The organism is Pseudomonas kielensis (genome assembly GCF_030505375.1).
GTDB lineage: Bacteria > Pseudomonadota > Gammaproteobacteria > Pseudomonadales > Pseudomonadaceae > Aquipseudomonas > Aquipseudomonas kielensis.
The window spans coordinates 5,351,121-5,408,791 of record NZ_CP130043.1 but is presented as its reverse complement, the minus strand read 5'-3'; the positions used below and the strand labels follow the sequence as shown (position 1 = coordinate 5,408,791).

Genomic DNA, 57,671 nt, shown 5'->3' with positions numbered 1-57,671 from the left:
CTGCCAGCCGCCCTTGAGCCAGCAGATTCGCCTGCTGGAGGAGGAACTGGGGACCCCGCTGTTCGAACGCAGTCACCATCGCGTCGAGCTGACGGCGGCCGGCAAAGTGCTCAAGCAGCAGGCGCCCCTGGTGTTCGAGCAGCTCAACCGCGCGCTGGACCTGACCCGCCAGACCGGACGGGGGCAGTTGGGCGAGCTGGAAATCGGCATGATCAGCTCGGTGATGGTCGGTGTGTTGCCGCGGGCCTTGAACCGCTTTCGCGAGCGCTACCCTGAGGTCACCTGGCGCCTGCACGAGATGACGCCCGCGGCGCAACTGACGGCGTTGAAGGAAAAACGCATCGACACCTGCGTCTTCCGGGTCGGCACCGATGACCCGGATTTGCGCAATGAACTGCTGATCTATGAACCGATCCGGGCGGTGCTGCCCATCGGTCATCCGCTGGCCGCGCGCGCCACGCTGGCGCCTGCGGACCTGGCCCTGGAGCCGTTTGTGGCGCTGGAACTGAAGCAGTCGCGTTTCGCTGATTTTCTCTACCAGTGTTGCATCAAGGCCGGGTTCACCCCACAGATCTGCCAGCAGGTGATCGAGGTGCAAACCTTGCTCAGCCTGGTACGCGCCGGGTTCGGCGTGGCGCTGCTGCCGGCCTCGATCGAGCAACTGGCGCCCGCCGGGGTGGTGTTCCGCAACCTGACCCCGGCTTTGCCGCAAGTCCCTTTGTATGCCACTTACCGCGCGGACGACAGCTCGCCGGTGCTCAAGCTGTTTCTCGATACCCTGCGCGAGTTGGTGGTGGAGGAGGGGCAAACCCAGCGTATTGATCCCGACACCCGAAATCACGGTGGGGGTATGTAGATCTGTGGGCAGCCAAAATCCCAGGTTTGGTGGGGGCATGCAAAATCTGCCAACACCCATCTAGCCTGTGGGAGCGGGCTTGCCCGCGATGAGCATAGGTATCTACATAACTGTGGTGCGACGTTGCATCGGTGGGCCGACCAGGATGTTGGATAAGTACCCGGTCGAATCCAACACCACGGACGGCCCAGAGGCCGCAATGGGAGCAAGCTCGCTCCCACAGGACCTGATGGGTGTATGCGAGATTTGCGGGCAGCCAAATCGGTGGTGCCTGACTACCGCCATCGCCAGCAGGGTTCTTTTGCGCACGAACGCCGTGCGTTGCGGTCGTACCTTTCACAGGGTATCGGCCCAGCGCAAACGGGGAGACGTAATGAGCCAGGATGTACTTGCCACTGAAACCAATCGCCGGCAGTTGCAGCAGATCATCGCCGGGCTGTCCGACGGGGTGATTCTGCTGGATGCGGACAAGACCGTGCTGTGGGCCAATGATGCGGCGCTGGCCATGCATGGGGTCGAGCGGATCAGCGACCTGGGGGCCAACGCCCGCGAGTATGCCCGGCGTTTCACCTTGCGCTATCGCAACAACCATCAGGTGCTGGTGAAAAACTATCCGATCAGCCGGGTCGCCAATGGCGAGACCTTCAGTGATGTGGTGGTCGAAGTCACGCCCAGCGCCGACCCGGAGCGCACTTGGGTGCACCGCATCCGCAGCATGATCCTCACCGATCAGCAGGGTGCGCCGGAGTCTCTGGTGCTGATCCTCAGCGATGCCACCGAATGGGCCAGCGCCGAGCAGCGCTTTGAAAAAACCTTCAATGCCAACCCGGCCCCGGCGGTGATCTGCCGCCTCAGCGACCTGCGCTACCTCAAGGTCAATCAGGGTTTCGTCGAAATGACCGGCTACCCACGCGAGCAGATCATCGGCCGCTCGTTGTACGAACTGGACGTGCTGGAAGACGCCGAACGCCGCGACCTGGCCATCGAGCGCCTGAGCCAGGGCATTACCGTTCCGCAGATGCAGGCCGACCTGCGTATGCCCGACGGCAGTCGCAAACTGGTGGTGGTCGCGGGGCAGCCGCTGGACCTCAACGAAGAACCGTGCATGCTGTTTTCCTTCGTCGACCTGGAACTGCGCCGCAAGGCCGAAACTGCGCTGCGCCAGAGCGAGGAGCGGTTCGCCAAGTCATTTCGCATGAGTCCGGTGCCGACCCTGATCTGCAGCGCTGAGAGTCTGCAGGTGGTGGACGTCAACGATGCCTTCCTCAGCAGCAGCGGTTACGCCAGTGAGGCGCTGTTGGGCAAGACCATCGAAGCACTTGGCTTCTTCGCCACCCGGGATGCCGCCAGCCAGCTGTTTGCCAATTTGAAGCGGGCCGGCAGTGTGGAAAGCATCGACCTGCAAGTGCGCAAGCAGGACGGTGCGCTGATCGACTGCGCGGTCTGGGCTGACACCGTGAGCATTCACGACCATCCGTGTTATCTGCTGGTGTTGATGGACATCACGGAACGCAAACGCACCGAGCTGGAGCTGATGATGGCGATCGAGGAGGTGATGCAGGACGCCTCCTGGTTCAGCCAGACCCTGATCGAAAAGCTGGCCAACGCCAAGAGTGCCCATCGCAGCCATCAGCCGAGCGTGGCGTTTACCGAACTGACCGCCCGCGAGCGCGACGTGCTGGGCTTGATCTGCGAAGGCCTGGCCGACAAAGAGATCGCCGCGCGCCTGGAACTGGCACCCAACACCGTGCGTAATCACGTGGCGACCCTGTACTCCAAACTCGCCGTGCACAGCCGCAGCGAGGCGATCGTCTGGGCCCGTGAACGCGGGCTGTTCGGCGGCGGGCGACGGTTGAAGAGCCCGAAATAAAGGTGCAAATGCACTAGTGGCGACAGTGCAAATTCAGCTTCTGCAACGGCTCGCCAATTCTTAGGCTGTCAGGGTGTGCATCGTCCATCGGACGTTTGCCGCTCCCTTTGCTCCCAGCCCTATGGATGCCTGCCGTGATGACCCAAGCGCAACTGCGCAGTTACATCGAACAAGCCTTGGCCCCGCTGGCCTGCGATTTCAGCATGGATGCCGATGGCTGCCTGACGCTGCGGGTGTTCGAAACGCAAGACGAGCGTGTGCACCTGGTGGTCACCGGGATCAAGCCCGGCCGCCTGACCAGCGCCGATGACCTGGCGCAAATGATCGAAGAGCTGCGTTATGAGCTGAGCGCTACCCGCCTGGGGCAGGCTGACAGCGCTTGAAGTGCACCCGCGGGCTGAACTATCTCACGTGCCCGCGGCTCTACTGATCAGGCCCTCTGCGGCCTGGATATGGAAAACAACCTTTCAACCCGACTCGCAGGCCACCTCATGCCTATTCTTTTGAGATCTGCTTTTGCCCCATTGCTGTTGCCATTGTGCGCGGTTGCCATGCTCAGTGGCTGCGCCAGCCCCCCACCGCCCCCTGTGGTGGTGCAAGCTCCGCCCGTCAAGACGTGCAACACCGCGCAAGATACCCAGGTGTTGGGTCAGGCCCGGGCGGAGGGTGAAGTGACCCGGGTCACCACCACCACCCGGTGCATCACTCAGTAGCCGGCAACAAACGCTGGCGGCAATCGAGTGTCAGGCGCGCACCGCCCCATTCGCTGACCCCGACGTCCAGGCTGAACCCGTGCAGGTGGACGATGGCGGCGACAATCGACAGGCCCAGGCCGAATCCACCGTTCTGGGCATTGTCGTCAACCCGGTAGAAGCGCTGGAACACGGCTGTGCGTTTGTCGGCGGGAATGCCGGGGCCGGAATCGAGCACTTCGATCCGGCAACTGCCGGCATGGTCGCTGGCCCGTACCTGCACCTGGCCACCGGCGGGGGTGAACTTGATCGAGTTGCTCAGCAGGTTGGACAAGGCCTCGAACAGCAGCGCCCGGTCGCCGGTCAGCGACGGCAGGCTGGACGGTGCCTGCAGGCTCAAGGTCAATTGGCCTTCTTCGGCCAGGGGCAGGTAGAAGTCGTGCAACTCCTGCAGCAGCGGTAGCGGGTCGAACAGCACAAAGCCGGAACGCCGCTGTTGATCCTCCAGCTCGGAAATCCGCAGCAGTGCGCGAAAGCGCGCCATCAAGGTGTCGGTCTCGGCAATCACCTGGTCCAGTTGCGCCGCCTCGCTCGAGCCTTCGGCGGCTTGCTGCTGGATCCGGTACAGCTGGGCGCGCAGCCGGGTGAGCGGGGTGCGCAGGTCGTGGGCGATGTTGTCACACACGCCTTTGACCTCGTTGACCAGGCGCTCGATGCGCTCGAGCATGGCGTTGACGATGGCCGCCAGCATATCCAGTTCGTCGCGGCGGCTGGACAGCGGCAGGCGGTGGTTGAGGTTGCCGGCGACGATGGCTTGCGCACTGGCCTGCAGGGCGTGAATCCGGCGCAGAGGTCGGCGGCGCAACAGGTACCAGCCGGCGATGCCGGGAATGATGGTCAGCGATACACCCCATAGCAGCGCATGCAGGATGATCCGGTTCACGGCAAACAGTGAGCCGTTGTCGCGCGCCAGCACCAGCCAGCGACCATCCAGGGTCGGGGTCGCCACGGCGTCGCAGCTGTCGGGGGGCAGGCCCGGGTCATGGGGGTCGGCGCAGTTGGCGAGTTCATGCACTTTGCCGTCCAGCGGCAGGCCCTCGGGGATCTGCTGGATCAGCCCGTGCAGAGGTCGGTGAAAGGCGTCGAACAGGCCGTAGGCATCAACGCCGCGTTGGTCGAAGGTGCTGCTGGCGATCAGGGCTTCATCCAGTTGCTCGCCGTGAAAGCGCGAGAACAGGTGCTGGCGTTGCATGATCGAGTGCCGGGACAGGTTGTCCAGGTAGTTCGACACCTCGTAGTACATCACGCCCATCAGCAGGCAGCTCCAGACCACGAACAGTGCGCTGTAGAGGGCCAGCAGGCGGCTGCTGGAGGAGCGCCAGCCCTTAGACGGGTTCAGCAATGACATAACCCGAGCCTCGCACGGTGCGGATCAGCGGCAGCACGCCCGGTGGGTCGACTTTTTTGCGCAGGCGGCCGATGTGCACGTCGATCAGGTTGGTGCCGGGGTCGAAGTGGTAACCCCAGACTTCCTCGAAGATCATCATGCGCGAGAGGATCTGCCCGCTGTTGCGCAGGAGGAATTCCAGCAGTTTGTATTCGGTGGGCAAAAGGATCAGCAGTTGCCCGGCGCGGGTGGCTTCGCGGCTGATCAGGTTGAGCTCCAGGTCGGCCACCTGCAGGGTGGTTTCCACGCTCTTGACGGTGTTCTGGCGGCGCAGCAGGACTTCGACCCGGGCGGCCATTTCATCGGTGGCGAAGGGTTTGGTCAGGTAGTCGTCCCCTCCGGCGCGCAGGCCGCGTACGCGTTCGTCGACATCGGACAGGGCGCTGATCATCAGGATCGGGGTGGACACGCCCATGGTGCGCAGGGTGGTGACGATGGCCAGGCCGTCGAGTTCGGGCAGCATGCGGTCCAGGGTGATCAGGTCGTAGTCGCCGCTGACCGCGCGGGCCAGGCCTTCGCGACCATTGGCTACCCAGTCTACGTCGAGGCCGTGGCTGCTCAGTTCGGCGACGATCTCCCGTGCGGTGACTGCGTCATCTTCAATGGTCAGGATTCGGGTCATGGGCTTGCCTGAGGATGGGTGAGTTACCTGGCGTAGTGTGCCAAGAAATGGGGGTTGGGTTGCTAAATTAAAGTTTATGTAGGGGCCGCCCTTACGGCGGGTCACTTTCGAAAAGCGCGAAAGTAAGAGCACGGCGACCTGCCGGCCGGCCTGCTTTTTCTGGGTGGAACATTTATGTGGGATACCTCTGTGGGAGCGAGCGCCCGCTTGCGGCTTGCTCGCGATGGCGATTTGCGCCACACCGTGGATCTCGGCAATCCCCCCGCCTGGGAGGCTCAAGATCAAGAGTGGCAGGCGAGCTGGCGCTTGGCCTGTTGAGGGGGCGGTAGTGGGCGTAGTGGGTTGTGCGTGGAACATTGATATCATCCGGCCATACTTTTCTCGGGAGCTTCATCGTGCGTGTTTTGTCTCGCCGTGGCTGGACGCCGTTTTTGTCTGTGTTGCTCCTCCTGGGGTTCTCGATGTCTTTCGCTTCGGCGGCGAATCAGCCGTGCTCCGGAAAAAAAGGTGGGATTGCCCGTTGTGACGGCGCGTTGTTTTTGTGCAACGACGGTTCCATCAGTGCGTCGAAAAAAAGCTGTTCGGCCACCTTCGGTCAGAAGGCCGGCAGTGCCGTGGCCCGCCTTTGTTGCGGGACTCGGGTGGGTGTCAGTGTGGCAGCGGGGCGTTTTGTACCGGGCCCAGGGGTGGGGTTTATTGTCTGACGCCCAGTGGCAACAAGAGCTACAAGCGTAAGTAGCGGCGGTGACGCTGACAGTGCATTAAGCCCGCTCCGCAGGGGGCGGTTGTTGCAAATTGCATGGGCGGCAAACCGCAGTAGTTTTCAACTGATTGAAATAGAACGGTTTATTCAAAGTTGGTCGCTGGCATGTTGGCTGCAATACCAGGTCTGAAGCGTTGCAACCGTCTTCCTCATGCCTGGAGCACTACAACAATGAATAGAACCTCTGATATGTATCCGGCCGATCTGCCAGCGTCGAGTGCGCTGTCGGGGGTGTCCTGGGCGGCGATTTTTGCCGGGGCCGCTGCGGCGGCTGCGCTGTCGCTGATTCTGGTGGTGCTGGGTTTTGGCCTCGGGTTTTCGGCGGTGTCGCCGTGGGCCGGGAGCGGGATCAGTGCCAAGGGCCTGGGGATCTCCACCATTGTCTGGCTGGCGTTCACCCAGATTGTCGCCTCGGGGCTCGGTGGCTACATCGCCGGACGGTTGCGGGTGAAGTGGTCGAACATGCATGGCGATGAGGTGTATTTTCGCGACACGGCCCATGGCTTTTTGGCTTGGGCGGTGGCGACCCTGGTGACTGCGACCCTGGTGGTCGGCTCGGTCAGCAGTATCGTCAGTGGTGGCGTGCAGGCCGGTGCCAGTGTGGCGGGTGGCGCGGCCAGTGCCATGACCCAGGCCGCGGGGACCGCTGCCAGCCAAGGTGGCGCGGATGATTACGGCTATTTCGTCGACACCCTGTTTCGCGATGATCGTCCGGCGGCGGTGAGCGACGATGCCGCCCATGCCACCGTGACGCGGATCTTCGTGCAGACCTTGAGCCACGACGGTCAACTGGCGGCGGAGGATCGCGCCTACCTGGCCCAACTGGTGGCCCAACGGACCAACCTGACCCAGGCCGATGCCGAGCGCCGTGTCGATGACGTCTTCGCCAAGGTGCGCAAGGCGGTCGACGATGCCAAGCTCGCAGCCAAACAAGCGGCGGACACGGCCAGTAAAGTGGCGGCCTGGACTGCGCTGTGGATGTTTGTCGCACTGTTGTGTGGTGCGTTTTTTGCGAGCCTCGCCGCTACCTTTGGCGGTCGCCGCCGGGATGCGGTGGTGTACCTGGAACCGGCCGGCTACATCCCGGTCACTGCGCCCAACGCCATTCGTTGATTGAAGGAGAACGACCATGCGCTCACTCTTGCTGTTTTTCCTAGGCGTGCCGATCCCGATCATTATCCTGATCGCCCTGTTCATGCATTGATCCTGCTACAGCGCTGAACCCACCGCGTCCGCCCCTGGCAGGCGCGGTTTTTTTGCGTCCGGTATCTGGCAAAGCCAGTCCTGTTTTTGGCCGATGCGGCGCCTACGGCTGCGGGCAGCGGCTTGGTATAGTTCGGGCCTTCATTTCTGTGCCAGCAAGGATTACTGCCATGCCCGAATATCAAGCCTTTCGCGTCGAACTGGCGGACAACATCGCCCATGTGCAGATCAACCGTCCGGAAAAGATCAACGCGATGAATGCCGCGTTCTGGACCGAGATCATCGAGATTTTCCAGTGGATCGAAGACACCGATGAGGTTCGTGCGGTGGTGATCAGCGGTGCCGGCAAGCATTTCTCCTCGGGGATCGACCTGATGATGCTGGCTGGGGTGGCTAACGAAATGGGCAAGGACGTGGGTCGCAACGCGCGTCTGCTGCGGCGCAAGATCCTGGCCTTGCAGGCCTCGTTCAATGCGGTCGACAACTGCCGCAAGCCGGTATTGGCGGCGATCCAGGGCTATTGCCTGGGCGGGGCCATCGACCTGATCAGCGCTTGCGACATGCGCTACGCGGCCGCCGATGCGCAATTCTCGATCAAGGAAATCGACATCGGCATGGCTGCCGACGTCGGCACCCTGCAACGCTTGCCGCGGATCATTGGTGACGGCATGCTGCGTGAACTGGCTTACACTGGACGCACCTTTGGCGCCGAGCAAGCGCGTGAGATTGGCCTGGTCAATCGGGTCTACCCGGACACCGAGAGCCTGCTGGACGGAGTCATGGGCATTGCCCGCGAGATCGCCGCCAAGTCGCCGATTGCCATCGCCGGCACCAAGGCCATGATCAGCTACATGCGTGATCACAGCATCAACGATGGCCTGGAATACATCGCCACCTGGAACGCCGCCATGCTGCAGTCCAACGATCTGCGCGTGGCCATGGCCGCCCATATGAGCAAACAGAAGCCCGAATTTCTGGATTGAGACCACATGACTTCACGCTGGACCACGGCAGTACTCGACACCGACGTAACCGGCGGCTGGGCGGTAGCCCGCAGCCCCGAAGGTTTTTTGTTCGATGACAACGGCGCGCTGTTCCCCCGGGAATGGCTCAAGCGCCAGGACCTGCCGCTTCTGGCCGAGCATGGCATCGGTCATCTCGACGGTGAGCCGGTGTACCTTCTGGAGTTGCAGGCGGCGGGCGAGGTGCCGGGGTGTGGCTGGAAAGGTTTGCGTGGGTTCATGCTTGAGGGCGATCACACGTTGTACAAGGTGCTCGGTTACGCCGCGCAGATCGGCACCTGGGCCCGCGAGCACCGTTTTTGTGGCAACTGCGGCCAGGCCATGGTCCAGGTGCCACGTGAGCGGGCGATGTATTGCCAGCCGTGTGACCTGCGCAGTTACCCGCGAATTTCACCGAGCATGATTGTGCTGATCACCCGTGGCGACGAGATTCTCCTGGCGCGTTCGCCGCGGTTTGTCAGTGGGGTCTACAGCACCCTGGCCGGTTTTGCCGAGCCCGGGGAGTCGGCCGAGGACTGCCTGATTCGTGAGGTGCGCGAGGAGGTGCAGATCGAGGTCAGGAACATCCAGTACCTGGGCAGCCAGTGCTGGCCGTTCCCCCATTCAATGATGCTCGGCTTCCATGCCGAGTACGCCGCGGGCGAGATCGTCCCGCAAGCCGATGAGATTGAAGACGCCCAGTGGTTCAACATTCACGCGCTGCCGCCGTTGCCGGCGTCGCGCTCGATTGCCCGTTACCTGATCGACGTCTACGTTGCGCGGCGCTTAGGCCACGCTGAACCAGTGCTGCCAGGCTAGGCGCACGGTCAGGCCCAGCACCACCGTGATGAACACCGGGCGAATGAACTTCGCCCCGCCGCTGATGGCGGTGCGTGCGCCAAAAAACGCTCCGACCATCACCGACACGCCCATGCTCAGGCCGATGATCCAGTCCACCTGCCCGGAAAAAATGAACACCGACAGCGCGGCCGCGTTGCTGACGAAGTTCATGCTGCGCGCCACGCCGCTGGCCTTGACCAGGTCGATGGGGTACAGCAGCAGGCTGCTGACGGTCCAGAACGCACCCGTGCCGGGACCGGCCACGCCGTCGTAGAAACCGAGGCTGAAGCCTTGGGTCGACTGCCACTTCTTCTTGATTGGCGCGTCGCTGTCCACCGGCGCTTTGGGTGTACCGCCAAACAGCAGGTACAGGCCACAGGCGAACACAATCACCGGGAGCATTTTGTTCAACCATTCGGCCGGCAGGTAGTGCGCCACGACCGCGCCGGTCAGCGCCCCCACCAGGGTGCCGACAATTGCATGCACCCACTGCCTTGGATGGAACAGTTTGCGCCGGTAGAAGGTGACGCTGGCGATGGCCGAGCCGAAGGTCGCGCTGAGCTTGTTGGTGCCCAGCACCAGGTGCGGAGGCAGGCCGGCGGTGAGCAGGGCCGGGGTGGTCAGCAGACCGCCGCCACCGGCGATGGCATCGATGAAACCGGCAATAAATGCAACAACGGCCAGAATGGCCAGGGTGGTGAGGTCTACGCTGAGTTCGAAAGGCATGGGGTCGACTTATTCGGTGGGGCAGTAGGGTAGGGCCGGCGCCATCTTACCCATAACCTGTGGCGGCGGCGACCGCTGCACCGCCCGCCGCCCGGTTCAGGCGCTGTTGCGGCGCAGCGTCTGGGACGGCGACTCACCGTAGGTACGCTGATAATCCTGGGAGAAACGCCCCAGATGGAAGAAGTTCCAGTGCATGGCCGTTTCGGTCACGGTCGGCCAGCGCTGGGTCAGCAGGTCGTGCCGAGCGTTGGACAGGCGCAGGGTGCGCAGGTAGGCCATGGGCGTGGTGCCGAAGGTCTCGACGAAACCCTGGTGCAAGGTGCGGCCGTGGGTCCCGAGGGTTTGCGTGAGCTGCTCCATGCACAGCGCGGTGTGCGCATGGGCGTGCAGGTATTCGATGGCCTGGCTGGCGATGTGTCTGCGCAATGGCGCTTCGCGCGCCGAGTCCTGGCGTGGGCTCAGGGCCTGCAGCAATGAGCTGAGCAAGGTCGCTTCCCATTGCGAGCCGGACACGACGTCAGGTGGATGGCGCTGGTTCAACGAGACGCTGATGGCGTTGACCGCGTTCAGCACCGAATAGTGATCGTGGGCCTGATAGCGCTGGCCCTGGCGCTGCTTGAGCACGTCGGTGGTGCCGTACAGTTCGCGGCACTGCTCGTAGTGTTCCAGGGTGGTGGTGACGGTGAACAGGGCTTCGTTGGGCTCGCACAGGTAATGCACCGGTTCGCCGCTGTACAGCACCACCATTTCATTGGGGTACAGCCGCTGGTGGTTCCAGGTCGGGCGGCCCGTGGACGACTGGGACAGGGCGAAGGTGATGTGCCCCTCGGGTACGCAACTGACGGCGCTGATGGAACACTTGAAATCGAATCGGCTATGGCGCAGGCGAGGGCCGCGCATGTGCTTGAGGCGATGGATGCACGCGTGTTTCTCGACGGAAGAAAAATCGATGTGCCATTGGTCATTGCCAGTGGACAGTTCGTCCAGGGCGACGGATTCGAGGGTCAGTAACGCGGGGGTTGGAAGGGCGGACATGCTGTACAGGAAGGGCACCTGAAAAGACTCGGGTTGAGTGGGCCTGGCGGCGTCTGAGTGGCCAGGGCGGGCGAGCATTGCGCGCGCCCGACCGGCGAAACTCAGAAGAGTATATAGGCCGACGCCGTGGTCTGGTTCAGATCTAGGTTACCGACCTGTAACACTTCATACTCGGCGCGGATGCCAATGTTGCGCAGCACGTCCATCTCGACTCCGGCGCCGTAGGTCAGGTCGACCCCGGTGTCATCGTCGGCAGCGTTGCCATCGGCGTCCCAGGCGTGGGCGCCGACACTGCCGAACAGGCGAATGCGCTCACCGATAGGGAAGCCGACGTGGGCGGCGACCTGGGCCGAGTGACCTTCGAAGTCGAGGTTGTCGTCCTTGAACTTGCCGAGGTCGACGATGGCGCCCTCGAATGCCAGGTAACCATTGGCGCGGTAACCGCCGTAGACCTTGTAGCTGTTGTCTTCATCGCTCAAGGCGCTGTCGTCGGTTTCGATGCTGGTCACACCGGCGCCCAGGTAAAAGCCCTTGTCATCGGCGAACGCTGGCAGCGCCAGCAATGACAGCAGGGAAACGAAGGCGAATTTTCGAAATGGCATGTGCAGGGTAGTCCTTGTACGGGTTTGTCAGGTGTGAAGTGTTGGCCGGGAAATTGCCCGGCCCCAATGATTGATAAAAGTCATTAATGCTTATTGCCGTCGCCGCCCTCAGCGGCCCAGGGTCTGTGCTTCGTTGGCAATCGCGAAGTACTTGCGCGCCAGTGCGGCAATGGGCAGCGCGGCAGACTGATTGCCCGGGGAACTGGCGCTGGCATCGAGCCTGATCGCCGAGGCGGGGATGTCGTACCGCTCCAATACGGCGGCAACATAGTCCGCGAAATCAGGGTCGAGGATGTCCTGAGGGGACAGGGGAAGGCGGATGGAGAAGTCTTTGCAGGCCCACAGGTAAACGCTGTAGTCCTCGGCGACCTGGCGTACCACAGCACCTGTCATTTGCTGCACGACCTGGGACGGGACACTGATACCGCCCCGGCTCCAGCGTGGCAGGGCGGTGGCGCCGACCAAGCGGCCTGTGCGCCGGTCAGCGATGGGCTGGTATTTGACTTCCAGCCTTCCTTGAGTTGCACAGCTCGACAAGTCCTGTTGTCTCGCCCACGCCAGATAATGCGCCATCATGGTTTGACCCTGGAGTATTCAGATCGGTTGTTTCAACTCGGGGGGCTGTTCACATGTCCACGAGCCAGGCCAGGGTGATTCCGCACAGATAGACGAAGGTGCACAGCAGTATCTTTTGTTTGAGTGGCAAGTGATTCAAGCGACGGCTGAGCATGCGGGTCTCCTTGGGATAGGGAAATGGAGCAGGGTGGGAGCGCCAGGCGCGCAATGGAAATCATTGATTGTCATTTGCCGGGAGGTCAGTGGTTCATGCAGCGCAGGCGGTCCATTTCGTGGAGGAAGAAGCACAGGGTGTTTTCACTGGGTGTCGCCAACAGGCTGTAGTTGAGCGTGGAACCTTCCTGGACGACGTACTGGCGACGAAAAAACAGCTCCGGGGTTTTTTCGATGGCGAACAGCTCGCGGTCCTGGCTCAGTTTGGCGCGCACCACTTGCACCTGGAGGGCATCGTTGCCCGATTGGGTGATGTCGGCAGTCAGGGTGGCATGACGGAACTTGCCGTTGAGGCTTTCGATGGTCGAGTGGGTCATTCGATTTGCGTTCACCGTGAGGTATTCCTCGGTGTTCAATTGACTCTGGTCATCCAGCCACTGCTGACTCAGGGTGTGAAAGTTGCTGTTGTTCTTGAACGGCACCGGCGAATAGAGCCAGGCCCCGATACAGCCCAGGTTGATCAGGCTCAACAGCAGCCACTGCACGGCGGTTTTTCTCTGCAGGCTCACAGGGTCACCTCCAGGCATTGCGCAAGGAGGCTGGCGAGTGGTTTTTGCTGGGGGTTGAACAGCATATTGCGGGTGCTTTGATCGGCACGAATGCAGGAGATCGAGTAGTTGGAGCGGGACTGGTTGATCCAGACCTGGCCGATCAGATGCTTCGGCAGGTCTTGCAGTTGTTGCTCGAGCGCCGTGTAGAGCGCCCGGGCGGAATCGCGGCTGCTGCCCAGGGTGTTGATGGTCAACTGGTCACGCTGGGTGCTCGCCACTTCGATGCTCGGCGCCTTGGCCGAGAACGTGTAGTGGGCCAGGGTTGCCAGGCACGTGAGCAGGGTCACGGCATAGGCAATCGATAGCCATGCTATGGGCTGTTTCGGTTCGACAGGGGCAGGAACAGGGGCAGGGGCGTCGGCAGTCGGGACAGGTGCCCTGGGGATTTCCAGCTCGACGGGTGCAGGTGTCGGTTGAATCTGCGGGGTGGTCCCGGCACTGACATACGCCGGGTTGAAGCGATAGCCACGCCGCGGGATGGTCATCAGGATCTCATGATCGCGGCTGTCGTTGAGCAGGTTGCGCAGGGAGAACACTACCTGGTTCAAGCTGCCTGAGGCGACCACGCGGTCATTCCAGGTGTGTTCGATAATCTGCTCCCGGGATTTGATGACCCCGGGTTCGGCGAGCAGTAAATCCAGCAGGCGCGATTCGGCCCGCCCCAGGGTGTTGTGCTGAACTTCGCCCAGGGGCGTGGTGATCGATAACCTGGAGTCCTCAGGATTGAACAGGGCCTTGGAGCCGTTTTTCAAGGTGAAAGAATGGCTCATGGTTCGTCCTCTTGAGTACAGGTGTTCGCGACGTTCTGCTGGTCGGCCACAGTCTGGCCAACCAGGGTGGGGTGGCTACAAGGTGTCGGGTCAGTCGGTTGACGCTTGCTTGGCGAAGGCCAGGTCAGCGCGCTCGCGCAATTGTTTGGCCCAGGCATCGAGGGCGGGGTAGGCGTCCTCGACCTTGGTGGCGTCCGCTGGCGAGATTTGCTTGCCCGTGGTGGCGCTGACGGATTGCGCCAGCAACTCGCCGGTCTGGGCATCGCGCATTTCGCTTTCAAAGAAGATGCGCAGGCTTTCATCCCGGGTGCCGGTCAGGTACATGGCACCGCCGATGACAAAGCCGATCGGCAGGTACTCGGGAATCGACAGGTCACGCGGGGTGCGTTCGGTGCCGGTGATGGCGGTGCGCAGCATCAGCGCATGGGGTTCCGGGCGACGGGTGACTTCGTAGCCGGCCGTCAGGAACTGATGCTGCAGCGCCTGGTTCAGGTACTTGAGCATTGCGCTGGTATCGGCCGGGCTGCGCGAGAGGTCCTTGCCGGTGAAGTAAAAGCGCGGCGGCTCCAGGTAGACCCGTTTCTGGTAGGTCTGGTTTATTTCAAGACCGGGCTTGACCCACATTTCGCTCTTGGGCCATTGCGGGTCTTTGCTCAACCTTGCGTAGTCGTTGAGGAATCCGGAATGACGTGTGTCGGCGTCGGGCATAGTCGTACAACCGGTTACGGCGAGGAGCAGGACCACTGGAAGCAGGCGAAAGAGGCGTATCACTGGATTACCCATGGGCGGTGGCGAATGAGCCGCGCATGGTGCAGGGCGCCTGGGGGAGGCGCTATCCGAAAACTGCGAGGCCCGATAGCGCTCCCCTGGGCGACTCTAGCTCAAGGTCTACAGGCCCAGTTCAGACAGCCCGGGATGGTCGTCCGGTCGCCGACCCAGTGGCCAATGGAACAGGCGCTGGTGCTCCTGGATCGGCAGGTCGTTGATACAGGCATACCGCTTGGCCATCAGGCCCTGTTCATCGAACTCCCAGTTTTCATTGCCGTAGGAGCGGTACCAGTTGCCCGAGTCGTCGTGCCATTCGTAGGCATAGCGTACAGCGATGCGGTTATCGCTGAACGCCCAGAGCTCCTTGATCAACCGGTAATCCAGTTCCCGGGCCCATTTGCGGGCCAGGAAAAACCTGGCCTGTTCGCGGTCGTTGATGAACTCGGCGCGGTTGCGCCACTGGGTGTCCAGGGTATAGGCCAGCGACACCCGCTCTGGGTCGCGGGAGTTCCAGCCGTCTTCGGCCAGGCGAACCTTGTGCATGGCCGACTCGCGGTTGAAGGGGGGCAGGGGCGGACGAACTTCGGCAGCAGAGGACATAAAGCGGCTCCGGGGCAGGTTGGGGTGGAACAGCAACTGGCTAGGGCGTGAGGCATTCCAGCTGCAATAACTTTCGCGCCATGTCTTGCGCACGATCAGCGGCACTCTGATCACCCGTCACCAGGGCCACGGTGATGGCGCCATCGATCAGGATCAGCAACTGTCTGGCCAGCGCCTGCGGGTCCTGCACGGCATGGTCCAGACACAGGGTGTGCAGGTAGTCGAGCAGCTTGTCTTTATGTGCCTTGGCGACCTGGCGTACCGGGTCCCGGGGGTCGCCGGTCTCGCCACTGGTGTTGATGAACGCGCAGCCGCGAAAGCCTTCGCTGGCGAACCAGGTCTTGAGCACGTCGAATACATTGAGCAGGCGCTCGCCAGCAGTTGGGGCCTGGTCCACCTGGGTGGTGAACCAGTGCATCCAGCGCTGATCGCGACGCTGCAGGGCGGCAACGATCAACGCGTCCTTGTTGGCGAAGTAGCGATAAATGCTTTTGCGCGAGACACCGGCGGTTTTCACCAGCAAGTCCATGCCCGTGGCGGCAATGCCACTTCGGTAGATCAACTTTTCGGTGACGTCGAGGATGATATCGCGGGTGTCGATGCTATTGATTGGGTTCATGAAACAGAGAGTAGAACGATCATTCTCCTTGGTCAATGCTGGATTGGAAATGTCTATTTTTTCGGACATGGTGTAAGCTCGTGGGTTCTTCGGATTCGACCCATTTGCGAGCCCTATGCCGTCGCTTTTCAAACGTTCCCTGCTGCCCAAACTGCGCAGTTTCCCGCTGACCGCCGATGCGGTCACCATCCTTGATGGCGCTGCCGAGTTTCGTCGTTGCCTGCTGGAGCAGATCGCCCAGGCAACCCGGCGCATCTACATCGTCGCGCTGTACCTGCAACACGATGAAGCCGGCCAGGAAATCCTCGATGCCTTGCACGCCGCCAAAGCCGCGCGTCCGGAGCTCGACGTGGTGGTTGTGGTGGACTGGCTGCGGGCCCAGCGCGGCCTGATCGGTGCCGGTAAACAGCCGGGCAACTCGGCCTGGTATCAGCAGATGACCCGCGACCACGCCAGCGAAGTGCCGGTGTATGGCGTTCCGGTCCAGACCCGCGAGCTGTTCGGCGTGTTGCACCTCAAGGGTTTCGTGATCGACGACTGCGTGATCTACAGCGGCGCCAGCCTGAACAACGTCTACCTGCACAAGTTCGACAAGTACCGCTTCGATCGTTATCACCTGCTGCGCAACCGCGCGCTGGCCGACTCCATGCAACACCTGGTGCAACACGGGCTGATCACCTCCAAGGCGGTACACCGCCTCGACTTGCCGAACCTGCCGAGCACCCGCAGCCTGCGCCACGACATTGGCGACCTGCGCAGCCGCCTCAAGCATGCAGCCTACGACACCACCGCCGGTGACGTGATCAAGGGTGGCCTGTCGGTGAGCCCGCTGCTGGGGGTGGGCAAGAACAACCCGCTGAACCGGGTGATTTGCGAACTGATTGCCAGTGCCCAGCAGCAACTGACCATCTGCACGCCGTACTTCAACCTACCCTTGCCGGTCACCCGCGAGATCAACCGGGCCTTGGCCCGTGGGGTGAAGGTCGATATCGTGGTCGGCGACAAGACCGCCAACGACTTTTATATCCCGCCGAGCGAGCCATTCCGGGTCATCGCCGCGCTGCCGTACCTCTACGAGATCAGCCTGCGGCGCTTCGCCAAGCGGCACCAGCGGGTGATCGACAGCGGGCTGTTGAACCTGCATCTGTGGCGTGACGGTGACAACACCTATCACCTCAAGGGCATGTGGGTCGACGAGCGCTACACCTTGTTGACCGGCAACAACCTCAACCCGCGGGCATTTCGCCTGGACCTGGAAAACGCCTTGTTGATCGATGATCCCAAGGCCGAGTTGCAGGCGCCTCGTCGTCGCGAGCTGGCGGAGATTTTCCGTAATACCAGCCGCATCGAGCGTTATCAGCAATTGGAGACGTTGCTGGAGTACCCGCCTGACGTCAGCAAGTTTCTGCGTCGGGTCAGCCGGGTACGGATCGAGCGTCTGCTTTATCGCATCCTCTGAGGCTCAGCGTGGCTTGCGCGAGGGCCACACCGCCACCAGCACCAGCAGGGCCGCTGCGCACAGGTAGGGCAGGCGTGGTTCCAGGGCATAGATCAGGGTGGCGGCCAAGGGTCCGATGACCACGCCAAACCCCTGGGCGGCACCGATGCTGCCGGCCGTGGCGCCTTGCTCGGAAGCCTCCACGGCATTGGCGGCCAGGGCGGCGAAGGACGGGAAAATCCAGCCCATGCCCGCTGCAGAGACAAAAAAGCACAGCCACAGGCCCCAGGCGGTGTGGGCGAACATGCTGCCGGCATAGCCGCACGCCGCAATCAGCGCGCCGATGCGGATCAGGCGCTGCGGCGACCAATCCAGTTTGCGCACGATCAACTGAGAGCAAATCAGCGCCAGGCCGACCATGGTCAGGGCGATGCCGGCGGTTTGCGCCGCTTCGGATGGGCCCATACCCAATCGGTCGATGGCGTAGAAGCCGACGGTGATCTGTGCGATCGACACACACAGCATAGCCACGAAGGCCACGGCCATTGGCCGGCGCAGGCGCGGATCGTTGAGGCGCACGCTGCGCGGGGCTTGCTTGAGGTGCAGTTCCTGGCCCTTGAGCTTGAATCGCAGCACCAGGAATGCCAGCAACGGCAACAGCGCCATGGCGTAGAACGGCAGGCTCAGGCTATAGCGCGACAGCAGGGCGGCGATCGCCGGGCCGATTACCAGGCCACAGGCGTTGGCAGCGCCCAGCGAGGCCATGGCGGGGGCGCGGTACCGGGGTTCGAGGTTGTCGGCGATCAAGGCGTTGCAGCCCACCGGAATCGCCGCGTAGAACACGCCAATGATCCCGCGCCCGAGCATGATCCCGATAAACCCCGCCAGGGCCGAAGGCAGCCATTGCAGGGAGAGGTCGATGAACACGCAGAGCACCCAGTAGGCGAGGGTGAAGCCGCCGACGCCGAGCAACAGGATATGCCGGCGGCCACGCCGGTCGCTGAACTCGCCCCAGGGCCGGGCAAGGAGCATCCACAGTACGCCGGACACGGTTACCGCCGCCCCTGCTTGCCAGGTGGCCATGCCCAGCACCCGGGAAATCGGGCCGATCAGCGACACAAAAGCCATCATGGCCATGGTGCAGGCCATGTTGACGACCAGCAGCGGGCGCATGTCAAAGGTACTGTGCGTCAGTGCGGCATCGGCACTGGCGGTGGGCGTGGTCATGGGCAACATCATCCGTGAAAGTCGAGGGCGTGGGGGATGGTAGCCAAAAGCGCACGATCCACAAAGGTCAGAATGTTAACCACCCCCTGTAGGAGCGAGCTTGCTCGCGAAGACGGCGAAAGCAATGCGCAATATCAGCCGGTGCCCGTCAGCGTTGACGACGTTCGCGTGCAAGCCTGCGCCTGCCACAATAAAAAAGCCCCGTCACCAGGACGGGGCTTTGACTTGCAGCGTGTCGCTTGAAACTAACAGCTGACCTTAGAACACCACGCCTTGGCTGCGCAGGTAGTCGTCGTAGGTGCCGCTGAAGTCGGTCACGCCGCTTGGGCTCAGCTCGATGATGCGAGTGGCCAGGGACGATACGAACTCACGGTCGTGGCTGACGAAGATCAGCGTGCCCGGGTAGTTCTCCAGCGCCAGGTTCAGTGCTTCGATGGATTCCATGTCCAAGTGGTTGGTCGGTTCGTCCATTACCAGCACGTTAGGCTTTTGCAGGATCAGCTTGCCGAACAGCATGCGACCTTGCTCACCACCGGAGATGACCTTGACCGACTTGAGGATCTCATCGTTGGAGAACAGCATGCGGCCCAGGGTGCCGCGTACCAGTTGCTCGCCACCGGTGGTCCAGCGACCCATCCAGTCGAACAGGTTGGATTCGTCTTCGAAGTCGGACGCGTGGTCCTGGGCGTAGTAGCCGATTTCCGCGGCGTCGGTCCATTTCACGCTACCGGCATCCGGGCTCAACTCGTTGACCAGGGTGCGCAGCAGGGTGGTTTTGCCGATGCCGTTAGGGCCGATGATCGCCACGCGCTCGCCGGCTTCAACCTGGAAGCTGAAGTCCTTGAACAACGGCTTGCCGTCGAAACCCTTGGCCATACGCTCGACGATGACCGCCTGGCGGTGCAGCTTTTTGGTCTGCTCGAAACGGATGAACGGGCTGACCCGGCTCGAAGGCTTGACCTCGGCCAGCTGGATCTTGTCGATCGCCTTGGCACGGGAGGTGGCCTGCTTGGCTTTCGAGGCGTTGGCCGAGAAGCGGCTGACGAACGATTGCAGTTCCGAGATCTGTGCTTTCTTCTTGGCGTTGTCCGAGAGCAACTGCTCGCGGGACTGGGTCGCCACGGTCATGTACTCGTCATAGTTGCCCGGGAACAGGCGCAGCTCGCCGTAGTCCAGGTCAGCCATGTGGGTGCAGACGCTGTTCAGGAAGTGACGGTCGTGAGAGATGATGATCATCAGGCTCGAACGCTGGGTCAGGATGTTTTCCAGCCAGCGAATGGTGTTGATGTCCAGGTGGTTGGTAGGCTCGTCGAGCAGCAGCACTTCCGGGTCGGAGAACAGGGCCTGGGCCAGCAGCACGCGCAGTTTCCAGCCTGGGGAGACTTCGCTCATCGGGCCGAAGTGTTGTTCGATGCCAATACCCAGGCCCAGCAGCAGTTCACCGGCGCGGGATTCGGCGGTGTAGCCGTCCATCTCGGCGAACTCGGTTTCCAGCTCGGCAACGGCCATGCCGTCTTCTTCGGTCATTTCCGGCAGCGAGTAGATGCGATCGCGCTCGGCCTTGACCTTCCACAGCTCTTCGTGACCCATGATCACGGTGTCGATCACGCTGAATTCTTCGTAGGCGAACTGGTCCTGGCGCAATTTACCCAGGCGCACGTTCGGCTCAAGCATCACTTGGCCGCCGGACGGGTCGAGGTCGCCGCCGAGGATTTTCATGAAGGTCGACTTGCCGCAACCGTTGGCGCCGATCAGGCCGTAGCGGTTACCTGCACCAAATTTGACCGAGACGTTCTCGAACAACGGCTTGGCGCCGAACTGCATCGTGATATTTGCTGTGGAGATCAATTACTTTACCTTTCAATAGCTTAGGTTGCGCATTTTACAGCCGGGAGCAATTTCTGACCCATCTGGAGTATGTTTCGCTGCACTCCAGCCTGAGCGTGAGTTGATCCATCGCGCATAAGTAGGCAGCAACATCGGCAGGTGTTGGCCGAGTTGCTGGGAAATGAATGCGGGGTTCATGCCAGACATAACGCATATTGTCGCATAGACGTGACGACAGTTGTATGGCGGTCTGTATCGTCACCCCAGTGTTTTCGGGGTGGTTTTGCACTGTTTATGCAGACTCAGGCGTCTGTCTTGCGTACGCGCTGTTCTTTGAAGGCGGGAAAATCAAAGGCATTCCAAGGAATTTTCCTCCCCCTTTTTTCCGACGTTCTGCTTATTTTTTGACGAACGCCAGAGCGTGCAATGCTCGCTCGTTGGGCAGAACGAAGCGATCACCGCCAGTTTTTGTGCGCTCCACCACTTCCCCTAAGGCAATTCCGCGGCAGACGTGGGCAGTCCTTTTCTCTATGCTCACCGCATCCCACCGCAATGCCAGGGCCTCAGAAAGACGCATGCCCGTAAAAAACACGAACTCGAAAAATGCTGCGTAAATAGTGCTTGGCCAGTGGTCGTGCTGGTACATCTTCTCGATGATGGTGTTGGCTTCCTCCAGAGTGAAGGGGTCAATTTCTTTCCTGCTTCGCTTCGGAAGCTCAAGTGGTGCTGCCGGGTTCTTCGCTAGAAGCTCCTCTGATAACGCGGACTTGAGAGCCGTCGAAAGCTTGACCAAGGCATTGCGCTTCACTGCCGGCGATGACCATTTGGTACCCGCCATCGTGCGGCGCAGAAGCGTGGTGGTTGCCTGTGCCACAAGACATCTTTCCAGCCTGTTCTAATTTTTAGCTGAGTGGGCACCCCTTCATGACAGACGGCTGCGCCTCGCCTTTACAAAATGTCCAGAACTGGATATTGTGTCTGAATTAGCTATTGTGCCAGGCGCGTAAAATGTCCAAGATCGAAATGCTAAAACTGCTGGATAGGGACAGTGTCAATGCCCTAGTGCTACCCGAGCAGATCCTCTTCGCCGTTCGCGAAGCCTTCTACCTGCATAGCGCAGGAGATGGCCAAAACTTCCCCGTTGTTCGCGAAGCGCTGAGTACGGGTGGCATCTTTGGAATCAAATCCGGTGGTATCGCCAACCAAGGCGTGCTCGGATTCAAAGCAGCCGGTTTCTGGCCGACTAACCGTGCCCTGCAAGGTGAGCCTCATCAAGCGACCATCCTGCTGATTGATCCTACGACCGGACGGCCACTGTGTGTCATTGATGGCAACGTCATTACGACACTCCGTACAGGTGCGGCCGGGGCCTTGGGTCTGGAGATGTTTGCTCGTCGAGGCAGTTCGCGACTCTGCGTTTTCGGCACCGGCGTACAGGCCGGCATTCAAGTGGACTACGCGCTTCGCGTGATGTCCGGCATCAAGCATGTCACCTATCTGACGGCAGATGGCGTACCGAGTGCCCAATTTGAATCGCAGTTTTCAGACCGTGTTTCCATGCGCCACAGCGCATCGGCAAACGATGCCGTATCCAAAAGTGATGTAGTTATCACAGCGACGCCCGGGGGGCAGGTGCTGTTTGACCTGGACGCCGTCCAACCCGGTACGCACTTCAACTGCGTGGGTGCAGACACCAAGGGCAAAAGGGAAGTGCCGGGAGGGCTTCTGCCCAAGGCCAGAATCTTTGTCGACGATAGAGCTCAAGCTTGTCAGTTCGGCGAAACGCAATGGGCGCCGGCGTCACCAGTAACCGAAATCGGTGACCTGCTGACAGGGCAAGTCGAATTCATACGTAGTGCCAATGACATCACCCTCTTCGACATGACGGGGTTGGCGCTGCAAGACCTGACAGTTGCTCAGCTTCTGTTCAAGCAAGCCAATATCGAAGGTATTGGCCACGATATTTCTTGGCCGTGGTAAATCTTTGAGGACATTTTTCTATGCACATCACTCTGCCAACTTATCAAGACGTAGTCGACGCGGCTACGCGACTTGAGGGAGCAGCCAACGCCACGCCTGTTCTGACGTCTCGTACGATCGATGAGGAAGTCGGGGCAAAGGTATTTTTCAAATGCGAAAACTACCAACGTACCGGTTCCTTCAAATTCCGCGGGGCATACAACGCGCTCGCTAAATTCAGCGAAGAGCAACGTCGAGGCGGTGTTGTAGCGTTCTCTTCGGGGAACCACGCACAAGGAATCGCCTTGGCGGCCAAACTGTTGAAGATCCCGGCCACCATTGTCATGCCAACTGACGCTCCCGCAGCCAAGGTCGCTGCTACCAAAGGCTATGGTGCCGAGGTTGTGTTCTACGACCGTTATACCGAAGACCGCGAGGCTATCGGTCGGGCGCTGGCCGCCAAGCATGGCATGACGCTGATCCCGTCCTATGATCATCCAGACGTGCTGTCCGGCCAGGGTACTGCCGCCAAGGAGCTGTTTGAAAGCGTCGGTCAATTGGACGCCTTGTTTGTAGGCCTGGGTGGCGGCGGCATGCTGTCGGGAACCACCTTGGCGACACGCGCATTGGCACCAGCGTGCGCTGTGATCGGCGTTGAGCCTGAAGCAGGTAACGACGGGCAACAATCTTTCAATTCAGGTGAGATTGTTCACATCGACACTCCTGACACCATCGCAGATGGCGCTCAAACTCAGCATCTTGGCAACTATACCTTTCCAATTATTTTGAAGGGTGTGAGCCGGGTTGTAACTGTTACTGACGAAGAGCTGATTTCTGCAATGAAGTTCTTTGTTCAGCGCATGAAGATTGTGGTCGAGCCTACCGGATGCCTGGGTCTTGCCGCAGTAAGAAAGTTAAAGGATGAACTCCAGGGCAAACGAGTCGGCGTCATTATTACAGGCGGTAATATTGATATCGACAAGCTTGGAAAGTTTCTCCAGTCCTAAGGGTAGTTAGCTTTATCTGGTGAAAATCAGGCGCTCAACAGCGCCTGACGGCACCGTCTTGCCGGAATTTAACGAACATATATAGCCCAGACAACATGGCCATAAATAAGGCCACTATAAAAAGAGGTGCACATGAAAAGCCGCCTTCTCGTTAAAGCGATAGTTATCGCGATGATTTTCGGCGTAGTCCTAGGAGGCACGCTCCACAGTCAGCTGGATGCTGCGGCCGCAAAAGAAATTTCCGGATACCTGAACTTGGTCACTGACGTGTTTTTACGTCTGATCAAAATGGTTATCGCACCGTTGGTGCTTGCTACCCTGGTGACCGGGGTAGCCAGCATGTCAGGGAACGGTTCGATGGGCCGTATCGGCTTTAAAGCCATCACCTGGTTCCTGGTTGCCTCTCTGGTATCCCTGTCCATCGGTTTGCTCTTCGCCAACATTTTCCAGCCAGGTGTCGGTCTGAACCTGACCGTGAACGGTGAAGCCGTGAGTACGGGCTTGAACACTTCTGGCTTTAGCCTGCCGATCTTCCTCACCCATGTATTTCCTCGAAGCATTATTGAGGCAATGGGTACAAACGAAGTGCTGCAGATCGTAGTGTTCTCGCTGTTCTTCGGTTCTGCATTAGCGTTCGTCAAGGGCAGAGGCAAAGGCAAGTCCATCATCGTGGACATGCTCGAAGAATTGGCCAATGTCATGTTCAGGGTTACCGATTACGTCATGTATGTGGCGCCACTGGCTGTATTCGCAGCCATCGCCGCCACCATCACCGTGCATGGTCTGGAAATGGTCGTGACCTTTGGCAAGATGGTTGGGCAGTTTTACCTAGGTTTGGCAATTCTGTGGTCGTTAATTACGCTTGCCGGCTACATGGCCCTCGGCCCACGCATCAAAGACCTGTTCAAGCATATGCGTGAGCCAATTCTGATCGCCTTCTCTACGGCGAGCAGTGAAGCTGCGTACCCGAAAACCATTGCCGCCATGGACAAATTTGGCGCCAACAAACGTGTCAGCAGCTTCGTCCTGCCGTTGGGTTATTCATTCAACCTGGATGGCTCGATGATGTACCAAGCCTTCATCGTGATGTTCATCGCGCAGGCGTACAACATTGAAATGACAGTCTCCCACCAGATCATGGTGTTGCTGACGCTACTGGTTATCAGCAAAGGTACCGCAGGTGTAGCGCGGGGCGCTCTGGTCGTCCTGGCTGCGGGTCTGCCGATGATGGGCCTTCCGGAAGCAGGCCTGCTTCTCATCCTCGCCGTTGACCCCATCCTGGACATGGGGCGCACCGCTACCAACGTATTTGGCTGCGGTGTCGCAACAGCCGTCATCGGCCGACACGGTAATGAGGATGAGGAAGTTGAAACTGCAATTGATGCTGAGAAAAGTCCTCAAGTCGTTTAATCAAAACATAATAATAAGAGAAGCGAAGAATGACGATCAAACCCCTGGGCTTCAATAGCCGCTATAACTTCAGTCGCACACTGTTGGCGAGGTTTATGCTCTCGATCTTGGCAGGCTTAACCATTGGCGTTCCGTTTGCGCTCGCCCACGAAAAAAACCATGAGTTCGAATAATCAACAAGTGGGATTGCCAAGTTTCCTGTTACTTGCAACGGGTGGAGCTATCGCAGGCTCCGCCAGCAATCGTGACATCGGTGACACCCAAAGCGGCTTTGTGGCATCGATGGATCTAAACACACAGTAGTCTCGGATTCTCCCAAACTTCTATTCGCGAGCGGCGTCAACGACGCCTGGCAAGGTTCAGGCAGCCTCCACAAACGCTCATTGATACATCCAAGAGCTGACGCCGTAGGCATCGCTTGCTGCGCCGGCTCCACCCTAGACAAGGTTACTTATGAAAATTGTTAGCACCGCTGCGGCTTCCCAACCTGCCGGTCACTACTCGCAAGCGGTTATTCACCAAGGCTCGCTTTACATTTCGGGCCAGCTTCCCGTTAGTCCGGATGGCACTCACAACGTTGAGGCGTCGTTCACCGAACAGGCACAAGTTGCACTGAACAACCTGCTGGCCATCCTGCATGCCGCAGATTGCTCTCCCAGCGACCTGATCAAAGTCACTGTTTACGTCGCAGGCGTGAAGCACTGGCCGGCCTTTGACCGGATCTACTCCGAAATGTTGGGCAGCCACCGTCCAGCTCGCGCCGTGGTACCGGTACCAGAGCTGCACCATGGCTACCTGGTTGAGATTGAGGCAGTTGCACGCACTGAAACCAACGCTGCTTGAAGCGCTGAAGGTACGTCCATTTCTGGCATTTCAGAGGAGATCGATGATGCTCAATGTCGCGTCGAATGAAGCTTGGCCCACGGGCTTCCAAATCAATCCATCACCCGCCGTTATCCCTGAAGAGTGGCTGACTGCGTACAGCCAAGTCCCCAGCGCAATCATCAGTGATTGTTTGGGCCGCAACGTAGGCGGGCTGGGACTTCGCCCATTTCACGGACGCGGCCATATGTGCGGCACAGCGATTACCGTGCGAGTTCGCCCCGGCGATAACCTGATGACGCTTAAAGCCATTCAGATGGCACGTCCCGGGGACATCCTGGTGGTTGATGGCAGTGGGGACCAGACTAGAGCCATCATTGGGGGGATCATGCGGGCGATGGCTCTCAAAGCCGGGATCGTCGGGATCGTCATAAACGGTGTGCTTCGTGACCATGACGACTGGCTGGACGGCAAGATGCCGATTTTCGCCCTCGGCTGCGTCCACCGTGGCCCAAGTACGGACGGTGCGGGTGAGATCAATATCCCAGTGTCGTGCGCAGGGCTGGTCGTTAATCCGGGTGACCTGGTGATAGGCGATTCCGACGGCGTTGTTGCCATCGCTCAGGACCAGCTCGCAAGGGTTTATGAACGCTGCCGCCAACTGCTGGATCGGGAAGCGTCGATCCTCAAGGGAATTGAAGACGGCACGCTTGACCCTGATCGGTTCAATGCGATGCTCAGGGCCAAAGGCTGTCCTGTGTAGGCGAGCCCATACGAGGTGTTGATCACCTCGTATCGCTATACACCGTTGCGCGGGATACGCCGAGGTGTGAAGCCACCGTTTCCATGGCCTTTCTGATATCCAGGAGGCCACACTCCTTCAACTCCTGAAGTAATACTCGCCGATCGCCAGCCTTCAGCGCACGGGGAGACGTGGATAGCCGTGCAGCAAACTGATCAATGCGCGCGCGAATCGTTTCTGCACCGCTCGATTCGAGCGACTCATGCGGACGATCGCCACTGAAGGATCCGAACTGATCCAGCATGCCCTGCAGCCCCCTAAACAGGGTGAGATCAATGTTCATGCAGAGCGCGGCCACATACCGTCCAGTAGAGTCCTTGATTCCAATAGAAGTGCTTTTGGCCTGGCGCCCATCTTTGAATTGATTGGGATAATTGGCAATTATTTGGGGATAGGCGGGATCGGCAATCCGGGCAAGCCCCAGCTCGGTAGCCGATTGCCCGGTCTCCCTGCCAGAAAGATTATTGTGAATGGCCAATATTGCGTGCTCGGGATCTCGCAGATCGTGCAATACGACTTCGCAAAATGGGCTGAAGGTCTGGCTCAAGCCTTCTGCTATTTGCTCCAACTGACTGATCAGCGCCTGTTGCTCAGGGGTAGTTTTCTTCATCGTGAAGATGTCCAGCAAAAGTAAAGGTTTCAGTGAGAGGACGATAACAGGCTATGACCCGCTTTTCTCAGTGCCTTTCGTTTTGAATGATTCACTCAAGAAAGAAGCCAGAGCCTGTATGTTTCGGGACCTGTCTTTTCTGGTCGGTATCAGCAAAAGAATCGGGGCGGTCTCGAACTCCCATTCCGCCATCACGCGGATCAGGCTTCCTAACTAACTCCAGCGAACAAGCCCCAGCATTCTTGGTCGTCTAGTCTGAAGTCCCAGCTGGGCTGGAGCTTCCAAACACGGAACTACAATACCGTTATTGCGTACACCGTCGATCCGCCCGTGACCCAGGTCAGCACCGACCGCCTCGAAAACCGTTAGGTTATTGACGCTGATAACTGGAGTCTAACCGCATGAAAAGCTGGCATTGCGTCGTGAGTATACTGCTGATCACTACGCTTACCATTTTGCTCGAAATTCCTTCTGATACCTGGATGACCTCGGCCACCCTCAGCTTGGTGCTGGGTGCCTCGGCATTGGCCAACATGGCGGTGTCATGCCTGCTGGCCGCTCGTTGGCACCTCATCGAGCGACTGTTCGGCGGGCTGGATCGGGTGTATGAAACGCACAAATGGCTGGGAATCTGGGCGTTGGTCTTCGCCAGCTACCACCTGGTGTTCAAAGCCAACCTGGACGCCTGGAACAGTGCCGCGATTTTGGAGTTTTCCAAGTACTGGACTCGCATGGTGCGCCAACTTAGCTATGTAGCACTGGGGATGATCGTGCTGCTGGCCCTGAACCGAAACATTCCCTACAGCGTCTGGCGCTGGTGGCACAAGCTCTCTGGCCCCCTGTTCCTGATCGTCATTGCCCATTGGCTGAGCTTCAAGTCACCGATTACCCTGAACAGCCCCTCTGGCATCTGGTTGGCCGTACTCTGTGGCTTGGGGGTCATTGCGGCCCTGTACAAACTGGTGCTTTACCCCTTCATCGCCACTGCGGGCGAGTACAAGGTTGCTGCAGTGTCCATCGGCAAAGGCTCCCTACACCTGGAGCTGGCACCGGTCCATCGCGGCTTTCCGTTCAAGGCCGGGCAATTCGCGTTCCTGGCAATGAAGGAAAAGGGTCTGCGTGAACCGCACCCGTTTACGATCGCCAGCGCCCATAAAGACAACGGTCACATCCACTTCGTGATCCGCGCCTTGGGCGACTATACCCACGCGCTGCGCAAACAGGTCAAGGTCGGCATGCTAGCCGATATCTACGCCCCTTACGGGCACTTCAAGCGCCTGCCCGATGCCCAGCGGGAGATCTGGATTGGTGGCGGGGTGGGCATTTCGCCATTCGTTTCCTGGTTGCAGGACAAAGCTGCCAAGCGCTTCGACAATGTCACGCTGGTTTACTGCTTCAACCCCTCGCGCGCGTTCCCCAGTGTCGAGCATATGAAGACGATGGCTGAAGAGCGCAGCGCCGAGTTCGTCGGCCATGACAGCAGTGCCGACAAACTGGCCGAGACCTTGCGCAAGGTTTCCCGCGAAACCGATCCAGAGCAAATTCAGATCAGCTTCTGCGGCCCCAAAGGGCTGCTGGCTCAGGTCAAGGAACTGATGCGCGAACAGCGAATTCCAGAACGCAATCTGCGTTATGAGTTCTTCGAGTTCCGCTAGTTAAAAAGGCTGAATGCGGCCCTAGCGCGTCTGTCCGGAACCCAATCCATCATCGGTCAGATAAGGGCTGCGACACGGGTCAGTTGAGTCCTGAACAGGGTAGTGCTCATACGTTGTCAGTCCGGCGTCATGAGCACTGCTAGCGTCAACTTGATGAACTCTTCGTTGCGGTCGATTGTCCAGAGCGCCGCGAACGTTGTCGGCGACGTCTGCAGGGCCGCGAGCTTCCACCCAGTTGGATCGTTCCATGATGGCAGGTGCATTCAGTTTTTGTGCGCGCCGTCACTTCCCCCAAGGCCGTTTTCTAGTATCGCGTCAGGCAACAAGTTGAAATGCAGGATTGGATCCAACCTGATAAAGTTCGATCACCTGCCCAACTCTGGCTCTTTACCAAGCATGGATTGCTAGGCCAGCGTTGAGTAGGTTCTTGATTTCCTCCGTGTCCGCTCGGGCCTTGATGGTCTTCTAGCGACCTGCGCCAGGACAGGCGTACTGATCAATCCGCCAGAAAACCCTCCAGAGCAGGTGTCAGCCATTCTGGTTGATCTCCAGGTGCTGGCCATCCTGGCATGGCATTTTTGATGATGCCTTGTTCAATGCCGCCGCAGAGCCACATGGACGCTTTACCTTGGGGCCTGAAGCCTTTGCTTGCACGAGCACGAGCTTACACTGCTAGAATGCGATGAATTCTCATTCATATCTCTCCTATACCGTGCAGTCCACTTCCTCGGCAAACCGCCACCCGAATCAGGCCATCGCTCAGCTCTACAGCCACCATCACGGCTGGCTGCAGCGCTGGCTGCACAAGCGCCTGGGCAACGCCGCCGATGCGGGGGATCTGGCCCAGGATACGTTCGTGCGGCTGCTCAGCAGTGCATCTGGCGTGCCGCTGAACGTCACGACGCCGCGCGCCTATCTGGCAACCATCGCCAATCGCCTTTCCATCAATCTCTACCGCCGTCGCTCACTGGAGCAGGCCTACTTGACCCTGCTGGCGCAAACACCGGAAGACCTGGCACCGTCACCGGAACACCAGGCGCTGGTGCTCGAGGCCCTCGATGAGATCGACCAGGTACTGGCCCGATTGCCAGCCAGAAGCCGGCAGGCGTTCCTGATGGCGCAGTTGGAGGGGTGTACGCAGGAAGAGATCGCCCGCCGCCTCGGCCTCAGTGTGCGTTCGGTGCAACGCTATCTGGCGCGGGCTTTCGAAGAATGCATCATGCTCGCCAGCCAGGGCGCGCTGCATGAGTGATGCGCCCATCGACCGGCGCATTGCCCGTGAAGCGGCAAGCTGGTTCGTGCGCCTGCAGAACCGCGCCGCCGGGGCTGCCGAGCACGCCGCTGGCGCTGAGTGGCGGGCGCGGCACGCTGATCACGAACGCGCCTGGCAACTGGCCGAGCGCTTCAGCGAACGAAGCCAGCAGCTAGCGGGTGATGCCGCGCGGGCAGCGTTAGAGCGCCCACGCAGCCCGGATCGGCGAAAGACGCTCAAGACCCTCGCGTTGCTGATCGCCGCCGCTCCGCTCGGGTTCGCAGCACAGCAACGCCTGCCGTGGCGCGAGTGGCAGGCGGACGAGCGCACCGCCACGGGGCAGCAGCGCACGCTGCATCTGCCGGAGGGTGGGCAGATTCGCCTGAACACGGGCAGCGCCGTCGATATCGCCTACGACGACAGCGTTCGTCGCGTGCGCCTGATCACCGGAGAGATGCTTGTCGAGGTGCCCCGCGAGCATGGCAGGCGCCCATTCATTGTCGATACCGCCGAAGCACAACTCACCTTGCTCGGCAGCCGCCTTCTGGTGCGACAGTACCCGCACAGCACTTACCTTGCCGCACTGCAGGGCGCTGTCCTGGTGCGTCCGCGACTGTCACGGGCCGATGAGGGCCTGATGCACCTGGCGGCCGGCCGGCAGACCCATGTCAGTCCCCTGGCGGCACTGCCCTCAGAGGCATTGGCGCAGGATCGTCTGGACTGGATAAGCGGCGTGCTGCGCGCAGAAAAGATGCGCCTCGATGCCTTTATCCGCGAACTGGATCGCTATCGCCCCGGCCTGCTGCGGTGCGATCCAGCAGTAGCCGGGCTGTTGATTTCCGGTACCTTCCAGTTGCGTGACACCGACCAGATTCTTCACGCCCTGAGCCAGACTCTGCCGGTAAGCGTCCACTACCGTACGCCCTATTGGGTCACTCTCACGGCACGCGCGTAAACTTAATAAGAATCATTGTCGTATTTTCCTCGGGTTGCGTGTCCCTCCTGTAACCACATCAATTTTTACAGGGCTGGGACGAACACATGGCGACGAAGCAGGGCATGCAACCATTGGCGCGGGCAGTGCACGCTGGCGCACTGGGTCTGATCATTGCGGGCGGTAGCCTGATCACCGCATCGGCGCAGGCCGCCGAACAAGGCGCCCAGCACACGCGTGCCTATCATGTGCCTGCCGGTGACCTGAGCAGTTCCCTCGCCGAGTTCGCCAGCCAGGCGGAGATCACCCTGCCCATCGAGCCGGGCCTGGTAGAGGGTTTGCGCAGCCCTGGCCTGAATGCCGCCACCAGCGTGGAAGGCGGCTTGCAGCAACTGCTGCAAGGCACCGGCCTGCAAGCTTCATCGCAGGGGAGTGGGCTGTTCCTGCTGACACCGCAGGACGCCGGCACCAGCCTGGAACTGGGCGCTACCAGCATTACCGGGCAAAACCTGGTGGCGACTACAGAGAACAGCGGTTCCTACACGACCGGGGTCATGCAGACTGCCACCAAGCTGCCCTTGACCTTGCGCGAAACGCCGCAGACGGTCAGCGTGGTCACGCGCAAGCGTATGGACGACAAGGCCATGACCAGCATCAGCGATGTCGCCCAAAGCGCACCGGGGGTTTTTCTGAACAACTCCGGCGGGGCGGGGCGGCCGACATTCAGCGCTCGCGGTTTCGACATCGACAACATCATGTACGACGGTTTTCCCACCAGCTTCCTGACCTACCTGCCCAGCGGAGAGGCCAACCTGGCCATGTATGACCGGGTCGAAATCGTTCGCGGCGCCACCGGGCTGGCCCAGGGCGCCGGCAACCCGGCTGGCGCCATCAACCTGATACGCAAGCGCCCGACCCATCAATTCCAGGGCACGCTCACCGGCAGTGCCGGTAGTTGGGACGATTACACCGGCACTCTGGATGTCGGCGGCCCGCTCAATGAAAACGGCACCCTGCGCGCCCGTACCGTGGTCTCGCGCGAGGATGCCAAGAGCTTCCGGGACTCGGTGGAAAGTGATGCGGATCTGTACTACGGCGTGGTCGACGCCGACCTGAGTGAAAGCACCACCCTGACACTCGGTGGCTACCGGCAGAAGAACTACACCAACTACATCTGGGGCGGGTTGCCGATGGCCCGCGGTGGCGGTCATCTCGGGCTGCCACGTGACACCTTCCTCGGTCATGACTGGGAATATTCGGACAATCGCACTACCGGCTATTTCGCCACTCTTGAGCAAGGCTTGGCCAACGACTGGACATTACGCCTGGCAGCCATGCAATCGAAGACCGACACCGACGTGCTGGCCTCTTCGATATGGGAATACGATCGCCACTACCTATGGACCGAAGCCATGGAGCAGAAGGAAACCGGCTACGACCTGGCGCTGAGCGGCCCCTTCCAGTTGCTGGGTCAAGAGCATGACCTGAACCTGGGCGTAAGCAAGCGCAAGCTGGATTATCGTTCCGGCAAGGCCTGGAGCGATTTCATCGACGCAGGCAGCAATCTCTTCGAGTGGGATCCACGGGGTCATGACAAGCCGGATTACATCAGGGGGCCTGATGGCCTTCCCGAGACCACCACCCAGGACAGCTTCTATGCCAGTACCCGCCTGCGCTTGAGCGAGCCACTGTCGCTGATTCTCGGTGGCCGTCTGGATTGGTACGAATTCGATGACAGCGCAAACAGTGCAAGCAACTACAAGGTCACTCGCAACCTGACCCGCTATGCCGGCCTGGTCTACGACCTCAACGCCAATCACTCGGTCTATGTCAGCTACACCGATATCTTCAAGCCGCAGAGCGAGAAAGGCATAGGCGGCAACGTGATCGAGCCTGTAGTGGGTGAGAACTACGAAGTGGGCATCAAGGGCGAGTACTTTGATGGCGCACTGAATGCGAGCATGGCTGTGTTCCAGATCGACCAGAAGAATCGCGCCCAGGAGTTGCCTGATATCAAAGGTTGCGGTTCAGGCGCCGCCAGTGCCTGCTATGAGGCTGCTGGCCTCGTGCGCAGCAAGGGCATTGACCTGGAAGTCCAGGGCGCCTTGACCGACAACTGGCAACTGGCTGCCGGTTACACCTACACCCAGACCCAATACGTCAATGACGCCAACGCAGCCAAAGAAGGCGAAGACTTCGACCGCAAGAAACCACGTCAGCTATTCAAGCTGGCCACGATCTATACCCTGCCCGATGAACTGCAGCGCTGGCGTATTGGCGGTGATGTCTATGAGCAGAGCCGCATTCGCACGTCGGGGGGAACCGGTGCCACCGCATGGAAAAATCAGCAGGGTTCCTACACCGTGGTCGGTCTGGTGGGAGGCTACCAGGCCACCGAGCAACTGGATCTGCAGCTCAACGTCAACAACCTGTTCGACCGCACCTACTACAGCAGCGTGGCCAATGGCGGCTATAGCCCTTACGACATCTACGGCGACCCACGTAATGTGAAGCTGACTGCCCGCTATAGCTTCTAAGAAGCTGTTAGAAATCCCAGGTCCATCAAGCAAGACGTGTTGCCCAGCTGCATACTGCTGGGCCACGAATCCGCCTCAAGGAACGAGCCAATGATCACCCCACCTGAGCAGCTGCTGTTTTTGCCCGGCGCTTCCGGTAACACGCAGTTTTGGTGCCCGGTTGCTGAGCTCCTGAGCACCACGGCGCAGAAGAAGCATGTCGGTTGGCCCGGTTTTGGCGATACGCCATCCAGCCCAGGCGTGGCCAGCATGGATGATCTGGTCGCCCGCGTCGTTGCTGACATCGACCGGCCGAGCGCTTTGGTGGCGCAGTCCATGGGGGGCATCGTCGCGGTGCGTGTGGCGCTTGAGCATCCTGGGCTAATCACCCATCTGGTCCTGACGGTCACCTCGGGAGGGGTAGACATGTCTGACTTGGGCTTTACCCACTCACCTGCAGTGGCTGGGTTGATCGATCAGCACCTGGACTGCGGATTCTTGTCGAGCCGCCATGGTGCCTTGCCATAGCAAACTGTAAAAGTGCGAACCTCAGGCCGAGTTGAAGGGGGGAGCAGGGGCCCGCATCGTTGCGAGGTGAACAAAAAGCCCGCTCAATGGCGGGCTATCTGTCGAGGGGAGACTGCGCGTGTGCGCAGTTGCACGGTTTCTCCAGGCTATCGATTAAACCGCTCGACCAATGAGTACTGGGTGGAGGCGGTTCTGGTCAGCTCCTTGCTCAGGCCTGTCGATTGGTTGGCTTGTTCCGAGGTTTGATCGGCCAGGCTTGCGATTGTGGTGATATTGCGGCTGATTTCTTCAGCGACACACGTCTGCTCTTCAGTGGCGGTGGCAATCTGGGATGTCATCTCGGTGATGTGCGCGACGGCTTCGCTGATCCCTACCAGTGCCTTGTCGGCCTCAAGCACCCAAGCCACGCCTTCTTCGGCCTGGCGATGACCGTTCTCCATGGTTTGCACCGCGTTACTGGACGACGCCTGGAGCTTGGTGATCAGGTCATGGATCTGAGTGGTGGATTGTGAGGTGCGCTGTGCCAACTGACGGACTTCATCGGCGACTACAGCAAAGCCGCGGCCCATGTCGCCCGCGCGTGCCGCTTCGATGGCGGCATTGAGCGCCAGCAAATTGGTCTGGTCGGCGATACCTTTGATCACGTCAACCACGGTCCCGATTTCATTGCTGTCCCTGGCCAGTTGCGCAACCGTCAGGCCTGTTTCCCCGACGACCTCGGAGAGGCGTTCGATCGCCTGCCGGGTGTCTCGCGCGACCTCGCGACCGCGGCTCGTGAGCACGTTGGCTTGCTGCGTCGCATCTGCCGTACGCTGGACGTGGGTGGCGACTTCCTGAGTGGTCGCGGCCATCTGGTTGATCGCGGTAGACACCTGCTCGGTTTCAACCCGTTGTCGTTCAAGGCCTACGCAGCTGTCGCTTGCCAGTAGATCGGATTGTCGTGCAAGTGCACTCAGATGCTCGGCCGTGTCCTGCAGTCGTGTGAGGCAGGTCTGCAGGCGTGCAGCCTGGCTGAGGAATGCTGTTTCCAGGCAGGCTTGAGGGCCACGCTCATCGCTGTACATCTGGGCAATCAGTGGGTCGGACGTCGACGGTTCGGCCAACTGCAACAAGCGCAATGTTCCTCGCTGCTGCCAGCGTGATGCGAGAAAGCCAAGTGGCGCAACAATGCCTGCGGTTACCGCCAACGCCACCGGTGCATCCAGGAACAGGCCGCTCAAGGTGCCCACTACGCCTGTGGCCAGGTAGGGCAGGCAGTCAAAGAGGACCGGCAGCCAACTGTCCTGACGAGGAATTGCCGGCTTGCCTTGGCTGATGCGCTGATACAGGGATTGGGCACGACGAATCTGGTCAGCCGTTGGCTTGACCCTCACGGATTCAAATCCGGTGACCTGACTTCCTTCAAATATCGGCGTGACGTAGGCGTTGACCCAGTAGTGGTCGCCATTTTTGGTTCGGTTCTTGACGATTCCCATCCACGGGCGACCTTGCTTGAGCGCACCCCACATATGGGCAAAGACGGCGCAAGGGACATCGGGATGACGCACGATGTTTTGCGGAGCACCAATCAGGTCGGCTCTTTCAAAGCCGCTGATTTCAACAAATGCGTCATTACAGTAGGTGATAACGCCTCGAGCATCAGTTGTCGAGATCAGTTTCTGCTGAGGCGCGAGTGAAACTTCACGCTGAGTGACTGGCTGATTATTTCTCATTTCGATGGCTCCCTGGTTCCATTGAGAGGCCATCGGCTGGACGTAGAAAAAGATGAACGGCAGGTTGATTAAAATCCTTATATAACAATGAGTTGCATTTATATTTTCATCTGCGCGACGGAGTGATCCACGACTCAACGAAAAATTGACAATCCTCCTGAAGATCGCTTCAGTGCGCGGCCCTGAATACCGTCAACTGAGCAAGCGCCAGGAACCGTTGCTCGAACCGATTGGAATCCATGCCAGACGCCTGGTTCAACCCGGTGTTGAGGCCGCGCCAGCGCTTCGCCGGCGGCTGCGTTGATCCAGCAGGTGGACCATCAGGCAGGCATAGAGGGTCACCAGGATAAACAGCCCCATGCGGATCGCGAAGGCGGTGTAGACGTCCTTGCCGGCGGCGCTGTCCTGCACCGATTGGCCGAGCAGGATGATCATGGTCACCAGGGTGTTGAGCCAGAACCCCGGGCTTTGGGCGCTCGGGCGCAGGCGATAGAGCTTGCGCGCCACCAGCAGGGTGAACAGCAGGGTCCACAGGAAAAACATCCAGAGGTGCACAAACAGACTCAGCCCACACCAGAACAGAATCGCCAGCAGGCCGCCGAGCAGGGTCGAGCCGATCAGTTCGCGCCCGGCGTGGCGGGTGCCTGTGGTGGAACTCTGTTGCCCCAGGCTGACGGCCTTGAGGACGATCGGTAGATAGCTGGCCGGGTCAAGCAGCACCAGGAGGAAGGTCGGCAGCACGATCAAGGTGGCGCGCAAGGCCACTCGGGTAATCTCTGGTGCGCTGAGGGTCGGGGCCGGCGGGGGGAGGGCGCGTTACCGGGGTCGGGAAACAACCAGTGGCTCACCCCCACCGCCAGCATCGCGAGGAACAGGCCCTTTGCTAGCGCCTCGATGACGGTCACCGCCAGGCCGAAGTCGGCGACGCCGGCGGCGGAGATCAGGGTCAGGCCGATCGTCAGGAAGGTCACCACCAGGCCATTGGCGCCACGCAAACCCATGCGGAACACCACAAACAGCGCCAGCGCGACCAGCAGCACGCCGCTGGCCGGGTAGTAGCGCAATATGGGGATCAGCAGCAGGCCGACGCCGGTGGTGAACAGGGCGACCAGAATCAGACTCAGGCCGGCCTTGAACGACAGCGGCTGATTGAGTGACACCAGCAGCATCAGGGCCAGCACCGGCGCCATAAAGGGAATCGGCAGCGCCAGGCCAAAGCTGACCGTCAGGCACAGCGCCGTGCCGCAGGCCAGGCGCAGTGCGCGCTGGGCCTGGGGCGAGCGCTCAGTAGGCATACGACAGCCAGCTCATCAGCCCGAGAAACAAGTGGCCAAGGGGATTGAGGGGATTGCCGGCAGTGGGGAACGCCATGACTTCGGCCTGGCCACCGGCGCGTATTCCACGGCCGTCGCGCAGGGTGGCCAGGGACTCGGCGGAAAACTCGATGATCACCGGGAAGCGTTGCGCCGGGCGCAGCCAGTCTCGGCTGTTCTGCACGGTGGGCAGGGCCCCGGGGGAGGTCGGCTGGCCGACGCTGACGCCGTAGCCGACGCTGCGCACATGGCCGCTGAACACCTCGCCAGGCAGGGCGTCGAGGACGATGGAGACCTCGGTGTCGGGCTTGACCAGGCCGAGGTTGTTCTCGGTCATGTCGGCGCTGATCCACACATCATGGATAGCAATCAGGGTCATGACCGGGGTGCCGGCAGCCGCAAACTGCCCGGTATCGGTCCGCAGGTCGGTGATCAGGCCCGCCGAGCGTGCGCGCACCTGGGTATTGGCCAGGTCCAGTTCGGCTTTCGACAGTGCGGTGGCGGCACTGCGCAACAGGGCGTTGTCCTGATCGCTACCGCCTTCCTGCTCACGGGCGCGCTGGACTTCGGCGCGGGCGGCCGCCACCTGGCTGACCGCCTGGGCGTGGTTGGCGCGCGAGACTTCCAGCAAGCGCACGGAAATGGTCCCGCGGTCTTCCCGGTACAAACCTTCCAGGCGCTGGTTGTCCTGGCGGGTCTTGAGTTCGTTGGCCTGGGACGCGCGCAAGTTGGCTTGCGCTGCGGCAATCCCGGCGGTGCTGGCGCCGATCTGCCGGCGGGTCGATTCAAGGTCGGCGCGGGCCCGGTCGACGGCAATCTGGTACGGTTGCGGGTCGACTTCGAACAGCACGTCCCCGGCCTTGACGTCCTGGTTGTTGCGCACATTGACCTTGATCACCCGCCCGGCCACCTCGGACGCCACCGGGATGACAAAGGCGCCCACGCGCGCTTGCTGGGTATAGGGGGTGAAACGGTCTGCCAGCAGGTACCAGGCCAGGCTCAGGACGATCAGCAGCACGACCCACTTGATGCCTTTGTTCACCGGTTCGGCGGCAGGTTTGGGGGCCTTGGCGGCAGGTGGCGGGACGTCACTCATCGTTGATCACCTTGGGGAGCGGGAGCCGGGACTGGGGCGGGTTGCGGGCTGGCGGGTTCCTGCAGCAGGTCACCCCAGTCGATGCGTTGTTCCATTTGCTGGCGGGTCGGTGCAGCGATTTTCGCCTGGGCGCTGTACCAGCCGCCTCCCAGGGCTCGATACAGGGCAATCAGGTTGCTGACGGCGGTGCTGCGGCTGAGCAGGTAACTATCCTGTTGTTGCAGCAGCGCGCGCTGCGCATCGAGGACCCGCTGGAAATCCGAATAGCCCTCACGGTATTGGGCATTGGCCAGTACCAGCGAGCGTTCGGCGGCAAATGCCGCTTCACGCAGGATGCGCTCGCGCTCCAGGGCCTTGGTCAACCCGGTGGCGGCATCGTCGGCTTCACGGGCCGCCTGGCGGACCTTGTCGCGGTAGGCTTCGATCAGTTGCTGCAAGCGAGCATCCTGGACCCGTATGTTGTTGTGGATCTGCCCGTAATCGAAGATGTTCCAGCGCAAGCTGGGGCCGCCGACCAGGTCCAGGTTGTTGGAGGTGCCGCCCACCGAGTTGGCTGACCAGACGATGCTGCCCAGCAGGCTCAGGGACGGATACAGGTCCGATTCGGCGACGCCGATCAGCGCCGACTGGGCCGCGACATTCAGCTCTGCGGCCCGCACATCGGGACGGCGCAGCAGCAGTTCGGCCGGCACGTCCTGCAACACGGCGCGGTCCACCAGCGGGATCAGGCCGGTGTTCAGGTTCAGCTGGGACAGCGGCCCCGGTGGCTGCCCAATCAGCACGGCCAGGGCGTTGCGGGTGCGTGCCGCCTGGTCTTCGAGGCTGGGAATGCTGCTCAGGGTACCCAGGTACTGGGTCTTGGCCTGCTGCACGTCGAGTTCGGCGGTCTGGCCGCTGTTGAACAGTTTTTCGGTGATCTCGAAACTGCGCTTCTGCTGGGTGCTGTTTTCCCGCGCCACGCGTAACCGCGCCTCGGTGGTGCGCAGGGCAAAGTAGGTATCGGCGACCTGGGCGCGCAGCAATACCAGGACGTCTTCATAGTTGGCCTGGGCGGCGAAGTAGCTGGCGTCCGAGGACTCGATGGCGCGACTGAAGCGGCCCCAGAAATCCAGCTCCCAGCCGACATCGAAGCCGGCACTGTACTGCCAGAAGTTACTGCTCTGCGGGTTTTTGCCGCCGGCTTGGCTGCGGTTCACGTAGAGGCTGTCGGCGCTGGCCTGCTGCACTTGCGGATAGAGCCCGGCCTGGGCGATACCCAGTTGCGCACGGGCCTCCATCACTCGTAAGCCGGCGATCTGCAGGCTTGAGTTGTGGGCGTCGGCTTCGGCAATCAAGCGGTCGAGCATCGGGTCGTTGAACACCCGCCACCACTGGCGCAGGTCCGGATTGTCGCCGCGTTGGCTGGCTTGTTCGAGGGCGGCGCTGTTCCACTGCCGCGTCCATTCTTGCGCCGGACTCTGGAAGTCCGGCCCCAGGCGCACGCAGCCGCCGAGGCCGAGCAGCGCAATCAGCAACAGGTGCCCTGGATGGCAGGATCTAGGCATGCAGTGCCCTCGGCCGTGTCAGGACTGCCTCAGGTTGTCGGGCCGGGAAACGGATGGCTGGTCCTGCACCCATTGCCAGAACAACTGGTAGGCCACGGCCAGGACCACCGGGCCGATGAACAGGCCGATGATGCCGTTGGTGACCATGCCGCCCAAGGCGCCGATCAGCACCACGGGCATCGGCACGTTGACGCCGCGCCCGAGCAACAGCGGCTTGAGCACGTTATCCACCAGGCCGGCGACGAACACGTAGATAGCGAAGATGATGGTGGCGGTTGTCGCGCCTTGGTTGACCAGCACAAAGATGATCACCGGTACGGTGATCAGGGTGGCCGGTAGTTGCATGATGCCCAGCAGTAATACCGCCAGGGCCAGCAAGCCAGCAGCGGGCACGCCCATCAGGACGAACCCGGCACCCACCAGCAGCATTTGGATGAAGGCAATGCCGATCACGCCCAGGGCCACCGCGCGAATGGTTGCGGTGCACAGTTCAGTGATGGACGGGCCACGGTCTGGGCCGCAGACCCGCGACACGATGCTCACCGCGCTGCGGCTGCCGCTTTCACCGTAGGCCATGAAGATCCCGGCGATGATCAGGGCAAAAATGAAGATCAGGAAACCCGCGCCGGCGCCGGCCAGCTTGCTCAGCAGGGCGAGGCTGACTTGCTTGATCTCGGGGATGTACTTTTGCACCAGCAGCGGCAGGTCGGTGACGGCTTGCATCCACAGGCCATGGAGTTTTTCGCCGATCAGGGGCCAGGTGGCGACCGAGTCAGGCGGAAGCGGGATATGCACGGTGTCGGCCCGGACAATGTTCATGGCGCTTTCCACCGAGCTGACGATCGAGGTGCCCAGCAGATAGACCGGCACCAACAGGATCAGCACGGCGATCAGCACCATCAGGGTCGCCGTGTGCCCGCCACGGGTGCCCAGCCTGCGGCTGAGCGTGCCGTGCAACGGATACAGGGTGATCGCCAGAATCACCGACCACAGCATCAAGTCCAGAAACGGGCTGAAAATGCGAAAGCAGAACAGCAGAAGGACCGCGAGCAGCCCCGCGCGGATCAGGACATCAAACATATCCCGGGAGAAGGATTTCTCGGTGAGAGGGGTGGGTAGCATGGAGAGCCTCCGGGGGCGGACAGCAACGGCATGAGAAGGGTAAAACCAGCATAGACGCTCCATTGGAAATGATGGGGGTGTCGAATCGACGATTTTCATCCACCAGCACACCGCCGGAGCAGCCGGGGGGGCGCTAGTGGAGGCCAGGCAGGCGAAAAACACTAATCAATAATGCTCATTAATTTGTTGGATCAGCCTGGCGCCGTCGCCAGCACGGGTCGGCCTGGCTCAAGGTTGCTGGAGCAGGTGCTGCGCCAGGGCGGCGAACGCCGCAAGGGTCACCGGGTCGTTGGCGGCGTTGCCCGCCACCGGGTGCGAGGCGAAACGGGCGATGACCATCTGCGCCTGCGGGTCGATGTACAGGCTTTGCCCGTGCACGCCGCGGGCCATGAAGGCGCGGTTCGGGTTGTGGCTGACCCACCACATGTTGCGGTAGCTCCAGCCCTGCAACAGGCCATAACCGGCCTTGGCGAAGGCCGCCTTGTCGCCACCGCCACGGATCTCGTCGACCACGGCCTTGGGCACGATCTGCTCGCCGTTGGCCTGCCCGTCATTGCGCAGCATTTCACCGACCCGGGCCATGTCCCGCAACCCGGCGTTGAATCCACCACCGGCAAAGGGGGTGCCGATGCTGTCCACGCTGAAATAGGCGTCCTGTTCCATGCCCAGGCGACTCCAGATACGTTGCGACAGGAGCTGGGCGACGTTTTGCCCCGTGACCCGGGCGATCACCCAGCCCAGTACGTCGGTGTTGATGGTCTTGTAGGCAAAGGCATCGCCGTGGCGGCCCTGGGCTTGCACACTTTGCAGAAACTCATAGTAGCTGCGCGGACCACGGTAATCCTTGGGCTTGGGCAGGGGATTGCCGGCATTGGCATGGGCCCAGATTTGGGCGTCGGGGTTGGCATAGTCTTCGCTGTACTTAAGGCCCGTGGTCATGTCCAGCACCTGGCGCAGCGTCGCGTTGCCAAAGGCCGAGTTCGCCAGCTCCGGGACGTAGTCGTCGACGCGCTTGGCCGGGTCGAGCTTGCCTTCGGCGACCAGGGTTGCCCCCAGGATCCCGACCAGGGATTTGGTCACCGACATGGCTGCGTGCTGGCCTTGGGGCGTCAACACGCCAAAGTAGCGCTCGTACACCACCTTGCCGCGATGCAGCACGACAATCCCGTCGGTGTAGGTGGCGGACAGCGATTGTGCCCAGGTGAGGGGCTGATGGCTGTCCAGGGTGTTGAACGACAGGGCGTCGATGGCGCGGTCGGGCGCCTGTACCAGCACCGACGGCGCCGCCAGCCCGCGCGAGACGTTCAGGGTGGGCATCAACTGGCGAAAGTTGGAGAAGCTCCAGCGCAGCGCCGGAAATTGGTAGTAGCTGCCATCGGCGAACCGAATGATGCGCGCAGGCGGCGGTGGCGAACCGACCATCCAGCCGAGCGTTGCCGGGTCGCTGGCGACGGCGTCGGGGTAATCAATGGCGCCGGCGGACGCGCAGGTCAGGCTGGTGAGCACGCCGGCGAACAGCGAAAGGGCGGTCAAGCGCGGAGCTGGCTTCATTAGGTGAATCTTCCATGAACAGGGGCAGGTATCGGGAGATGTTGCCCGGGTGGCAAGGGTGCCGGGTTATCGGCACTACATCCAGCCTACCGTTTTTCACATTTGTTCGTTTTCCCTACGTTACAAACTGTGACTAAAATGCGCGGCGATGGTGCGTGCTGGCGTTGTGCTCAGTAGCGCCTGAACCTCAAATGTTGCGTTGATCCACGTCCGATGGTGCGCAACGTGTTTTTTTCCGACCAGTGATTATTTTTCGTGAAGCTGATCTTTGTTTCCCTTTACCTGCTATCCATCGCCTACGTGCACCTGCGCGGTCGCGTTCGGCACAAGCTGGGTCGCCAGCTAAGCGATCATTCGAGCTTCCTGGCGCCGATCAACTGCTTTCTTTATCTGTTTTCCAAACTGCCGAACCGGCCGTACCTGGACCCGCGCGACTTCCCCGATCTGAGCCCGTTACAGGCCCATTGGCAGGAAATTCGCGAAGAAGGCCAGAACCTGCTGCGGGCAGGGGAGATCAAGCGCTCGGAGCAGTACAACGACGTGGGTTTCAATTCGTTCTTCAAGACCGGCTGGAAACGTTTCTACCTGAAGTGGTACGGCGAGAGTCATCCTTCGGCGACCAAGCTGTGCCCGCGCACCACTGAACTGGTCCAGAGCATCGGTTCGATCAAGGCGGCCATGTTTGCCGAGTTGCCACCGGGTTCGAAACTGGTGCGCCACCGTGACCCCTACGCGGGTTCCTATCGTTATCACCTGGGCCTGGACACGCCGAATGACCCTGGTTGCTACATCGAGGTCGACGGCGAGCGTTATCACTGGCGCGATGGCGAGGCGGTGATGTTCGACGAGACCTACATCCATTACGCGCAGAACACCACCCAGGCCAATCGCATCATCCTGTTCTGCGACGTCGAACGGCCATTGAAGTACCGCTGGGCGGCCGCGTTCAACGCCTGGTTCAGCCGCACGGTGATGTCCGCCGCCGGCGCGCCCAACGATGCCGGCGATAAAACCGGCGGGATCAACCGCGCGTTCGCCCGGCTGTACAAGATCCGTTTGCGCGGCAAGGAATTGAAGAAGCGCAATCGCACGCGTTACTACCTGGAGAAGTGGGCAATCTTCGGTGCCTTGCTGGCCGTGATCCTCTGGATCTAGGGTCTTTTCGCCCCCCCAGGCGTTGCCACATCTTTGCGCTCAGGCGCTGGCGATGGTTGAGGTCGGCCCAAGGGTCGGCCTTCAGCCCGCGCAATCGCTCACCGAGTTTGTCCACCATCCATGCCTGGGCGCTGCGCCCCCCTTCGCCAGTTCATCACGACTGACCCGCTTGCAGTCCACTGCCAGGTGGCATGCGTTGATCGCCAGCCCTGCAACATCTTGTCTGGGAGTATTTCCTTCACAGCAGCGAACCCTGGGCGTAGCGTGGTATCGAAGACCTTATCGGCATGACACTGGAGGACCTCCATCATGAGCAGGTACGTGTTGGCTGTATCGCTGCTGGCGTCGACCTTGCTGGGGTCGATGGCGCAGGCGCAGGACGATCCGGACCGGATCGCCGCACTCGCAGGGCCCGGCCTGGTGGTGGCGCAGAACCTGCCGGGCGCCAGTAACAACAATCCCTATAACAACCCGATTCGCCGGGCCAACCCCAACAGCATGCAGGGCACGCGACCGGCGGCACCGGTGATTCGCGCGCCTAACACCGTGCCGGTACCGCGCCCGCCGACCCTGGACAACGGTGGCATTGGCAACGGTTACCCGCGTCCCAATGCCACCCCGGGCACGGTCCGGCCCTATGTCTCACCCGCGCCCCCTCCCAGAGACCCGGACACCAGCAACCGCTGATGACCCCGTGCCAACGATCGCAATAAAGGACGTGTGAATGTCAGGAAAAACTCTACTGGCGACCCTGTTGGGCAGCGCCCTGATGATTGCGCTGCCGGTGTCGGCGGCCGCTGTCCAGCAACTGCCGAGCGAGCTGGGCAGCGTGTCGGTGACCCAGGTCAGCCAGGGCCTGGAACACCCCTGGGCCCTGGCGTTTCTCCCCGATCAGCAGGGCATCCTGGTGACCGAGCGGCCGGGCAACCTGCGGATCATCAACGCCGATGGCACACCCTCGGCGCCATTGAGCGGGGTGCCCAGTGTCTGGGCCAAGGGCCAGGGTGGCCTGCTGGACGTGGCGCTGTCTGCGCAATTCAAGAGTGACCGCCTGGTGTACCTGTCCTACGCCGAAGGCGATGGGGCCGGGGCCAAGGCCGGCACTGCCGTCGGCCGTGGCCGCTTGTCCAGGGACCTCAAGGCGCTGGAGGATTTCCACGTGATCTTCCGCCAGGAGCCCAAGCTCTCCACCAGTAACCATTTCGGCTCACGCCTGGTGTTCGACCGTGACGGCTATCTGTTCATCACCCTGGGCGAGAACAACGTGCGCGAAACGGCGCAGGACCTCGACAAGCTGCAAGGCAAGGTGGTGCGCATCTACCCGGACGGCCAGGTGCCCAAGGACAATCCGTTTGTCGGTCAGGCCGGGGTACGTCCGCAGATCTGGTCCTATGGCCAGCGCAATCCACAAGGGGCGGCCCTCAACCCCTGGAGTGGCGAGCTCTGGGAGAACGAGCACGGGCCCAGGGGCGGCGATGAGCTGAACATTATCGCGCGGGGTAAAAACTACGGTTGGCCCTATGCAACCCACGGCATCAACTACTCCGGGCAGCCCATCCCTGAAGCTCGCGGCCAGACCGCCGAAGGGACCGTCGGCCCCCATCACGTCTGGCTGCAGTCACCGGGCATCAGCGGCATGGCGTTCTACGACAGCGACCGGTTCAAGGCCTGGCAGCACAGTGTGTTCATTGGCGCGCTGGCGACCCAGGAACTGATTCGCCTGCAGTCTCGAGGGCGACAAGGTGGTGCATGAGGAGCGTTTGCTCGGTCAACTGAAAGCGCGGATCCGCGATGTACGCCAGGGGCCGGACGGCTACCTCTATGTGCTGACGGACGAACAGAACGGTGCGCTGTACAAGATCGGCCTGTAGGCCGGGGATTGACTTGCCGGCGCGCCGGGGCTAATTTCCGGGCATGACTTTCCCCGTATCGCGCCGCCAGCCAAGCATTATTATTACCGCCATTCCGGATTTGGCGGGCTAGCTGACGGCTGCACCCAACCCGCCCTTGAGGCGGGTTTTGTTTTTCTGTCTCCAGGGCCTGACGCACTTCAGGAGACATCAATGGACATGCCCACCGCCGGCCAGCCACTGCTGGCGCACTATGTGAAAAAAATCCTCGCCGCACCGGTCTATCAACTGGCGGTGCGTACGCCGTTGCAAGCCGCGCCCGCGCTGTCCCAGAGGCTGGACAACCAGGTCCTGCTCAAGCGTGAAGACCTGCAGCCGACTTTCTCCTTCAAGATTCGCGGCGCCTACAACAAGCTGGCCCACCTGAGTGAGGCCCAGAAAGCCGGCGGCGTGATCACCGCGTCGGCCGGGAACCACGCCCAAGGTGTGGCGTTGGCCGCGCGGGAACTGGGGATCGACGCCTGTATCGTCATGCCCGAATCGACACCAGAGCTGAAGGTGATTGGCGTGCGCAGCCGTGGCGCACAGGCGCTGCTGCACGGCGCCAGTTTCCCGTTTGCCCTGGAGCATGCCTTGAAACTGGCACGCGAGAGCGCTCGCACTTTCGTCTCGCCGTTCGACGACCCGGATGTAATTGCCGGGCAGGGCACCGTGGCCATGGAAATCCTGCGCCAGCATCCGGGGCACCTGGATGCGATCTTCGTTCCGGTCGGTGGCGGCGGGTTGATCGCAGGCATCGCCGCCTACGTCAAATATTTGCGGCCGCAGATCCGCATCATCGGCGTGGAGTCCGAGCATTCGGCCTGTCTGCAGGCGGCGATGGCGGCAGGGGAGCCGGTGATGTTACCGAGTGTGGGGAGTTTCGCCGATGGGGTCGCCGTGGCACAGATCGGTGCCCACGGTTTTGCCATATGTCGCGACTACGTGGATCAGGTGCTGACCGTCAGTAACGACGAGTTATGTGCTGCCATCAAGGATATCTACGACGATAGCCGCTCGATCACCGAACCTTCCGGTGCCTTGGCCGTGGCGGGGATCAAGCAGTATGTGGCGCGCAATGGGATCAAGGGGCAGACGCTGGTGGCCATCGATTCCGGCGCCAACATCAACTTCGACAGTTTGCGCCATGTCGCCGAGCGCGCCGCCTTGTGCGGCGCGTCGGCTTGAGCCGTGGGCCGGCAGGGTTACTGCTGGACGGCTTTCTCGACCTTGTCGGAGGCCGACCAGATGCGGTAGCGCACTTCGATGTCCTTGGGCACGTAGAGCACGATCGGCAGCTTGCTGTTGTAGCGCAGCATGAAGCCATCGCCGACCACGGGCACGAAGGCTTCCGTACGCTTGCCGTCAGGGCAGGCCATCAGGGTGCTCATGGGGCCGATGACCTTGTCCATCCGATAGAACGGATAGCCCCAGCCTTCGAGGTTCTTTTCTTCCAGAATGCCGCCCAGGCGTGGGTTGTTGCAGTCAACGCTCATGCTCTTGCCGGCGAGGATCTCGACCTGGAAGTTGTTTTCCGCAGTTTGCGGGGCGAGGTGAATGACCTGCCGGGTAAAACCCTTGTCCGCTTTCGGAAAAGGCGCGACGTCTTCGAGTGGGGTGGCCAGGGCCTGGGTCGACAGACCGGCCAGCAGCACAGTCATGATGCTTAGGTGAGAAGAGCGCATGATGCCTCCTTGCGTAGGGTGAATTCGGTAAGCGCGAGCATTCTTACCGTGGCGCTCGCCTAATGCAAACCGCAGGGGCCCAGCTGGCAAATTGCAGGATGTTTTAGCGCGATTCTTGCGTTTTGCATGAGTGCTGTTGTTGCGGCCTGACCTAAGGTACTGATTTGTTGATGAACGGACGCGCGCGATGTTGGGCATGTTTTATGCTCCGTTCCTATGAAACGCATCATGTAAAAAGTATCGAGAGTGTTTCATGACACAACCCGAGCCGAGAAAAATCGCGAAGCAAAGGAAAGAACCGGCCCAGCCCGCAGAGGCTGAGAAAAAAACAGTGTTCGCTCGATGAAAAGGAGAGCCAGCTTATGTTTCTGTCTGCCCTGGAACTGCGCAATATCATTGAAAGCAGTTTTTTGCCAAAACGCTGCCAATGCACGCTGTCACCGGACTTGTCCATGACCATCAAGATCTTCGGTGACCATCAGACCGATCAGATCGACCTGGTGGTCACCGGGATCGACGCCAGCACCCTCAATGGTTGCCGCGAAATCAACGAACTGATTGCCGAGCTGCGCCATGACCTGGCGTTCAGGCCCGGTAACCATGCGATCGAGCCGAAACTGCGGGCATTCTAAGCCCGCGCTCTAAGCGCTCGACCCAGATGCACCGGGCGTGGTCGTGAAGCCAGGCCCGGCGCGGCTCACCTCGCGGTTCAGTTCTGATAGCTACAGGCGTGCGAGAGCTTCTGATAGCTGATGCCCTCCTGTTTGCCCTGGTTGTCGATAAACGTCATCTGCGCCGTGACCACCTTGCACTCCTGGGTGCTGGGTTCGGTCATGGAGATCACGTGTTTCACATGCAGCGACATGCCGTAGTGATAGGGCACAGGTGCAGCGGTGCTGGTGTCGGCCAGTGCCAGTCCGGACGCCCCGGTGCTGGCGAGGGCAGAGGCAAGCAGGAGGATTCGCAGGTTCATGAGTAGTCTCCGCAGCGGGCTTGAAGTCGGCGCGGCATGCTGGATGCCGGCCCTGCCGCGTGGGGCGCCAGAGAGTGCTGCGCGAACGCGGTCCAGTCACTGTTGGACCACAGAATTAACCGGAGGTTAAGGCGATGTGTGCTGATTTTTCGCCAGCGGATTTCAGACTAAAGTCGCCTGCCGGGTAAACAAGCCTTATGCCATCATTGGCGATCATCCGTTGTCACTTCCCCTTGTATTCCCCAGCCTTGTCCGGCGGGGAGTGCGCGTTATTTGTGTTGGTTGATTGACCCGTCGCACAGATGCACTGCTGGAGCTTTTTTCATGCGTCCCCCGTATTCCCTCATCACACCGTGCCCGGCTCTGGGCCTCGGCGCCCTGGCCCTGTGCGCAGGTTTTAGCACCGCCACCCAAGCCAGTGGTTTCATCGACGACAGTCACGCCAGCCTCGAGTCGCGTACGGTGTATTTCAACCGCGACTTTCGTGATGGCCACAGCAGCAACCCGCAAGGTGCGTCCAAGCGCGAAGAGTCCGCCCAGGGTTTTATCCTCAACCTGCAGTCGGGTTTCACCGAAGGCACTGTGGGCTTTGGCCTGGATGCACTGGGCATGCTCGGGCTCAAGCTCGATTCCAGTGCCGACAGCAGCAACAGCGGCCTGCTACCGTCCTCCGGCAGCAACCCCCGTGGTTCGCAAGATCAATACGCCAAGCTCGGCCTGACGGGCAAAATGCGCATCTCGCGCAGTGAATTGAAGTACGGTTCCCTGTTGCCGGATATGCCCCTGCTCAAATACAACGATGGGCGCCTGCTGCCGACCCAGTTCAACGGCGCCTTGCTGACGTCCAGGGAACTCAAGGACCTGACCTTGACCGCCGCCCGCCTGGACCAGTACACCGCTCGGGATTCCACCGACCGGCAAGACATCCGCGTGCACTGCAAGAACAAGCGCTACGCCTGCAACATCAACGCCGATCACTTCGACCTGTATGGCCTGGACTACAAGTTCAACGAGCGCCTGAGTGCGCAGTACCAGTACGCAGAGCTCGATGAGATCTACCGTCAGCACTTTGTTGGCTTACTGGGTAACCAACCCTTGGGCCCGGGGCTGCTCAAGGCTGATCTGCGTTTGCTCAGTAGTGCCGACACTGGCGCCGCACGCGCCGGGAATATCGATAACCGCGCCTTGAGCGCGATGCTCGGCTACGCCATCAGCGGCCACACCTTCAGTGCCGGCTGGCAGCGGATGATCGGCGACACCTCGATGCCCTACCTGGATGGCAGCAACCCGTATCTGGTCAATTACGTACAGGTCAACGACTTTGCCGCGGCCCAGGAGCGCTCCTGGCAGGTGCGCTATGACTATGACTTCAAGGCAGTGGGCATCAATGGCCTGAGCTTCCTGACCCGTTACGTCAGCGGTGACCAGATCAAGGTGGCGGGCAGTGAGCAAGAGGGCAAGGAATGGGAGCGTGACAGCGAGCTCAAGTACGTGATCCAGGGCGGCACGTTCAAGGACCTGAGCCTGCGCTTGCGCAGCGCGACCTACCGCACCAACTACGAGGCGGTGGCGCGTGACGTGGATGAAACGCGGCTGATTGTCAGCTACAACTTTTCAGTGTTGTAGGGCCAGGGGCGGCGCTGTGCTTGCCCGCGATAGCGCTTGTTACCAGCATGACAGGGCGCTTTATCGTTTATTCACGCCCTGATCATGCCTTTTCGTCATCAAGTTGCCAGCCGCGGTCAAGCGGGCGGGCCGACCGCCAGGCTCGACCACGGTAAACCACTATTTTTTTAAGGCCTTGTACATGTTGGCTTCCCGGCAGTACTCAACCAGCAGGGTTTCGTCGATAAAGTCGACATTGATAATGCTGCACTTGAGCAGCCATTCGCCGCTGGGGCTGGGGCTGAACCATTCATTCAGTTCATCGGTGATCTTATTGACCCGGGCGAAAGTGTCATTGACCCCAAACAACGGGTCAATAGGCGAAATGGCGGAGGCGTCGAACATGATGTAACTGGTTGCCGACAGTGACCACGGCTGCGAACCATCCGGTGGATTGTCCAGTGTCCGGGCGATGTGCTGTTTCAGCTCGCTGGGGGAGGTCAAGTCCTGACCACTCCAACGGTGCTGGATCTTTGGCCAGAACACCTGTGCGTCCAATTCGGGGTGCTCCGAGGCGGCAATCACGACGCGCTGTGTGCGGCTGATGGCTTTCAGTTCACCCAATGTCAGGTGGCGGTTTTCGAACGGGATCAGGCGGTCGCCCAGGCGACGGTTGATCACGTCATTGAAATCCTTGAAAGCAAAACGATTGCCCTGGCTGCCCTCGGTTTGATGCACGTCGAGCAGGATGAATTCATCGGGGTTCTTATCGAGGAAAAAGTCCAGGGCCTTGACCAGGTCGCTGATCGGGCTGCCGGTCGCGGGGCCGTGGAATGTCTCGAACTGATAAATGTCCGTGTTTCTGGAGTTGGAGAAAATTCTCAGGTCCAGGGCCCGCGCACCGCTATTCAACTGTTGGATATAGGGGCCGTTCTGGCTCATGGTGTGGCTGGCCAGCACGCTGTTGATGATGTGCTGACTGGCGGTATACAAATCCATTCCCGAGTTGTGAGCTCCTGGCCAAACCAGTTGGTTAAGGGTCAAACCGTCCATGCTCGGGGTCTTGCTCATCCATTCATGCCGGAATGAGATTTTTTGGGTATGGGTGATGTTCATATCTACACTTCCTTGAGTAGTCATGATCCCGTCCTGTTGCACCAGGCTATATAAAGACGGGTGATGAAGTCGCACTGTGGGTCAACAGCGTTTCCACTCTTCATATAGGGAGGCCGCACCCTTGGATGGGTGCAGTCAGCCATGGGTCAACTGCCAATGTGCGACATGAGAAGAGGGAGGACCTTAAACTAGGCTCAAGTCGCCGCGCTCGGTAGTTGCCGATTTCGCCAGGGGGCGTGGGAATAGGAGGAGGTCGTGCAGGAATAAGGCGGCGTGCCGAGACAACTCGCAGCCCGGCACTGCGCCTTAGCCCAATAGCCACTCACGCGTTGTTGCGGTTCTTCTCTTCAATCCACTGGGACATGTATTGAGTGCTCTTGTGCTGGTGATGGCGCAACATGCCGCCAATAAAGTTGGCCTGGCGTAATTCCAGCAGATGTTCGCGGCAATGCTCCAGGCGTGCGATCAGCGCCGGGCCATGCACACTGTGGCGGTAACGGGCGTGCAGCAGTTTTACCCCGGCATCCTGGGCCTGGTTCCAGAGGTGTTCATCCTGGTACAGGCGCACGGCGGCTGCGGCAATGGCCGTGGCGCTTTCGCCAATCGCCCCGGCCCAAGGCATGTCCCCGGCCATGCCTTCGGCGCCGATGGGGGTGGTGACGTTGGGGGTGCCGCAGAGCATCGCGTCGACAATCTTGCCCTTGATCCCGGCCCCGAAACGCAGAGGAGCCAGGCAGATACGCGCGGCCGTCATCACCTGCAAGGCATCTTCTGCCCAGTTCATGATGTGAAAACCCTGCGCCGGGTTGTGCAGCGCGCTCGCCTTGGGCGGCGTGTAGGCACCATAGATGTGCAGTTGCGCGCCGGGTAGTTGCTGGCGGATCAGCGGCCAGACGGCATTTTTCATCCAGAGCACCGCGTCCCAGTTCGGCGCGTGACGGAAATTGCCGATGCTTAAAAAGTGCGCGCGGTCGGCGTAGGGCGCCAGGGGCTGAGCCACGGGTTCGAGCGTCAGAGGGCACCAGTGCAGGGCGCTGGGGGGCAGGCTGAAGTGCTCCACCAGCAACTGGATCTCCACCTGGGAAATCATCAGGTTGAGGTCGCAGCGAAACAGCGCGGCAATTTCCCGCCGGGCCAGATCCGTGTCGGCCATCGCGGCGAATTCCTGGGCCAGCGTCTGACCGAACAGCGCGGCGCCGTCATCGTGGTCGTCGCTGGCCTTGAGATGATCCTTGAGCCGCTGGTGGCGAGCGTGGCGCAGGCTTTGCAAATCTGAAGTTTCCAGGACCCGCAGCGCGCCTGGGCACTGTTTTTCCACGCGCCAGCCAAACTGCTCTTCCATCATGAACTGGTCGAACAGCACGATATCCGGGGCCAGCTCACCGACGAAGGCATCAAAACTGCTGCTATTGAGCTCGATGCTGCACTCTGCGATACCCATGGCCGTCAGGTCGGCCTTGTGCTCGCCGGGGCCTGCCGGGCTGGCGAAGGTAATGTCCCAGCCCTGTTCCAGGAACGTCTCGAGGATCTGCATCACGTGCCCGCTGGCGGCGGATGAGCGGGGTTCGGGCCAGACGTAACCAATAACCAGGACCTTGGTTGCGCGGGACTGACTCATGAGCGGTATTTCCTTGAAGCGGCAGGGGGAGGGGCGCGAGGGACGTTATTAAACCACAGCGCGCAGCCGGGCCGGAGGGTCAGGCCTCAGCCAGCAGGCCCTTGACCTTGTCGCGCAACTGATCAATGGAGAACGGCTTGCCGATCACGTGCATCCCGGCGGGCACTTGCAGGTTCTCGGCATAACCGCTGGCAAACAGGATCGGCAGGCTCGGGCGCAGTTCGCGGGCGCGCGCGGCCAGCTCCTGACCATTCATTCCCGGCAGGCCAACGTCGGTCATCAACAGGTCAATCAGCGTATCGCGGCTTTCCAGCAGGGCCAGGGCCGCTGTGCTGCCATCCGCTTCCAGCACCTTGAATTGCAGTTCTTCCAGCACATCGACGATCAGCATGCGCACGATGGCGTCGTCTTCGACTACGAGGATGGTGGAAGCGGTGCTGGGCATAGTGACTGTTCTCGAAATGGGCATGGGGTGACCGGTGCTGCAAATTGACCGGCTTTTTCATCAGTAATCAACCGGTCCCGACAAGTTCCCGGCGGGCGCAAAAAACCCTCAGGGTCAGGGCCCCGACAGGATAACCCCGGTGCTGGGGAGAATGCAGCGCAATGCAGGAAAATGCTGGCTAAGCTGTCAGAAAAATGGATCCCGAACGCGTTTTTGGGGCAAACTCCTTCGTTTATGCCCGTCCACCAAGGCCCGCAAATGATCACTTCGTCGTCCGTTGATGAGCAAAGTTTCCGCAAACTCCTGAGCCGCAACATCGGCTTGCCGTTGGGGGTGGGCGTGCTCAGCGTGGTGTTTTTCGTGTCCCTGATCACGTACCTGATGTCGACCATCCAGTGGGTGGAGCATACCGATCGGGTGATCAACAACGCCAACGAGGCGGTCAAGCTCACGGTTGACCTGGAAACCGGCATGCGTGGCTATTTGTTGACCGGTGACGAGCATTTTCTCGACCCTTACGAAACGGCCCGGCCGCGGATCGTGGTGGCCTTGCGAACCCTGCAGGAACTGACGGCGGACAACCCGGTCCAGGTCGACCGGTTGCGCCGCCTGCAAGCCATGCAGGAGGAGTGGAACACCTACGCCCAGAGCATGATCGAACTGCAGCGCAGCAGCGGCGACTACCGTTCTGCCGTGCGCGCCGGCCGCGGCAAGCGCCTGACCGACGAGATCCGCAAACAGTACGAAGACGTCATCGAGATGGAGCAGCAGTTGCGCGCCACGCGCAATGAAGAGGTGCGACGCACCACGCTCTGGAGCATCTCGTTGTACGTCCTGTTCGTGGTCGGCATCAGCGCGTTGCTGGCCTACATCGGGCGCCGCGATTTGCTCAGCCTCTCGCGCAGCTACAGCGCCAACCTGGCGGCCCAACAAAGCAGCGCCCGGCGCCTGGAGCAACAGGCCTGGTTGCGCAACGGCCAGACCGAACTGGCCGAGCAGGTGCTGGGCCAGCTTTCGCTGAACCTGCTGGGGCGCAACATCCTGCAGTTCTGTGCGCAGTACCTGGGCAGCGCAGTCGCGGCGATCTACGTCAAGGAAGATCATGGCGGCCTCAATCGCGTGGCAGCCTATGGTTTTTCCCGCGAGCAGGAAGCCGGAGGCCAGCAAATCTACAACGGCGAGGGCATCGCCGGCCAGGCCGTGCAGCAGGGTCGCCTGATTCGCCTGGACGAGGTGCCGGCGGACTATTTCAAAGTCAGCTCCGGGCTGGGTGACGGTGTGCCGCGCAGTGTGCTGGTGGTGCCTACCAGCGACGACGGCCGGGTCAATGGGGTCATCGAGCTGGGTTTCCTGCGGGCCTTGGACGAGCGTGACATCGAGCTGCTTGAGTTGATTGCCGGCAACATCGGCACCTCGATCGAGGCGGCCCGTTATCGCCAGCGCCTGCAGGAAGTGCTGGCCGAAACCCAGCAACTCAACGAAGAGCTGCAGGTCCAGCAGGAAGAACTCAAGACCGCCAACGAAGAACTGGAAGAACAGTCGCGGATTCTCAAGGAGTCCCAGGCCCACCTGGAAACCCAGCAGGTGGAACTGGAGCAGACCAACGAGCAACTCGCCGAGCAGGCCCAAACCCTGGCCGAGCAGCGCGACGCCATGGACCTGAAAAACACCGAACTCAATCAGGCCCAGGTTCAGCTCGAGGACCGCGCCCAGGAGTTGCAGCGCTCCAGCAAATACAAGTCCGAATTCCTGGCCAACATGTCCCACGAACTGCGCACCCCGCTCAACAGTTCGTTGATCCTCGCCAAGCTGCTGGCCGAAAACCCCCAGGACAACCTCAGCGCCGAACAGGTCAAGTTCGCCGAGTCGATCTACTCCGCCGGCAACGACCTGCTGAACCTGATCAATGACATCCTCGACATCTCCAAGGTCGAGGCCGGCAAGCTCGAGGTGCGCCCGGAGAACACCAGTGTCGCGCGCCTGGTGGACGGCCTGCGCGGCATGTTCGAGCCACTGGCGGCCGACAAGCACCTGGCGTTCAACATCCACCTGGACGCGGCGGCGCCGACGTTGCTGTTCACCGACCGCCAGCGTGTCGAGCAGGTACTGAAGAACCTGTTGTCGAACGCGATCAAGTTCACCGAGCAGGGCGAAGTCAGCCTCAATGTCGGTGTGCAGCCAGGGGGCGGGATATCCTTTGCCGTGCGCGACTCGGGGATCGGCATCGCCAGCGATCAGCACGCCAGTATTTTCGAGGCCTTCCGCCAGGCGGATGGCACCACCAACCGGCGATACGGCGGCACTGGGCTGGGGCTGTCGATTTCCCGCGACCTGGCCGCCTTGCTCGGCGGCTCGATCACCGTCAGCAGCGAACCGGGGCAGGGCAGCCTGTTTACCTTGCTGCTGCCCGAGCAGTACGTCGAGCGTGACGAGAACAGCGTCCAGCTGCCGCCACCGGCGTCGGTTGCCTTTGTCCCGGCGGTGCCGGTGGCACGTCCGGCAGCGATCATCGAGGCGCAGATCCCGCGTTTTGCCGATGACCGCGCCAATGCGCCGTTCAGCACCCGCTGCATCCTGGTGGTGGAGGATGAGGTCAACTTTGCGCACATCCTCTACGATCTGGCGCATGAACTGGGTTATCAGTGCCTGGTGGCCCATGGTGCCGACGAAGGTTACGACCTGGCCAGCGAGTTCCTGCCCGACGCGATCCTGCTGGACATGCGCCTGCCGGACCATTCCGGGCTGACCGTGCTGCAGCGCCTCAAGGAAAACGCCGAGACCCGCCACATACCGGTGCACGTGATTTCGGTCGAAGACCGGGTCGAGGCCGCGATGCACATGGGCGCCGTGGGCTATGCCGTCAAGCCGACCACCCGCGAGGAGCTCAAGGATGTGTTCGCCCGCCTGGAGGCCAAGCTGACGCAGAAGGTCAAGCGGGTGCTGCTGGTGGAGGACGACGACCTGCAGCGCGATAGCATCGCCCGGCTGATCGGCGACGATGACATTGAAATCACCGCCGTGGGCCTGGCCCAGGAAGCGCTGGACCTGCTGCGCAACAACATCTATGACTGCATGATCATCGACCTCAAGTTGCCCGACATGCTCGGCAACGACCTGCTCAAGCGCATGTCCACCGAGGACATCTGCTCGTTCCCGCCCGTTATCGTCTACACCGGGCGCAACCTGACCCGCGATGAAGAGGCGGACCTGCGCAAGTATTCGCGGTCGATCATCATCAAGGGCGCGCGCTCACCCGAGCGGCTGCTGGACGAAGTGACATTATTTCTGCACAAAGTCGAATCGCGGTTGTCCCATGAGCGGCAGACGATGCTCAAGACCGCGCGCAGCCGCGACAAGGTCTTCGAAGGGCGCAAGGTGCTGCTGGTGGACGACGATGTACGCAACATCTTCGCCCTCACCAGCGCCCTGGAGCACAAAGGTGCAATCGTGGTCATTGGCCGTAATGGCCGTGAGGCGATCGACAAACTCAATGAAGTCGAGGACATCGACCTGGTCCTGATGGACGTGATGATGCCGGAAATGGACGGCTTCCAGGCCACCGTGGAGATCCGCAAGGATCCGCGCTGGCGCAAGCTGCCCATCATCGCCGTCACGGCCAAGGCCATGAAGGACGATCAGGAGCGCTGCCTGCAGGCGGGCGCCAACGATTACCTGGCCAAGCCCATCGACCTGGATCGCCTGTTCTCGTTGATTCGCGTGTGGTTACCGAAGATGGAAAGAATTTAGTGGAGCGTAATACCGAAATCGAACTGCGGCTGTTGATCGAAGCGATCTACCTCAAGTACAGCTACGATTTTCGTGACTACTCGGGTGCCTCGATCAAGCGCCGGGTCAATCACGCCCTGAATCAGTTCGAGTGCAAAACCATTTCGGCGCTGCAGGAGCGAGTCCTGCACGACCCGGCGGCGTTCATGCAGCTGCTGCAGTTGTTGACCATCCCGGTCAGCGAGATGTTTCGCGACCCCGCGCACTTCCTGGCTATTCGTCAGGAAGTGGTGCCGCTTTTGCGCACCTACCCGTCGATCAAGATCTGGATCGCCGGCTGCAGCACGGGCGAGGAGGTCTACTCGATGGCGATCCTGCTGCGCGAAGAGGGCTTGCTGGAGCGCACGATCATCTACGCCACCGACATCAATCCGCGCTCCCTGGAGAAGGCCAAGCAGGGGATCTTTTCCCTGGAAAACATCCGGGCCTATACCCGCAACTACCAGCAGGCCGGCGGCCAGAGTTCGTTCGCCGACTACTACACTGCAGCCTACGACTACGCGATCTTCGACAAAAGCCTGCGCGACAACGTGACCTTCGCCGACCACAGCCTGGCGACCGACAGTGTGTTCTCAGAGACTCAATTAATTTCATGTCGTAACGTATTGATTTATTTCAATAAAAAGCTACAGGATCGCGCCTTCGGATTGTTTCATGACTCGCTCTGTCACCGCGGCTTCCTGGTGCTGGGCAGCAAGGAAACCCCCGACTTTTCGAGCTATGGCAAACAGTTCGAGCCCCTGGTCAAACAAGAACGGATCTACCGCAAAACATGAAAACCGGCTCGTTAAGTCACGCCCCAGCCTCGCGGGTCGAGGCCATCGTCATTGGCGCTTCGGCCGGTGGCGTGGAGGCGTTGTTGAGTATTTTCGGCACGCTGGGGTCGGGTTTTGCCTTGCCGATCATTGTCGTCCTGCACCTGCCCGATCAGCGTCGCAGCCAGTTGGTGGAGGTCATTGCGCGGCGGGTGGCGATGCCGGTGGTCGAGGCGCAAGACAAGGCCGTGATTGAAAGCGGCACCCTGTACCTGGCGGCGCCCGGTTATCACCTGTCGGTGGAGCAGGACCGCAGCCTCTCGCTGAGCCTGGAGGAGCGCCTGCACTATTCGCGGCCCGCGATCGACTACCTGTTCGAATCCGCTGCCGACGCCTACGGTCCGGCACTGTTGGCGGTGCTGCTGACCGGCGCCAACCAGGATGGCGCGCGCGGCCTGGCGCAGGTCAAGCGCCTGGGCGGGTTGACCGTGGTCCAGGACCCGGCCGAAGCCCAGGTGGCGACCATGCCCGACGCGGCGCTGGCGCTGCAGCAACCCGACTACAT

Annotated in this window: 48 protein-coding genes and 6 pseudogenes (2 of these 54 cut by a window edge); 27 read left to right on the top strand and 27 right to left on the bottom strand. The window is 60.9% G+C overall.

The features are described 5' to 3' along the window. From Q1W70_RS25025 to Q1W70_RS25015, 3 genes are all read left to right on the top strand, one after another. A protein-coding gene (locus Q1W70_RS25025) for a LysR substrate-binding domain-containing protein (RefSeq protein ID WP_166591722.1) crosses the window boundary here: on the top strand, positions 1-856 show its 3' portion. 80 nt of this gene lie to the left of the window's left edge; the window shows 856 of its 936 coding nt (coding positions 81-936); its start codon lies off the left edge, out of view; it ends in the stop codon at positions 854-856. Between the two features lie 373 nt (positions 857-1,229). After that, entirely contained in the window at positions 1,230-2,726 is a 1,497-nt protein-coding gene (locus tag Q1W70_RS25020) for a helix-turn-helix transcriptional regulator (protein WP_166591723.1), read from the top strand. 137 nt (positions 2,727-2,863) lie between these two features. Further along, entirely contained in the window at positions 2,864-3,109 is a 246-nt protein-coding gene (locus tag Q1W70_RS25015) for a DUF1652 domain-containing protein (RefSeq protein ID WP_232534608.1), read from the top strand. 319 nt (positions 3,110-3,428) lie between these two features. Here the strand turns inward: Q1W70_RS25015 and Q1W70_RS25010 are convergent, their stop codons facing one another. Together Q1W70_RS25010 and Q1W70_RS25005 are read right to left on the bottom strand one after the other, a co-directional pair. Further along, positions 3,429-4,826: a sensor histidine kinase gene (locus Q1W70_RS25010; protein ID WP_166591725.1), complete on the bottom strand. Its 1,398-nt coding sequence runs from the start codon at positions 4,824-4,826 to the stop codon at positions 3,429-3,431. Then, positions 4,804-5,487 (bottom strand): response regulator transcription factor, encoded by a 684-nt coding sequence (locus Q1W70_RS25005; RefSeq protein WP_166591726.1) that lies wholly within the window; start codon positions 5,485-5,487, stop codon positions 4,804-4,806. The genes Q1W70_RS25010 and Q1W70_RS25005 overlap by 23 nt, the downstream gene beginning before the upstream one ends. Before the next feature lie 461 nt (positions 5,488-5,948). Here Q1W70_RS25005 and Q1W70_RS25000 point away from each other — a divergent pair. The 4 genes and pseudogenes from Q1W70_RS25000 (at position 5,949) to nudC (ending at position 9,273) form a co-directional block, all read left to right on the top strand. Beyond that, positions 5,949-6,226: pseudogene (locus Q1W70_RS25000) on the top strand (YdcA family protein). 195 nt (positions 6,227-6,421) lie between these two features. Further along, on the top strand, positions 6,422-7,363 hold the full coding sequence (locus Q1W70_RS24995) for a hypothetical protein (protein ID WP_182344518.1): 942 nt from the start codon (positions 6,422-6,424) through the stop codon (positions 7,361-7,363). Positions 7,364-7,623: 260 nt separating this feature from the next. After that, entirely contained in the window at positions 7,624-8,436 is an 813-nt protein-coding gene (locus Q1W70_RS24990; protein WP_166591728.1) for a crotonase/enoyl-CoA hydratase family protein, read from the top strand. Between the two features lie 6 nt (positions 8,437-8,442). Continuing rightward, the gene (gene nudC, locus Q1W70_RS24985) at positions 8,443-9,273 is read left to right on the top strand and encodes an NAD(+) diphosphatase (protein WP_302098249.1); all 831 of its coding nucleotides are present in this window, start codon (positions 8,443-8,445) and stop codon (positions 9,271-9,273) included. Here nudC and Q1W70_RS24980 read toward each other — a convergent pair. From Q1W70_RS24980 to Q1W70_RS24940, 9 genes are all read right to left on the bottom strand, one after another. Next, a complete protein-coding gene (locus tag Q1W70_RS24980) occupies positions 9,241-10,020 on the bottom strand; it encodes a TSUP family transporter (protein WP_166591730.1) in 780 nt (259 codons plus the stop codon). The genes nudC and Q1W70_RS24980 overlap by 33 nt on opposite strands. 96 nt (positions 10,021-10,116) lie before the next feature. Then, entirely contained in the window at positions 10,117-11,055 is a 939-nt protein-coding gene (locus tag Q1W70_RS24975) for a helix-turn-helix transcriptional regulator (RefSeq protein WP_166591731.1), read from the bottom strand. Between the two features lie 101 nt (positions 11,056-11,156). Next, positions 11,157-11,657: an outer membrane beta-barrel protein gene (locus tag Q1W70_RS24970; protein ID WP_166591732.1), complete on the bottom strand. Its 501-nt coding sequence runs from the start codon at positions 11,655-11,657 to the stop codon at positions 11,157-11,159. A gap of 108 nt (positions 11,658-11,765) precedes the next feature. Next, on the bottom strand, positions 11,766-12,233 hold the full coding sequence (locus Q1W70_RS24965; RefSeq protein ID WP_166591733.1) for an EAL domain-containing protein: 468 nt from the start codon (positions 12,231-12,233) through the stop codon (positions 11,766-11,768). A 239-nt stretch (positions 12,234-12,472) separates the two neighbouring features. Next, on the bottom strand, positions 12,473-12,955 hold the full coding sequence (locus tag Q1W70_RS24960) for a hypothetical protein (RefSeq protein ID WP_232534610.1): 483 nt from the start codon (positions 12,953-12,955) through the stop codon (positions 12,473-12,475). Beyond that, the gene (locus Q1W70_RS24955; protein ID WP_182344524.1) at positions 12,952-13,767 is read right to left on the bottom strand and encodes a transcriptional regulator; all 816 of its coding nucleotides are present in this window, start codon (positions 13,765-13,767) and stop codon (positions 12,952-12,954) included. Before Q1W70_RS24955 ends, Q1W70_RS24960 begins: the two co-directional genes overlap by 4 nt. Before the next feature lie 90 nt (positions 13,768-13,857). Then, complete coding sequence (locus Q1W70_RS24950; RefSeq protein WP_182344526.1) at positions 13,858-14,475, bottom strand: DUF3313 domain-containing protein; 618 nt, start codon at positions 14,473-14,475, stop codon at positions 13,858-13,860. 180 nt (positions 14,476-14,655) lie between these two features. Beyond that, on the bottom strand, positions 14,656-15,135 hold the full coding sequence (locus Q1W70_RS24945) for a nuclear transport factor 2 family protein (protein WP_166591737.1): 480 nt from the start codon (positions 15,133-15,135) through the stop codon (positions 14,656-14,658). Positions 15,136-15,175: 40 nt separating this feature from the next. Further along, a complete protein-coding gene (locus Q1W70_RS24940; protein ID WP_166591741.1) occupies positions 15,176-15,754 on the bottom strand; it encodes a TetR/AcrR family transcriptional regulator in 579 nt (192 codons plus the stop codon). Between the two features lie 115 nt (positions 15,755-15,869). Between Q1W70_RS24940 and pssA the strand changes: the two genes are divergently transcribed. Continuing rightward, on the top strand, positions 15,870-17,213 hold the full coding sequence (pssA, locus tag Q1W70_RS24935) for a CDP-diacylglycerol--serine O-phosphatidyltransferase (RefSeq protein WP_166591738.1): 1,344 nt from the start codon (positions 15,870-15,872) through the stop codon (positions 17,211-17,213). Positions 17,214-17,216: 3 nt separating this feature from the next. Here pssA and Q1W70_RS24930 read toward each other — a convergent pair whose 3' ends face one another. The 3 genes and pseudogenes from Q1W70_RS24930 to Q1W70_RS24920 form a co-directional block, all read right to left on the bottom strand. Beyond that, complete coding sequence (locus Q1W70_RS24930) at positions 17,217-18,419, bottom strand: MFS transporter (protein ID WP_166591739.1); 1,203 nt, start codon at positions 18,417-18,419, stop codon at positions 17,217-17,219. Between the two features lie 258 nt (positions 18,420-18,677). Further along, positions 18,678-20,267, bottom strand: a complete 1,590-nt coding sequence (locus Q1W70_RS24925) for an ABC-F family ATPase (protein ID WP_095168355.1) — start codon at positions 20,265-20,267, stop codon at positions 18,678-18,680. Positions 20,268-20,287: 20 nt separating this feature from the next. Then, positions 20,288-21,108: pseudogene (locus Q1W70_RS24920) on the bottom strand (tyrosine-type recombinase/integrase); the annotation flags it as partial. 146 nt (positions 21,109-21,254) lie between these two features. Here Q1W70_RS24920 and Q1W70_RS24915 point away from each other — a divergent pair. From Q1W70_RS24915 to Q1W70_RS24895, 5 genes are all read left to right on the top strand, one after another. Further along, positions 21,255-22,226, top strand: coding sequence for an ornithine cyclodeaminase family protein (locus Q1W70_RS24915; RefSeq protein WP_166593025.1), 972 nt, complete (start codon positions 21,255-21,257; stop codon positions 22,224-22,226). Positions 22,227-22,246: 20 nt separating this feature from the next. Beyond that, the gene (locus tag Q1W70_RS24910; protein WP_166593024.1) at positions 22,247-23,212 is read left to right on the top strand and encodes a threo-3-hydroxy-L-aspartate ammonia-lyase; all 966 of its coding nucleotides are present in this window, start codon (positions 22,247-22,249) and stop codon (positions 23,210-23,212) included. A gap of 132 nt (positions 23,213-23,344) precedes the next feature. Next, positions 23,345-24,622: a dicarboxylate/amino acid:cation symporter gene (locus tag Q1W70_RS24905; protein ID WP_302098247.1), complete on the top strand. Its 1,278-nt coding sequence runs from the start codon at positions 23,345-23,347 to the stop codon at positions 24,620-24,622. Between the two features lie 453 nt (positions 24,623-25,075). After that, positions 25,076-25,465 carry a RidA family protein gene (locus tag Q1W70_RS24900; protein WP_182344535.1) on the top strand — a complete coding sequence of 130 codons (390 nt, stop codon included), beginning with the start codon at positions 25,076-25,078 and terminating at the stop codon, positions 25,463-25,465. Beyond that, entirely contained in the window at positions 25,410-26,207 is a 798-nt protein-coding gene (locus Q1W70_RS24895) for an RraA family protein (protein WP_232534611.1), read from the top strand. Before Q1W70_RS24900 ends, Q1W70_RS24895 begins: the two co-directional genes overlap by 56 nt. A gap of 22 nt (positions 26,208-26,229) precedes the next feature. Here the strand turns inward: Q1W70_RS24895 and Q1W70_RS24890 are convergent, their stop codons facing one another. Next, the gene (locus tag Q1W70_RS24890; RefSeq protein ID WP_166593021.1) at positions 26,230-26,856 is read right to left on the bottom strand and encodes a helix-turn-helix transcriptional regulator; all 627 of its coding nucleotides are present in this window, start codon (positions 26,854-26,856) and stop codon (positions 26,230-26,232) included. Between the two features lie 401 nt (positions 26,857-27,257). Here Q1W70_RS24890 and Q1W70_RS24885 point away from each other — a divergent pair, with 401 nt between their 5' ends. The 5 genes from Q1W70_RS24885 to Q1W70_RS24865 all read left to right on the top strand — a co-directional run bounded on the left by Q1W70_RS24885 (position 27,258) and on the right by Q1W70_RS24865 (position 33,741). After that, a complete protein-coding gene (locus Q1W70_RS24885; RefSeq protein WP_166593020.1) occupies positions 27,258-28,511 on the top strand; it encodes a ferredoxin reductase family protein in 1,254 nt (417 codons plus the stop codon). Positions 28,512-29,193: 682 nt separating this feature from the next. After that, positions 29,194-29,763: a sigma-70 family RNA polymerase sigma factor gene (locus Q1W70_RS24880; RefSeq protein WP_302098245.1), complete on the top strand. Its 570-nt coding sequence runs from the start codon at positions 29,194-29,196 to the stop codon at positions 29,761-29,763. After that, positions 29,756-30,718, top strand: coding sequence for a FecR domain-containing protein (locus Q1W70_RS24875; protein ID WP_265537666.1), 963 nt, complete (start codon positions 29,756-29,758; stop codon positions 30,716-30,718). The genes Q1W70_RS24880 and Q1W70_RS24875 overlap by 8 nt, the downstream gene beginning before the upstream one ends. A gap of 86 nt (positions 30,719-30,804) precedes the next feature. Further along, positions 30,805-33,234: a TonB-dependent siderophore receptor gene (locus tag Q1W70_RS24870; RefSeq protein WP_302098243.1), complete on the top strand. Its 2,430-nt coding sequence runs from the start codon at positions 30,805-30,807 to the stop codon at positions 33,232-33,234. Positions 33,235-33,324: 90 nt separating this feature from the next. Beyond that, positions 33,325-33,741 (top strand): alpha/beta fold hydrolase, encoded by a 417-nt coding sequence (locus tag Q1W70_RS24865; protein WP_265537669.1) that lies wholly within the window; start codon positions 33,325-33,327, stop codon positions 33,739-33,741. Between the two features lie 146 nt (positions 33,742-33,887). On the opposite strand, the gene Q1W70_RS24860 is transcribed toward Q1W70_RS24865, so the two are convergent. The 7 genes and pseudogenes from Q1W70_RS24860 to Q1W70_RS24835 all read right to left on the bottom strand — a co-directional run bounded on the left by Q1W70_RS24860 (position 33,888) and on the right by Q1W70_RS24835 (position 42,079). Further along, a complete protein-coding gene (locus tag Q1W70_RS24860) occupies positions 33,888-34,961 on the bottom strand; it encodes a methyl-accepting chemotaxis protein (RefSeq protein ID WP_436799888.1) in 1,074 nt (357 codons plus the stop codon). 219 nt (positions 34,962-35,180) lie between these two features. Further along, a pseudogene (locus Q1W70_RS27395) lies at positions 35,181-35,453 on the bottom strand (PAS domain-containing protein); the annotation flags it as partial. A 255-nt stretch (positions 35,454-35,708) separates the two neighbouring features. Then, a pseudogene (locus Q1W70_RS24855) lies at positions 35,709-36,748 on the bottom strand (DUF2955 domain-containing protein). After that, a complete protein-coding gene (locus Q1W70_RS24850; RefSeq protein ID WP_182344545.1) occupies positions 36,738-37,862 on the bottom strand; it encodes an HlyD family secretion protein in 1,125 nt (374 codons plus the stop codon). The pseudogene Q1W70_RS24855 and the gene Q1W70_RS24850 overlap by 11 nt, the downstream one beginning before the upstream one ends. Continuing rightward, positions 37,859-39,406, bottom strand: a complete 1,548-nt coding sequence (locus Q1W70_RS24845) for an efflux transporter outer membrane subunit (protein WP_302098242.1) — start codon at positions 39,404-39,406, stop codon at positions 37,859-37,861. Before Q1W70_RS24845 ends, Q1W70_RS24850 begins: the two co-directional genes overlap by 4 nt. 18 nt (positions 39,407-39,424) lie before the next feature. After that, on the bottom strand, positions 39,425-40,528 hold the full coding sequence (locus Q1W70_RS24840) for an AI-2E family transporter (protein WP_166592678.1): 1,104 nt from the start codon (positions 40,526-40,528) through the stop codon (positions 39,425-39,427). Between the two features lie 228 nt (positions 40,529-40,756). Next, entirely contained in the window at positions 40,757-42,079 is a 1,323-nt protein-coding gene (locus Q1W70_RS24835; RefSeq protein ID WP_182344549.1) for a serine hydrolase domain-containing protein, read from the bottom strand. Between the two features lie 255 nt (positions 42,080-42,334). Here Q1W70_RS24835 and lpxO point away from each other — a divergent pair, with 255 nt between their 5' ends. The 4 genes and pseudogenes from lpxO to ilvA form a co-directional block, all read left to right on the top strand. Next, positions 42,335-43,234 (top strand): lipid A hydroxylase LpxO, encoded by a 900-nt coding sequence (gene lpxO, locus Q1W70_RS24830; protein WP_166592680.1) that lies wholly within the window; start codon positions 42,335-42,337, stop codon positions 43,232-43,234. A 309-nt stretch (positions 43,235-43,543) separates the two neighbouring features. Then, a complete protein-coding gene (locus Q1W70_RS24825) occupies positions 43,544-43,921 on the top strand; it encodes a hypothetical protein (RefSeq protein WP_166592681.1) in 378 nt (125 codons plus the stop codon). A 37-nt stretch (positions 43,922-43,958) separates the two neighbouring features. Beyond that, positions 43,959-45,105 (top strand): annotated as a pseudogene (locus Q1W70_RS24820) (PQQ-dependent sugar dehydrogenase). Between the two features lie 192 nt (positions 45,106-45,297). Beyond that, positions 45,298-46,293 (top strand): annotated as a pseudogene (gene ilvA, locus Q1W70_RS24815) (threonine ammonia-lyase, biosynthetic); the annotation flags it as partial. Positions 46,294-46,328: 35 nt separating this feature from the next. Here ilvA and eco read toward each other — a convergent pair. Continuing rightward, a complete protein-coding gene (gene eco / locus Q1W70_RS24810; protein WP_185818037.1) occupies positions 46,329-46,808 on the bottom strand; it encodes a serine protease inhibitor ecotin in 480 nt (159 codons plus the stop codon). A gap of 362 nt (positions 46,809-47,170) precedes the next feature. On the opposite strand from eco, the gene Q1W70_RS24805 reads away from it, so the two are divergent. Continuing rightward, positions 47,171-47,440 carry a DUF1652 domain-containing protein gene (locus tag Q1W70_RS24805; protein ID WP_265537675.1) on the top strand — a complete coding sequence of 90 codons (270 nt, stop codon included), beginning with the start codon at positions 47,171-47,173 and terminating at the stop codon, positions 47,438-47,440. Positions 47,441-47,517: 77 nt separating this feature from the next. On the opposite strand, the gene Q1W70_RS24800 is transcribed toward Q1W70_RS24805, so the two are convergent. After that, positions 47,518-47,781, bottom strand: coding sequence for a DUF2790 domain-containing protein (locus tag Q1W70_RS24800; RefSeq protein WP_302098241.1), 264 nt, complete (start codon positions 47,779-47,781; stop codon positions 47,518-47,520). A 324-nt stretch (positions 47,782-48,105) separates the two neighbouring features. Here Q1W70_RS24800 and Q1W70_RS24795 point away from each other — a divergent pair, with 324 nt between their 5' ends. Beyond that, complete coding sequence (locus Q1W70_RS24795) at positions 48,106-49,407, top strand: OprD family porin (protein ID WP_302098239.1); 1,302 nt, start codon at positions 48,106-48,108, stop codon at positions 49,405-49,407. Between the two features lie 159 nt (positions 49,408-49,566). Here Q1W70_RS24795 and Q1W70_RS24790 read toward each other — a convergent pair whose 3' ends face one another. The 3 genes from Q1W70_RS24790 to Q1W70_RS24780 form a co-directional block, all read right to left on the bottom strand. Then, complete coding sequence (locus tag Q1W70_RS24790) at positions 49,567-50,385, bottom strand: phosphatidylinositol-specific phospholipase C domain-containing protein (RefSeq protein WP_232534614.1); 819 nt, start codon at positions 50,383-50,385, stop codon at positions 49,567-49,569. Positions 50,386-50,824: 439 nt separating this feature from the next. Further along, on the bottom strand, positions 50,825-52,120 hold the full coding sequence (locus Q1W70_RS24785; protein ID WP_302098238.1) for a glycosyltransferase: 1,296 nt from the start codon (positions 52,118-52,120) through the stop codon (positions 50,825-50,827). A 79-nt stretch (positions 52,121-52,199) separates the two neighbouring features. Then, positions 52,200-52,565: a response regulator gene (locus Q1W70_RS24780; RefSeq protein ID WP_166592690.1), complete on the bottom strand. Its 366-nt coding sequence runs from the start codon at positions 52,563-52,565 to the stop codon at positions 52,200-52,202. A gap of 258 nt (positions 52,566-52,823) precedes the next feature. Between Q1W70_RS24780 and Q1W70_RS24775 the strand changes: the two genes are divergently transcribed. The 3 genes in view from Q1W70_RS24775 to Q1W70_RS24765 are tightly spaced (each overlapping or abutting the next) and all read left to right on the top strand, a layout consistent with a single transcriptional unit that may run on beyond the window. Next, positions 52,824-56,312 carry a response regulator gene (locus Q1W70_RS24775; RefSeq protein WP_166592691.1) on the top strand — a complete coding sequence of 1,163 codons (3,489 nt, stop codon included), beginning with the start codon at positions 52,824-52,826 and terminating at the stop codon, positions 56,310-56,312. Beyond that, the gene (locus Q1W70_RS24770) at positions 56,312-57,127 is read left to right on the top strand and encodes a CheR family methyltransferase (RefSeq protein WP_166592692.1); all 816 of its coding nucleotides are present in this window, start codon (positions 56,312-56,314) and stop codon (positions 57,125-57,127) included. The genes Q1W70_RS24775 and Q1W70_RS24770 overlap by 1 nt, the downstream gene beginning before the upstream one ends. Continuing rightward, on the top strand, positions 57,124-57,671 hold the 5' portion of the coding sequence (locus Q1W70_RS24765; RefSeq protein ID WP_166592693.1) for a chemotaxis protein CheB. Its footprint extends 58 nt past the window's final position; only the first 548 of its 606 coding nucleotides appear in the window; its start codon is at positions 57,124-57,126; its stop codon lies beyond the right edge, outside the window. Before Q1W70_RS24770 ends, Q1W70_RS24765 begins: the two co-directional genes overlap by 4 nt.

Coding starts and splice junctions, on each gene's coding strand:
- Q1W70_RS25020 (WP_166591723.1), top strand. CDS start 1,230: ATGAGCCAGGATGTACTTGCCACTGAAACCAATCGCCGGCAGTTGCAG.
- Q1W70_RS25015 (WP_232534608.1), top strand. CDS start 2,864: ATGACCCAAGCGCAACTGCGCAGTTACATCGAACAAGCCTTGGCCCCG.
- Q1W70_RS25010 (WP_166591725.1), bottom strand. CDS start 4,826: ATGTCATTGCTGAACCCGTCTAAGGGCTGGCGCTCCTCCAGCAGCCGC.
- Q1W70_RS25005 (WP_166591726.1), bottom strand. CDS start 5,487: ATGACCCGAATCCTGACCATTGAAGATGACGCAGTCACCGCACGGGAG.
- Q1W70_RS24995 (WP_182344518.1), top strand. CDS start 6,422: ATGAATAGAACCTCTGATATGTATCCGGCCGATCTGCCAGCGTCGAGT.
- Q1W70_RS24990 (WP_166591728.1), top strand. CDS start 7,624: ATGCCCGAATATCAAGCCTTTCGCGTCGAACTGGCGGACAACATCGCC.
- nudC (WP_302098249.1), top strand. CDS start 8,443: ATGACTTCACGCTGGACCACGGCAGTACTCGACACCGACGTAACCGGC.
- Q1W70_RS24980 (WP_166591730.1), bottom strand. CDS start 10,020: ATGCCTTTCGAACTCAGCGTAGACCTCACCACCCTGGCCATTCTGGCC.
- Q1W70_RS24975 (WP_166591731.1), bottom strand. CDS start 11,055: ATGTCCGCCCTTCCAACCCCCGCGTTACTGACCCTCGAATCCGTCGCC.
- Q1W70_RS24970 (WP_166591732.1), bottom strand. CDS start 11,657: ATGCCATTTCGAAAATTCGCCTTCGTTTCCCTGCTGTCATTGCTGGCG.
- Q1W70_RS24965 (WP_166591733.1), bottom strand. CDS start 12,233: ATGATGGCGCATTATCTGGCGTGGGCGAGACAACAGGACTTGTCGAGC.
- Q1W70_RS24955 (WP_182344524.1), bottom strand. CDS start 13,767: ATGAGCCATTCTTTCACCTTGAAAAACGGCTCCAAGGCCCTGTTCAAT.
- Q1W70_RS24950 (WP_182344526.1), bottom strand. CDS start 14,475: ATGCCCGACGCCGACACACGTCATTCCGGATTCCTCAACGACTACGCA.
- Q1W70_RS24945 (WP_166591737.1), bottom strand. CDS start 15,135: ATGTCCTCTGCTGCCGAAGTTCGTCCGCCCCTGCCCCCCTTCAACCGC.
- Q1W70_RS24940 (WP_166591741.1), bottom strand. CDS start 15,754: ATGAACCCAATCAATAGCATCGACACCCGCGATATCATCCTCGACGTC.
- pssA (WP_166591738.1), top strand. CDS start 15,870: ATGCCGTCGCTTTTCAAACGTTCCCTGCTGCCCAAACTGCGCAGTTTC.
- Q1W70_RS24930 (WP_166591739.1), bottom strand. CDS start 18,419: ATGACCACGCCCACCGCCAGTGCCGATGCCGCACTGACGCACAGTACC.
- Q1W70_RS24915 (WP_166593025.1), top strand. CDS start 21,255: ATGTCCAAGATCGAAATGCTAAAACTGCTGGATAGGGACAGTGTCAAT.
- Q1W70_RS24910 (WP_166593024.1), top strand. CDS start 22,247: ATGCACATCACTCTGCCAACTTATCAAGACGTAGTCGACGCGGCTACG.
- Q1W70_RS24905 (WP_302098247.1), top strand. CDS start 23,345: ATGAAAAGCCGCCTTCTCGTTAAAGCGATAGTTATCGCGATGATTTTC.
- Q1W70_RS24900 (WP_182344535.1), top strand. CDS start 25,076: ATGAAAATTGTTAGCACCGCTGCGGCTTCCCAACCTGCCGGTCACTAC.
- Q1W70_RS24895 (WP_232534611.1), top strand. CDS start 25,410: ATGGCTACCTGGTTGAGATTGAGGCAGTTGCACGCACTGAAACCAACG.
- Q1W70_RS24890 (WP_166593021.1), bottom strand. CDS start 26,856: ATGAAGAAAACTACCCCTGAGCAACAGGCGCTGATCAGTCAGTTGGAG.
- Q1W70_RS24885 (WP_166593020.1), top strand. CDS start 27,258: ATGAAAAGCTGGCATTGCGTCGTGAGTATACTGCTGATCACTACGCTT.
- Q1W70_RS24880 (WP_302098245.1), top strand. CDS start 29,194: ATGAATTCTCATTCATATCTCTCCTATACCGTGCAGTCCACTTCCTCG.
- Q1W70_RS24875 (WP_265537666.1), top strand. CDS start 29,756: ATGAGTGATGCGCCCATCGACCGGCGCATTGCCCGTGAAGCGGCAAGC.
- Q1W70_RS24870 (WP_302098243.1), top strand. CDS start 30,805: ATGGCGACGAAGCAGGGCATGCAACCATTGGCGCGGGCAGTGCACGCT.
- Q1W70_RS24865 (WP_265537669.1), top strand. CDS start 33,325: ATGATCACCCCACCTGAGCAGCTGCTGTTTTTGCCCGGCGCTTCCGGT.
- Q1W70_RS24850 (WP_182344545.1), bottom strand. CDS start 37,862: ATGAGTGACGTCCCGCCACCTGCCGCCAAGGCCCCCAAACCTGCCGCC.
- Q1W70_RS24845 (WP_302098242.1), bottom strand. CDS start 39,406: ATGCCTAGATCCTGCCATCCAGGGCACCTGTTGCTGATTGCGCTGCTC.
- Q1W70_RS24840 (WP_166592678.1), bottom strand. CDS start 40,528: ATGCTACCCACCCCTCTCACCGAGAAATCCTTCTCCCGGGATATGTTT.
- Q1W70_RS24835 (WP_182344549.1), bottom strand. CDS start 42,079: ATGAAGCCAGCTCCGCGCTTGACCGCCCTTTCGCTGTTCGCCGGCGTG.
- Q1W70_RS24825 (WP_166592681.1), top strand. CDS start 43,544: ATGAGCAGGTACGTGTTGGCTGTATCGCTGCTGGCGTCGACCTTGCTG.
- eco (WP_185818037.1), bottom strand. CDS start 46,808: ATGCGCTCTTCTCACCTAAGCATCATGACTGTGCTGCTGGCCGGTCTG.
- Q1W70_RS24805 (WP_265537675.1), top strand. CDS start 47,171: ATGTTTCTGTCTGCCCTGGAACTGCGCAATATCATTGAAAGCAGTTTT.
- Q1W70_RS24800 (WP_302098241.1), bottom strand. CDS start 47,781: ATGAACCTGCGAATCCTCCTGCTTGCCTCTGCCCTCGCCAGCACCGGG.
- Q1W70_RS24795 (WP_302098239.1), top strand. CDS start 48,106: ATGCGTCCCCCGTATTCCCTCATCACACCGTGCCCGGCTCTGGGCCTC.
- Q1W70_RS24790 (WP_232534614.1), bottom strand. CDS start 50,385: ATGGATTTGTATACCGCCAGTCAGCACATCATCAACAGCGTGCTGGCC.
- Q1W70_RS24785 (WP_302098238.1), bottom strand. CDS start 52,120: ATGAGTCAGTCCCGCGCAACCAAGGTCCTGGTTATTGGTTACGTCTGG.
- Q1W70_RS24780 (WP_166592690.1), bottom strand. CDS start 52,565: ATGCCCAGCACCGCTTCCACCATCCTCGTAGTCGAAGACGACGCCATC.
- Q1W70_RS24775 (WP_166592691.1), top strand. CDS start 52,824: ATGATCACTTCGTCGTCCGTTGATGAGCAAAGTTTCCGCAAACTCCTG.